General features: G+C 53.3%; 41 protein-coding genes and 1 tRNA gene (2 of these 42 only partly in view). 14 read left to right on the top strand and 28 right to left on the bottom strand.

Translation table 11 applies throughout. The annotated features are described in order from the left end of the window. The 3 genes in view from G0Q06_RS04625 to G0Q06_RS04615 are tightly spaced (at most 17 nt apart) and all read right to left on the bottom strand, a layout consistent with a single transcriptional unit that may run on beyond the window. On the bottom strand, nt 1-1,903 hold the 5' portion of the coding sequence (locus tag G0Q06_RS04625) for a sodium:solute symporter (protein ID WP_163962914.1). Its footprint begins 539 nt before the window's first position; only the first 1,903 of its 2,442 coding nucleotides appear in the window; the start codon lies at nt 1,901-1,903; its stop codon lies off the left edge, out of view. 17 nt (nt 1,904-1,920) lie between these two features. Beyond that, entirely contained in the window at nt 1,921-4,065 is a 2,145-nt protein-coding gene (locus tag G0Q06_RS04620; RefSeq protein ID WP_163962912.1) for a right-handed parallel beta-helix repeat-containing protein, read from the bottom strand. Further along, the gene (locus tag G0Q06_RS04615; protein ID WP_163962910.1) at nt 4,049-5,377 is read right to left on the bottom strand and encodes an alpha-L-fucosidase; all 1,329 of its coding nucleotides are present in this window, start codon (nt 5,375-5,377) and stop codon (nt 4,049-4,051) included. Before G0Q06_RS04615 ends, G0Q06_RS04620 begins: the two co-directional genes overlap by 17 nt. 274 nt (nt 5,378-5,651) lie before the next feature. Between G0Q06_RS04615 and G0Q06_RS04610 the strand changes: the two genes are divergently transcribed. Beyond that, nucleotides 5,652-7,349 (top strand): hypothetical protein, encoded by a 1,698-nt coding sequence (locus G0Q06_RS04610; protein WP_163962908.1) that lies wholly within the window; start codon nt 5,652-5,654, stop codon nt 7,347-7,349. 81 nt (nt 7,350-7,430) lie between these two features. Further along, nucleotides 7,431-8,567, top strand: coding sequence for a substrate-binding domain-containing protein (locus tag G0Q06_RS04605; RefSeq protein WP_163962905.1), 1,137 nt, complete (start codon nt 7,431-7,433; stop codon nt 8,565-8,567). Nucleotides 8,568-8,779: 212 nt separating this feature from the next. On the opposite strand, the gene G0Q06_RS04600 is transcribed toward G0Q06_RS04605, so the two are convergent. From G0Q06_RS04600 to G0Q06_RS04530, 15 genes are all read right to left on the bottom strand, one after another. Beyond that, nucleotides 8,780-13,111, bottom strand: a complete 4,332-nt coding sequence (locus tag G0Q06_RS04600) for a CBM96 family carbohydrate-binding protein (RefSeq protein ID WP_163962904.1) — start codon at nt 13,109-13,111, stop codon at nt 8,780-8,782. A gap of 177 nt (nt 13,112-13,288) precedes the next feature. Next, complete coding sequence (locus G0Q06_RS04595) at nt 13,289-16,516, bottom strand: hypothetical protein (protein ID WP_163962902.1); 3,228 nt, start codon at nt 16,514-16,516, stop codon at nt 13,289-13,291. Nucleotides 16,517-16,669: 153 nt separating this feature from the next. Then, on the bottom strand, nt 16,670-17,671 hold the full coding sequence (locus G0Q06_RS04590) for a hypothetical protein (RefSeq protein ID WP_163962900.1): 1,002 nt from the start codon (nt 17,669-17,671) through the stop codon (nt 16,670-16,672). A 34-nt stretch (nt 17,672-17,705) separates the two neighbouring features. After that, the gene (locus G0Q06_RS04585) at nt 17,706-18,512 is read right to left on the bottom strand and encodes a PEP-CTERM sorting domain-containing protein (protein WP_163962898.1); all 807 of its coding nucleotides are present in this window, start codon (nt 18,510-18,512) and stop codon (nt 17,706-17,708) included. Between the two features lie 486 nt (nt 18,513-18,998). Then, nucleotides 18,999-19,074, bottom strand: a tRNA-Gly gene (locus G0Q06_RS04580). Between the two features lie 71 nt (nt 19,075-19,145). After that, nucleotides 19,146-19,553, bottom strand: a complete 408-nt coding sequence (locus G0Q06_RS04575; protein WP_163962897.1) for a PIN domain-containing protein — start codon at nt 19,551-19,553, stop codon at nt 19,146-19,148. Nucleotides 19,554-19,557: 4 nt separating this feature from the next. After that, nucleotides 19,558-19,809: an AbrB/MazE/SpoVT family DNA-binding domain-containing protein gene (locus tag G0Q06_RS04570; RefSeq protein ID WP_163962895.1), complete on the bottom strand. Its 252-nt coding sequence runs from the start codon at nt 19,807-19,809 to the stop codon at nt 19,558-19,560. Nucleotides 19,810-19,847: 38 nt separating this feature from the next. Beyond that, entirely contained in the window at nt 19,848-21,146 is a 1,299-nt protein-coding gene (locus G0Q06_RS04565) for a bifunctional folylpolyglutamate synthase/dihydrofolate synthase (protein ID WP_163962893.1), read from the bottom strand. A gap of 30 nt (nt 21,147-21,176) precedes the next feature. Next, nucleotides 21,177-22,052 carry an acetyl-CoA carboxylase, carboxyltransferase subunit beta gene (gene accD, locus G0Q06_RS04560; RefSeq protein ID WP_163962891.1) on the bottom strand — a complete coding sequence of 292 codons (876 nt, stop codon included), beginning with the start codon at nt 22,050-22,052 and terminating at the stop codon, nt 21,177-21,179. Nucleotides 22,053-22,085: 33 nt separating this feature from the next. Continuing rightward, nucleotides 22,086-22,820: a ComF family protein gene (locus G0Q06_RS04555; protein WP_163962889.1), complete on the bottom strand. Its 735-nt coding sequence runs from the start codon at nt 22,818-22,820 to the stop codon at nt 22,086-22,088. A 78-nt stretch (nt 22,821-22,898) separates the two neighbouring features. After that, the gene (locus G0Q06_RS04550) at nt 22,899-23,672 is read right to left on the bottom strand and encodes a 3-ketoacyl-ACP reductase (RefSeq protein ID WP_238710261.1); all 774 of its coding nucleotides are present in this window, start codon (nt 23,670-23,672) and stop codon (nt 22,899-22,901) included. Between the two features lie 111 nt (nt 23,673-23,783). After that, nucleotides 23,784-24,929 (bottom strand): Gfo/Idh/MocA family protein, encoded by a 1,146-nt coding sequence (locus G0Q06_RS04545; protein WP_163962886.1) that lies wholly within the window; start codon nt 24,927-24,929, stop codon nt 23,784-23,786. 37 nt (nt 24,930-24,966) lie between these two features. Further along, nucleotides 24,967-25,800: a sugar phosphate isomerase/epimerase family protein gene (locus G0Q06_RS04540; RefSeq protein WP_163962884.1), complete on the bottom strand. Its 834-nt coding sequence runs from the start codon at nt 25,798-25,800 to the stop codon at nt 24,967-24,969. Next, the gene (locus tag G0Q06_RS04535; RefSeq protein WP_163962882.1) at nt 25,797-27,185 is read right to left on the bottom strand and encodes a glycosyl hydrolase; all 1,389 of its coding nucleotides are present in this window, start codon (nt 27,183-27,185) and stop codon (nt 25,797-25,799) included. The genes G0Q06_RS04540 and G0Q06_RS04535 overlap by 4 nt, the downstream gene beginning before the upstream one ends. A 34-nt stretch (nt 27,186-27,219) precedes the next feature. Next, entirely contained in the window at nt 27,220-27,774 is a 555-nt protein-coding gene (locus G0Q06_RS04530; protein ID WP_163962881.1) for a helix-turn-helix domain-containing protein, read from the bottom strand. Nucleotides 27,775-27,846: 72 nt separating this feature from the next. Here G0Q06_RS04530 and eda point away from each other — a divergent pair, with 72 nt between their 5' ends. Continuing rightward, on the top strand, nt 27,847-28,479 hold the full coding sequence (gene eda / locus G0Q06_RS04525; RefSeq protein ID WP_163962870.1) for a bifunctional 4-hydroxy-2-oxoglutarate aldolase/2-dehydro-3-deoxy-phosphogluconate aldolase: 633 nt from the start codon (nt 27,847-27,849) through the stop codon (nt 28,477-28,479). Nucleotides 28,480-28,618: 139 nt separating this feature from the next. Here eda and G0Q06_RS04520 read toward each other — a convergent pair whose 3' ends face one another. After that, entirely contained in the window at nt 28,619-29,221 is a 603-nt protein-coding gene (locus G0Q06_RS04520; protein WP_163962863.1) for a nitroreductase family protein, read from the bottom strand. 139 nt (nt 29,222-29,360) lie between these two features. Between G0Q06_RS04520 and G0Q06_RS04515 the strand changes: the two genes are divergently transcribed. Further along, complete coding sequence (locus G0Q06_RS04515; RefSeq protein ID WP_163962861.1) at nt 29,361-30,848, top strand: multiheme c-type cytochrome; 1,488 nt, start codon at nt 29,361-29,363, stop codon at nt 30,846-30,848. Here G0Q06_RS04515 and G0Q06_RS04510 read toward each other — a convergent pair. Continuing rightward, nucleotides 30,822-31,625: a hypothetical protein gene (locus G0Q06_RS04510; RefSeq protein ID WP_163962859.1), complete on the bottom strand. Its 804-nt coding sequence runs from the start codon at nt 31,623-31,625 to the stop codon at nt 30,822-30,824. The genes G0Q06_RS04515 and G0Q06_RS04510 overlap by 27 nt on opposite strands. Nucleotides 31,626-31,678: 53 nt before the next feature. Between G0Q06_RS04510 and G0Q06_RS04505 the strand changes: the two genes are divergently transcribed. Both G0Q06_RS04505 and G0Q06_RS04500 read left to right on the top strand, forming a co-directional pair. Continuing rightward, on the top strand, nt 31,679-33,988 hold the full coding sequence (locus G0Q06_RS04505) for a helicase C-terminal domain-containing protein (protein WP_163962857.1): 2,310 nt from the start codon (nt 31,679-31,681) through the stop codon (nt 33,986-33,988). A 140-nt stretch (nt 33,989-34,128) separates the two neighbouring features. Then, on the top strand, nt 34,129-36,672 hold the full coding sequence (locus G0Q06_RS04500) for a carboxy terminal-processing peptidase (RefSeq protein ID WP_163962856.1): 2,544 nt from the start codon (nt 34,129-34,131) through the stop codon (nt 36,670-36,672). Here G0Q06_RS04500 and G0Q06_RS04495 read toward each other — a convergent pair. The 4 genes from G0Q06_RS04495 to tgt all read right to left on the bottom strand — a co-directional run bounded on the left by G0Q06_RS04495 (nt 36,669) and on the right by tgt (nt 43,211). Continuing rightward, nucleotides 36,669-37,262, bottom strand: coding sequence for a DNA-3-methyladenine glycosylase I (locus G0Q06_RS04495; protein ID WP_163962854.1), 594 nt, complete (start codon nt 37,260-37,262; stop codon nt 36,669-36,671). The two genes, G0Q06_RS04500 and G0Q06_RS04495, sit on opposite strands and share 4 nt — an antisense overlap. 9 nt (nt 37,263-37,271) lie before the next feature. Further along, nucleotides 37,272-38,990: an apolipoprotein N-acyltransferase gene (gene lnt, locus G0Q06_RS04490; protein WP_163962852.1), complete on the bottom strand. Its 1,719-nt coding sequence runs from the start codon at nt 38,988-38,990 to the stop codon at nt 37,272-37,274. Beyond that, complete coding sequence (gene secA / locus G0Q06_RS04485) at nt 38,930-41,944, bottom strand: preprotein translocase subunit SecA (protein WP_163962850.1); 3,015 nt, start codon at nt 41,942-41,944, stop codon at nt 38,930-38,932. The genes lnt and secA overlap by 61 nt, the downstream gene beginning before the upstream one ends. A 121-nt stretch (nt 41,945-42,065) precedes the next feature. Beyond that, nucleotides 42,066-43,211, bottom strand: a complete 1,146-nt coding sequence (tgt, locus tag G0Q06_RS04480; RefSeq protein ID WP_163962848.1) for a tRNA guanosine(34) transglycosylase Tgt — start codon at nt 43,209-43,211, stop codon at nt 42,066-42,068. 83 nt (nt 43,212-43,294) lie between these two features. On the opposite strand from tgt, the gene metH reads away from it, so the two are divergent. Continuing rightward, on the top strand, nt 43,295-47,038 hold the full coding sequence (metH, locus tag G0Q06_RS04475) for a methionine synthase (protein WP_163962847.1): 3,744 nt from the start codon (nt 43,295-43,297) through the stop codon (nt 47,036-47,038). 50 nt (nt 47,039-47,088) lie between these two features. After that, nucleotides 47,089-47,682, top strand: a complete 594-nt coding sequence (locus G0Q06_RS04470; protein ID WP_163962846.1) for a hypothetical protein — start codon at nt 47,089-47,091, stop codon at nt 47,680-47,682. Nucleotides 47,683-47,685: 3 nt separating this feature from the next. Here G0Q06_RS04470 and mnmL read toward each other — a convergent pair whose 3' ends face one another. Together mnmL and G0Q06_RS04460 are read right to left on the bottom strand one after the other, a co-directional pair. Further along, entirely contained in the window at nt 47,686-48,612 is a 927-nt protein-coding gene (mnmL, locus tag G0Q06_RS04465; protein ID WP_163962845.1) for a tRNA modification radical SAM protein MnmL/YtqA, read from the bottom strand. 20 nt (nt 48,613-48,632) lie between these two features. Further along, complete coding sequence (locus tag G0Q06_RS04460) at nt 48,633-49,727, bottom strand: mannose-1-phosphate guanylyltransferase (RefSeq protein ID WP_163962844.1); 1,095 nt, start codon at nt 49,725-49,727, stop codon at nt 48,633-48,635. A gap of 160 nt (nt 49,728-49,887) precedes the next feature. Between G0Q06_RS04460 and G0Q06_RS04455 the strand changes: the two genes are divergently transcribed. Next, nucleotides 49,888-50,202 carry a rhodanese-like domain-containing protein gene (locus G0Q06_RS04455; RefSeq protein ID WP_338045107.1) on the top strand — a complete coding sequence of 105 codons (315 nt, stop codon included), beginning with the start codon at nt 49,888-49,890 and terminating at the stop codon, nt 50,200-50,202. Here G0Q06_RS04455 and G0Q06_RS04450 read toward each other — a convergent pair. Then, entirely contained in the window at nt 50,196-51,578 is a 1,383-nt protein-coding gene (locus G0Q06_RS04450; protein ID WP_163962842.1) for a hypothetical protein, read from the bottom strand. The genes G0Q06_RS04455 and G0Q06_RS04450 overlap by 7 nt on opposite strands. Further along, entirely contained in the window at nt 51,575-52,453 is an 879-nt protein-coding gene (locus G0Q06_RS04445) for a mechanosensitive ion channel family protein (RefSeq protein WP_163962841.1), read from the bottom strand. Before G0Q06_RS04445 ends, G0Q06_RS04450 begins: the two co-directional genes overlap by 4 nt. A 108-nt stretch (nt 52,454-52,561) precedes the next feature. Between G0Q06_RS04445 and G0Q06_RS04440 the strand changes: the two genes are divergently transcribed. The 5 genes in view from G0Q06_RS04440 to G0Q06_RS04420 are tightly spaced (at most 54 nt apart) and all read left to right on the top strand, a layout consistent with a single transcriptional unit that may run on beyond the window. After that, nucleotides 52,562-54,127, top strand: a complete 1,566-nt coding sequence (locus G0Q06_RS04440) for a gamma-glutamyltransferase (RefSeq protein ID WP_163962840.1) — start codon at nt 52,562-52,564, stop codon at nt 54,125-54,127. Nucleotides 54,128-54,181: 54 nt separating this feature from the next. Then, nucleotides 54,182-55,168 (top strand): adenosine kinase, encoded by a 987-nt coding sequence (locus G0Q06_RS04435; RefSeq protein ID WP_163962839.1) that lies wholly within the window; start codon nt 54,182-54,184, stop codon nt 55,166-55,168. A gap of 46 nt (nt 55,169-55,214) precedes the next feature. Further along, a complete protein-coding gene (locus tag G0Q06_RS04430) occupies nt 55,215-56,498 on the top strand; it encodes a glutamate-5-semialdehyde dehydrogenase (protein ID WP_163962838.1) in 1,284 nt (427 codons plus the stop codon). Beyond that, entirely contained in the window at nt 56,495-57,421 is a 927-nt protein-coding gene (gene nadC, locus G0Q06_RS04425) for a carboxylating nicotinate-nucleotide diphosphorylase (RefSeq protein WP_163962837.1), read from the top strand. Before G0Q06_RS04430 ends, nadC begins: the two co-directional genes overlap by 4 nt. Nucleotides 57,422-57,425: 4 nt before the next feature. Next, a protein-coding gene (locus G0Q06_RS04420) for a biotin--[acetyl-CoA-carboxylase] ligase (protein WP_163962836.1) crosses the window boundary here: on the top strand, nt 57,426-57,671 show its 5' end (the start). It continues 732 nt past the right edge of the window; the window shows 246 of its 978 coding nt (coding positions 1-246); its start codon is at nt 57,426-57,428; its stop codon lies beyond the right edge, outside the window.

Below are 57,671 nucleotides of genomic sequence, written 5' to 3'. Positions count from 1 at the left end.
ACGGGACTATCTGGTCGTTTGTCATGAATGGATCCAGTTTCTCCGGGTTGGCATGGAAAAAGCCAAACATGCTCAGCCCCATGAATTGGACAAATACCGCGATGAGTATCGCGAAAAAGGCGAACATGGCCGCAAATTTACGGACTTTGGTCAAGGGCGTGGAAAAGACCCTTTGAATCATAGGTTGATCCGCTGTTGCAGCAAAGGACTCCGCAAGTTGCCGAATGACAAGGAAAATCCCTAGTGCCAGGGTGATATTCCACCCGCCAATGTAGAAATCAAACTTGTTGTATTGCTGGCCAACCTGGACAAATTCACTGATTCCGCCTGGCATTCCGCTGATACCGAACCAGATCATCAATCCAATCCCGCCGATCATCAGCAGGCCTTGGAGGACATCCGTCCAGACCACTGCCTCAAACCCCCCGAATGTCGTGTAGAGCGTCGTGATTAACCCCATCAACAACACGCTGACAAATACATCCAGACCGGTCGTGGCGGATATAGCCAGGGCAGGAAGAAGAATTACCACACTGATCCGTCCAAAGGTCTGGAAGGCGATACACTGCAAGCTGGCCAACAGTCGAAGGCTTGGATGAAACCGCCTTTCAAGATACTCATAGGTCGAGATGATGTCGAGTTTCCGCAACAAGGGAAAAAGCAGATAGGCCTGCACAAAGTAAAACGGAACGAAAACCACGATTGGGAACAGCCATATCAAGTTGGTGCGAAAAACAAGGCTCGGAATAGCCATGAAGCTGATCGCACTGGCCCCGGTGGCAAACATACTGATGGCGGCGGCCCACCAAGCTACTTTTCCACCGCCAATGGCGAAGGTTCGCGATGATTTCTGTCTCCGGGCAAAGTGATATCCGATTGCGGCCAAAAGAAGAAAGTAAATCGCCATTACCACATAATCAATGAACTTGAGCTTGCTGACAGTCGGCGCAAAACCAACTAAAGGCACCTTACTCTGCCCATTACCCGTAAACAGGCAGGAATTATCAATCCTTACGGCTGTGACCGCACTGATAGACTCCGGGTACTGATCAGCCTCCACCCAGGTATCCGTAACCGTGTGATAGATAAGCAGTGACGTCCTTTTTGAAAGAGTATCGCCGAATCCAACACCGAAAAACCCGATATGGCTCTGCCCGGTGGTAAAGGTTGTTGCCGCCTTGAAATCATCGGGCAGGGAGGCCAGCTTAATCCATCCCTTCTGAACGGTTCCGTCGACGGGAAGTTTGCGCCAGCCGTAGCAAGTTCGCCCCAAGGAGTTGTCTCCTGTTCGAGACGCCCCGAATATGTGTAACATCCCGTAATTTGACTTCACAACGGCATCGTTCACAACTGGCCATTGAAAGTCTTCTTCGGTCACCCATCCTAACCCGGGTGAATCGATATCCAGGGTGTATAAGACATTTAAACCCGTCTCCGGATCCATCCCAAAAACACAGAGCAAGGATTCGATAAAATCCATTCCGATTACTGCTACAGGTTTCGGAAAGGCTGTGAGTTCTTCCCAGCCGATCGTTCCTTCGGTGTATGTTATCCTAAATACAGTTCGGGAAACCTCACCAGCAAGACCAGCCAAATAGAGACCATCCTCTCGATAGGTACTCTTGCAAAGTCCGATGGGATGATCTGTTTCAGATTCACTGACTAACTTGTACTGCCCGGGTGTCTCGCTGACCAAAGCATAAATACTCGCTGAAGGATTACCGTCATTCTCAAATCCCCCTGCCAATAACAGGGTTTCATTGGTGTAAGCTCCCACTTGACCTGTTTTGACAACGGCATCAGGTATTTGAGCGCTTGACCAATTGAATGCATCCTTTAATTCTGCATGGCAGAGTCCCTGCCCAAGGCTGAGGACAAATAGAAATATAAGTTTGTACTTCATAAGTAGTTAAAAGTTGCTCAAAATAAGGGCAGATAATCAGGCATTCGCTTATGCTCCAAGAGGTAGGCTCGGAAAAATTCGATCATTTCAGCAGGTTGAGCCTGGAATTCATCAGCACTTATGATCTGGTTTTTTTCGACTTTGTTTCGGCCCTCGATTACTTCCAGAAGACCATTTTCCTTTATTTCGTAGATCGCATTTTCCTGACAACGCACGAGAAAGTTACCGGTAATTTCGTTACCCTTTGGCCATTCCGGTTTGTCTTCATATAGATCGATAAGTTCAGGAAACGATCCGTACCAAGCTTCGGGGTCCCTCTCAGTGATCATCAACTCAGCCATTTTCATGGGGTTGGTAAGCCTGTAGTCCCGGCGTATGCCGCGATCGTCCAAGCGGGCTCCACGTTCGCAATCAATGAAGAAATTGTTGCGGACGACATTGTAATGCCCTCCACCGATTTGTGCGCCGACATTACTCCCGATGATCACGTTGCGTTCTATGGTGTCACCACTGTCTCCGTCATCGACGTGATATCCGTGCGCATGTGGAGAACCGTAGAATAAATTATCTGTAATAGCATTCCCACGACTTGTCATGTCATGCCGCGTGTAAATATAGCCGACATCATGTGTCTCCTTTGCAATATCGTAGATAATATTACGTCGGATTTCATTCAAATTCCCTCCAGCCAGAATTCCAATATGTGGCAGGTTATATATTTCATTGTCGGTTAGGGAAACACCGACAGCCTGACGAGTGCCTATCGAGCCCCCATGCATGCGCGACAGACCAAGCTTAATGGCTCCAGTCCAGGTTTTTTGCAGGAGCCCAATATCATGAATACGATTCCCAACAGCAAAATTGTAACACTTGACGAGACTAACCGGGTCCCCACCACTGAGCTCAATACCTCCCTTACCCAATTGGGTAAAATGACTTTCTCTAACGCCATTCCTGAAGCCACCTGAAACAACTACCCCCCATCCACCAAGATTCTTGAAGGTGCAATTTTCAACCACATTATCGAGACCTCCGATCATCTCGATACCGTTCTCCCGAGCGCCTGTGAAAGTAAGGTTTCTAATCGTCACCTGAGAGCAGCCTTTGAGCTCAATAAGGGGCGCCGTGTCATGACCGATCCTGAGTTCGCCCTCTCCTTCGGGCAGCCATATGTGAAGCCGCGATGTGCTGTAATCGATACTCCACTCGCCGGGCAAATCGATCTCTTCAACTAGATTAAATGCAAAATAAGGTTCCTCCAGACTACCTTCTGGCCGCGAATACTTCGAACCAATACCGGCAAAGGCTGAGTTTTCCTTGTTGCCCTCAGCAATGGGAGCAGCATGGGTTACCGTCCTCTCTTCGGGATTGATCGATTCAACCCGAACGCTCCACGATTGCCATGGAATCCTCCAATATCCGTTCAGCCAGAGACCGGCATCAACAGCTTCTGTCCAGTCCAGGTGACGATCATCTTTGAATTTGAAGATGCCTCCGAGGTTTTCACTATCCCACCAAACTCCCGGGGAAATCAATTCTCCCATCGTCAGGGTGCCTTCATTCGGATAGCGCGAAAGAGGAAGCCTTTCATCATTCCAGAAAATTTCCGGCTGGCCCCCATCGAGATCCTTGTAAAGAACAGGCAACGGTTCCAGGTCGATACCCAATACCAGCAGGTCAATCACCTTGACGTGATCCCTTGCTTCCGGACGAAGACGCTTCAGAATGCTTTCATCCAACACAGGTTTAATCTCGTCCATGGGGACTTTTCTTCCCATGTTAAGGATACTCTCACCATCGTCTGAACCCTGAATGGTCAATTGGCTGTAAGCGGGATAGGCATCCTGATGATCGAGGATAAAACTTTCCTCAAGGTAATAGACACCGGGTTCCAACTGGATTACCGCTCCTTCCGGTGGGGTGAACGTTTTGAGTAAATCCTTCCTGGCTTGGTCCCTGGCCTGCTCAAGCGTCGCAAACGGGTTTTCACGGGAGCCATCTCCATCGCTTGAAGCACACGCAGAGACAAAATAGGTATTTCCTGAAATGTCGTAAATAGTGGCATTGGGTTGAGCCAATGTCATTGATCCTCCAGTCAAACACAGGAAAGCGATTATAAGGCTATTCTTCATAAATGAATCATGACTAATTAAATAATACATTCGTAAGTTTCACGACCATTGGGTTGGGCCATCTATGATTGTTGTATAGCCGCTGGGCCCGTACGACTGAGACTTTCAATCCTTCGGGCGTCTGCTCAAAGCGTGATCGAGGATCAGTTTCCGGGGCATACTCCACCACCTGATCATTTTGGCCTAATACGGAGACTGACGAGGACTCGTCGGCCACAAGGGACTTCAGGATGAACTCCCTCCGCTCCCCACGATCCCATAGGTCTTCACCTTGCGGGATGAAGGCGTAGACTGTATCGGGATTCTCTGCACTTCGTGTAAACCAAATGTCTCCCTCCCTGATTACGGGACATGGACGAATTTCATGAATCGCTTCCCCGTTGACAAACATCCACAAGGCCAGTTCCCGAAAACGCCGTTCCTGCTCAAAAGGTATTTTACCAGAAGGATCGGGCCCCGTGTTGATTAAAAGGTTGCCACCCTTTGCCCTGATTTCAATCAGCATCTGGATCAGCTCACCTCCGGATTTATAATCCTCATTGGTTGGCTTAAACTGCCATTGGGTGCCAAGTGTAAAACAGGATTCCCAAGGTCCTGGGATCGGCTCATCCGGAATGCGCTGCTCGGGGGTTTCCATTTCTCCCCGCGATACGATGCAATGGGGTTGAAGCTCGTGGACATACTCACGCACCGGATCATTTTTCTGCCCATCCAGGAAGATGACATCGATAGGCCCATAACCCGTCAGCAACTCCTTGATCTGGGATTTAGCATACTCCAGAAGCTCATTGTTATGCGTTATATGGGGATAATCTGCTCCTCGGCGGCGGATTACTTGATCCTGTTTAAGGAGAAACCAGAAATCTTCAGGGGAAAAGTAGAGGCCCACCTTTAATCCATACTTTCGGCAGGCATCTATGTAGGGTCCAACGATATCACGCCCATACGGAGTGTTCTTGATCGAGAATTCAGTCGTAGCGGTGGGCCAAAGACAAAATCCGCTGTGGTGCTTGGCTGTCAGGACCATGTATTTAAAACCAGCCAGCTTTGCCAGTTTTGCCCAGTTTTCAGGGTCATATTCCTGCGGATCAAAGTAACCGGGTAATTCGTGGACATACCGCTGTAGATAATCATCGGAGGCCCCGACCATGCTGTGTGAGATAACGCTTCCCAATTCAGCATCCAGGCTCCAGTGAATAAACAGACCCATCCCCCAATCCATAAACGACTCGTTGCGGGCTTGAGTATTGCGGAGATCGTAGCTTCTCTCCACCTCCGCCAGAAGCATGGATGAATTCAGTAATAGCGCACAAGCTATGGGAAGAAGGGGTCGGGCATTCATAAATTGAGGGGGATTTCCGGGGATTCCTAACTACAGTCCAACTGTAGATTAACTATATTTCGGTTGGCATCATGCCGGGCAATCGCGCATTCACGCAAATACAACCATCTTTGCGCAAACTTTTCAGGTATCGTTGAAGCCTGTTGAATTGTACTCTGCGCAATTTCGACAATTTTTGCGGTTTTTAGCAATTGCTCAGAAGATTGGACGGAAACCATAATCCAAGGAGTAATTTATGGAAGCTTTAGATACTCCTCCCGAGAGCTATGACAAAATGAAAGAGCCCCTCATAATTGATATGGTTCATCACAATCCGGGAGAAAAACCGTTTGAAACCGCCTACACGGACCCTTTTCATCTCAAGTCGTTGGGCTTCAATGGTCAGTGCCTCAAGCACATCAATACCATCATCCGGTTTGACGGTTTAAAAGGAGCCATTGCTCCCTCAGAGGAGGAAATTGAGTGGCTGGATAAAATGACAGCCCAAATTTCCAAAGAAATTGAAAAGGCTAAAGAGGCGGGATTACGTGTTTATTACCATATTGACCTCTTTATCCTTCCGAAGCGCATCATTGATTCTTTTCACGAAGAGCTCATCGATCCGAAAACAGGCAAGATCTCGGTCAGTAGTCCTAAGGTTCTCGATCTCCATCAGCATCTATTTGAGGAAATGTTCGAAAGGTTCCCGGGGGTCGACGGCCTCATCGTTCGGGTCGGGGAAAACTATCTCTTCGATACGCCATTCCATGCAGGAAACAGCGCTGTTACATACGAGGGTGAAACTTACTCGGAGCAGGAAATCGATGGTTTCGTGACGCTTATCCGCTTTCTCCGTGAGCATGTCTGCGAGAAGCACAATCGCATGCTGATTTACCGGACATGGGACATCCAAAACAACCGCTTCCACAGCAATCCCGAATTCTATCTCAAGGTCACCGATCGTATTTCCCCACACGAAAATCTAATTTTCTCCATCAAGCACACGCATATCGACTTTCACCGGTATGCGAGGTGGAATCCCTGCCTCGGGATCGGAAAACACCCGCAAATAGTGGAAGTACAATGCCAGCGTGAATACGAGGGAAAAGGAGCCTATCCGAATTTCTCCAGTGCCGGGGTTATCGATGGCTTTCCCGAGGTGGACCAGAAACCGTGCCTCCGAAGCTTTGTTCAGGACGAACACTTTGCCGGAGTCTACAACTGGTCCCGGGGAGGTGGTTGGTACGGACCTTACGTCGATAAAAGCAATGAGTTCTGGGTCGACCTGAATGTCCGCTACATAACCAGCTTCCTAAAGAATAGTCACAAAAATGAATCCTCCCTGTTCGAGGAGGTAACCCGTGATGGACTCAATTTGCAAATTGGTGACCAGCATATATTGTACAGACTCTCAACTCTTTCACTGGATGCGGTCCTGAAAGGAAAATTCTGCGCCGTATGGGACACTCGCCCTGGTTCGGAGTTTGACAAGTTCCCGACAAACCAATGGATGCGGGATGATGTACTCGGCGGCTGGGACCTGTTGGAACCTATTTTCGCCTACCTCTACGAACACAATCTGGGTGAAACAGCGATCCAGGAAAAGATGCGATCGGTCACCACATGGAAGCAAATCGTCGATATTTCATGCGATCTGGACCTGACGCATGATAATAATATGAAAAAAGTGATTCAATCCAGTTGCCAGTACGGATTGAGACTGTTTTCTTACATTGCCCACGCCTGGCAGGCCTTATACTTGGACTACAGCCTGCGTCAGGGAAGCCAAATCCCCCTCAAGCAGTTGGAGAATTGCCTGCGGGAAACCAACCTCAAGTGGAACGATTATTGCCAACTCAGTGCCGATTATCCCTGCTGTGCCACACTGTACCGGTCGCACGGATGGCATTGGCCTGGCAGCACACCTCCACCAGGGCTCGGGGAAGCCATCTCGGATATTTACAATAAAATATGCAGGACCATGGTAAAATAGCTTTGCCGCAGATGCAGCGGAGTTCCCATCTCTTCGGACTTGAGCTGAAGACTCACTTGTTACATTTTACATTCCATCACTATGGAAAGAATTTACCGGATCGCCCTGGCCTTTCCTCATGAGCATGGGACCGTAAGGGGCCTGTATAAAGGAATTCTTGAATATGCTCAGGATTTTCCCCTATTCACTTTTCGACACACCGGTCCGAATGACCTGCATGGCGTGGAGCAATTGACCTCATGGACTGGAGATGGGGCTATCGTCTCGCTGAACAGCCCGCACAGCATCGAAATAGCGGATACCCTGCAATGCCCTGTCGTCAATATCTCGGGTGCCTTCGAACAAACAGGCCATACAAGGGTGTTAAAAGACCATTTTGGCGTAGGTAGATCGGCGGCCGAACACCTTGCCGCCACCGGTGTTACCGCATTTGGCTACATTGGGATCAATAACCGATGGTATTCAGATCAGAAATTTGCTGGTTTTCAAAGCTTCCTGAAAAACACAGGTTACCCAATTCATTATATTTTTGTTGATAAAATCGAGGATCTGGAGGGCGAGGAAAAGGCTTTCGAATCGATCAGGGATTGGTTGGACGGCCTCTCAGCGCCAGTTGGTATCCTGCTCGATACAGATGCCCTTTACGGCATCTTGAACGAATTGTGCATTGAGCGAGGCTGGTCGATCCCGGAAGACTTGCCTGTCATCGGCATCAACAACTTTTCAGCTATCTGCCTGACGCGCTCCCCCTCTCTAAGCAGCATTGAATATGGTGACAGAAAGTACGGCTACACCGCGATGAAAACACTTCACGATCTCATCGTTAACCGGAGTTCGAAAAAACCTGAGGATGTCATCATTCAAGGACACAAAATCTTCGCACGGCAATCGACAGCTTTCACGTTTGTCGATAATCCCAAGTTGAACGAGGCCATCAAGTTCATCCGAGCGAATCTGTCCAAGTTCTTTTCCATGGAGGATGTCATCGCCGTGACCAACTGTTCGAGAAGATGGTTGGAAACGGCCTTTAAAAACCACTTAAAGACCACCCCTGCAAATTACATACAATCACTGCGTATCCAAAAGGCCAGGCAGCTTATAGCCGATTACCCGAAATTGGACTTGCACGAAGTCGCAAGAAGTTGCGGCTTTTCGTCGAAGCGACACATGGACGATGTCTTTCGAAAGGTTGAGAACATTGATCCATCAGAACTCTAATACTTTTTCGAAAATGACAAAATCCCGATTATTATCGCGGCGCTCTTCGAGTGCCGATAGAGCCAGTTCCTTTGCCAACAGCCGTTGATCGTACGGAATTCTTGATCAAGTTGTTCTCGAATAGCTCGTCCATAGCTGGTTCCCCTGAAAGGACTGTCGTTAAGGAAAGGAACCTCACCGGTATGAATCCGCACGATGAAACTTGAATTCCATCAGCGCGGAAAATACGCCCATGCACCATTTGCCATGGAGACGGGCTCTGCCATCCAGATCCATTTCCCGAGTGTAACGGAGTAAACCCACCCGCTGTTATCGATATAGAGCCATCCCAGCCAGGATTGCGTATCCACATAGCCATTACTATCCACTGTATATGGGCCCCATAGCCTTGCATTTGAGGGATCATACACCTCGATGGTGCCGTTTCCGGTGAATCCGCTTCCGAGCTGATCAGAAGTATAAATCCCGTTCTCCCATGTGGATCCATTAATAATCAGCGACTCAAACACGTGGTTGCGGCCATTCAAATCGAAGATACCGCCTCCATAGTTGAAGCGCTTGCCAGCCCGGACATCGAACGCGAAGCGCAGGGTACCTTCACGAAGATCAAGGTCACCAGCCCAGGACCCATTGGTTAAGGTCGTATCCCTCCCAGGGCCGATTTGGGTGATGGGTCCTGATCCTGCAATCATGGCCTCGACGATGAGGGGTCCCGGATTTCCCTCGAACCTCATTCCCCCGGGGAGGATATCGATAAACCCCTTGAAGGTAACCGTGGAATCATCGTAGGAGGACACAATTCTCCCTCCATCGACGATCAGATTGGGAAAAGTGACCTCTCCGAAACTGCTGGATTTGATCCAGATGCCGCCTCCGTTCATCAGGGTCAGGGATCTTCCCGGGAAGGCGGCGTTGCCCATGTTGTGGGGCGTTCGCAGCATAAAGGCGACGGATCCGTCAACGATATAGTCCCCATCCGCATGGGCCGGCTTCCCGTCGCTCCAGTAGGATCCGGCATCCCAGGAAACACTGAAGGGCATGCTTTTCAGCAGGCGCACGGTCGTATCCCGTATCGTCAGGGTACCACTCCCCGAAACAGATTCCCCAAGCTGTTCAGCGGTGTAGGTACCTGGCGCATAAACCACCCCGTTGATCGTCAATGATGCGAAGATATGGTCCTTTGCATTGAGGTCGAAAACAGCATTGTCAATGGAGAGATCCTGTCCCGATACAACCCCATACCCAAAACGCAACACGCCTCCCTCAATGCTCAAGTCTCCACCCCAAGTGCCAGCATTAAAACTGGTGTCCCGGTCCGGTCCCTGTTGTGTAATTGGGCCGTCCCCGCTGACCTCCGACTCTATTGCCAGTGTACCGGGCGTTCCCTCAACGATCAATCCGCCCGGGCCAATTGCTATGTTACCTCTCAAATGAACAGTGGAATCCGGATACGAGGCAACCAGTTTTCCCCCGTCAATAACCAGGTTATCGATGGTCACCTCACCTCCGCTGGCGGAAGTTATCCAGAGGGCCGCATCGGCCAGTAAGGCAAGGGAATCGCCGGGGAATTTAACGGAACCGGCCGCGTTGGGTGTGCGCAGGAGGACTGGGCCCGAATAGAAACCGTCGACAAGGTAATCCTTTCCCGGTCCTGCTGCTGTGCCATCACTCCAGACATCAGCCGTCTCCCAGGACTCACCCGGCGCGCAATCGCGTGCCAGCAGAACGGCGTCAGGGTTGCTGGCCTTGATAACCAGTTGAGGACGGACGTAAGGGGCTTCCTCTTCCCGGGAGCGATAGCTTGCGGCACCGGCCCCGGTTGAAACCACGGCAACAGAGAACAGTTGGTCTCCGGTCAACTCATCGCGCAACTTTTCCGTTACATCCAATTCAAGCCACTCCCCGTTCTCAGGAATGAGGTCGGAATCCAGCTCTTCGCCGAGAACAGGCTTATTGTCCCAGGTAATCCCAGTTTCCTCCCAGGAATCATCACTGACGAAGTGGGCATTATGTGCATCTTCGCTTCTATTCGATGAAAGTTTGAGGCGCAAGGTAGCCTTCGAAAAGCTCTGCACGATGGACGACAAATCAAAGCGCAGGTAGGATTGTCGGGTCAGGCTGGATCCGTCGGTTCCTGCAACTTGAAGCGAAGTTAGTGTTCCGAAATTAGTAGCCGAAGCTGAACCTCCCCGGACAGATGCGTCCGCCTCGGGATGGATGGTCCCTTCAGGAATGACATCCGGATCAGATCTGTTTTCAAGGGCACGTATCTCAGATTCAGTCCAGTGCGGGACTTTGCCCCGAATGTTCGCGGCCAATTGTTGGGGCAAGCCGGTCCAGCTCTCCGCACCGTAGACGCCTGCATTTTCCACTTCGCCCGAGAAGGGTTGAAATCCGATTTGCTGCAAGGCCGCATTCTGGGTGGAAATCGTGAAGTCCCTTTGCAATGGATCGGCGACCCCCGGGTCGGCGATCAAAGTGCCCTGACCGAGGCCGCTTTGCGCCTGCCAGTCTTCAAGGGACAGACCCCAGAAAGTAAGGGTCTCCTGGTTAATGTCATAAAACAGGTTGTCCCGTATGATGTCCTCACCTTGACTTGGTGGCCATGCCTGTCCCAATCCTACCCCATCGTTTGATATAAAAACATTGCTGTAAAGATAGAGGTGATTGAAAGCTGACTCATCATTGGGATCCGCTTTCCCTCTCTTTGCTCCACCCTCTGTGAAGGAAACAATGTTGTTGCGGAAAATATTTCCCAATCCCCAGTTCTGGATTAGCCCGGCACCTTCAGTGTCATAGATGAGGTTTTTTTCGGCGATGGCACCCTGTGATTGGGCATCTAAAAATATTCCCTTCATCTCATTTCTATGCGGAAACTTCGTAAGATCATGAACTACATTATGGTGATAGTGATTATCAGTTGGACCATGCTGGTAAAAAGCCCCGCCATCACTGTGAAGGCCGCGTCCGATATGATGGACATGGTTGTAGGCGAGTTCATTGCCGTGGCAGTAATTCTCACCTGAGAAATTCGTCCAGCGGGCGTCAATCGCAACTCCACTGTAGTGAGTATCAAAGATTTCGTTGTGAAGGACTTGTGTGTACGAAGCGAAGCGGATATTGATGGCATAGACACCTGTCCAATAGGTTCCAATTTTGTTTATGATACAGTTTTCAATCCTGTTACGCAGCACATCGGTTCTCGGGTGCGTATCCACATCTTCATAGACGAACCCCACCGAGTTTCGTGCTCTTTGGATATCCTGAAGGGAGAAAATACCCGCTTGAAGAGCGCCACCACCGAGATCCCGGAACAGGCATTGGAAAATGACATTATCCTGACTGCCGACTTCCAGTTCAATTGCATACTCACCGAGGTTCTCAAATGTACAGTCATTGAAGATACAATGGGTCAATCCTTCTGCGTAGATTGCAGCATCCAGAAAAGCATGTGCCTGCCGGTATGCGCCGTTCCACTTTTCCCGGTTGGTATCGGTATGCCGGAATTCCAGTCCTTTGAACTCAATGTAGGAAATCGTCTCATCCTCAACCGCATTGCCTTCAAATGACATTAGCTGGGAGGAAACCACTGGGGCAACCACGGAGACCTCACCCAGATTCTCGCCGGAATAAGGGTAATAGTAGAGAACACCTGTATGAGGGTTCAAATACCATTCACCGGGGACATCCAAACCTTCATAGACATTGGAAAGGTAGTAGCGGAAATAGTCATCACCATAAAGCTGGTGCTGGCCACCCACGCTGGCCAACTCAACACCTCGACGATCGAAATCAATGACATCAATCTGGTGATGGACTGGGGTCCAGGTCATAGGAATGACAATATCGATATTACTCAAATCGCTCCATGTCGGGTCAATGTCGCCCTCCCAGAAGCGGAGCGAAAGCTCTTGGCTCCAGCGGGGAACCCGCCCGTTCGCTCTCAGCATCTTCTCGTCATAATTGGGTGTGCGTGCCCGTGTTCGGCTTTCACCGTTTACATACAAACTATTGAACTTCCAGTTGCCCGAGGCAGCTTCGGGAATAGTTATCGAATAGAAGGGTTTACCTTCCACGGGTTCCCATATCCCGGTGATCGCTTTACCCCCGCTAATGACAACAGTCTCGTCAGCAAAGGCGGCATAAATGACAGGACTGTTTGCTCGGCCGCTGTGCTGTGGCCTGAATACGATCGTGCTGTCTTGTTGATATACTCCTTCACGCAGGTAAACGACAACAGCCCCATCTGAGGATAGGTTGCTGGCGAGATACGCAGAAGCTTTATCACGGGCTGCCTGTAAAGTCTGCAGTGGATTATCCAGGGTTCCCGAGTCAGAATCCCGTCCATCCGGAGAAACGTAGAATTCTTGTTGAATTGGGCCTTCCGACAGATAAGAGAAATTGAAGTGTTCTCCTGTAGCGAAACCACTTAATGAAAAGAAATTAAACGCTGCTAGAATTCCGACAGATCTGGCAATGGCGGCCAAACGACTCCAGATGGGTCTTGATATTATTGCGGAAAAGTTGCTTTGAGGATCATGCATGATAGCGGAGTCTTTTGGGGGTTTGATCGCATACCGTTCTGACTGACTGTCATCCCGGTCCATCGCGGGTTTGCTTACACTATTGAACGGTATCAGTTATAGATGACCTGCATAAGGCAAACAATCACGGTTTTCCGCATTCTGAAACCAAATTGCGTATATCAAATTCCGCCAGCATCAATCGATAGTGCTTTGGGACTGAGGATACCCTCGAGAACGAAAGAAGCGCTTCCCGCCGGGTTCAAAGATAAACGTCCAAGGGCTGGCCGGCTGTGGATTCATATCCGTCCATGAATTGAGGTCACTGCTTTCCTGAAGGGTTCCACGGTATTCAATTTCCATTCCGTCAACATGCCGGGTGAATTCAATGAGCGGGGTTTCAATCAGTTGGGTAAAGGATTCCCAGCCGACCTGATGATCTTCCGGATCAGAGCTGACCACAAGCACCGCGTGCTGCCCGGGCACCAGATTAACGGAAACCGGAACACTCGGATCGAAGGGGACCCTTCCGAGAACACCGTTAGAAAGAACAATGGAATCCGTGCCTGCAGGTAGATTTCCTCTTTGGAGCATAACACTCCGACCCGTATCGGCTGCATTCAGCCAAACCTGAAGAGACAGTTCACTGCTGACAAGGTCCAAGCCGATCAGATCCTGATCACCAAGCACGTTAACGGCCGTCAAGTCGGTTGTGGTCCATGCAGGCCGAACCTCGACAATAAACCGGAACTCGGTTGCGGAGGGGAAGGTGGTTTGGGTGCCGGCGGGCAAGGGCTCGGAGGCTCGGTTGCTGAAGGTGAGTTCCGTTGCTGGGTAGGTCGGTACACGATATTCCACTTCAAGTCCCGTGAGGCTGGTGTAGGTGCTGTCATGGACGAAAACATCCAATTGCCCATACCGGTAATGCGTTCCGGGGATGATTTCCTCGAGTACTTTGGTCGTCTCCGCCCCGGCAGTGCCTCCCGAAATTAAACGCAAGACACCGTTTATAGCATAGGCGGCCGCTTCCCCAGCCGTTGGCACGGTCGAGACCAATCCCACAATCCGGTCGGGCAATCCGATCCATACCTGACGGCCGGTCCATCCGGAGACGTTGGCCGTGCGAGCCGAACCGGCTCTTTTGCGGGTAATTTCATGAATCGAGGTCGAGACGCTGTAATTGCTGCTGATCGTCGTGGCCGGATCCTCGTAAATCGTCAGGTCCGCCCATGCACTTATGTCATATCCATTTTCGACTGTGTTATCAGGGGTCTGCCAGATACGCGGGGTGACATCGACAAGGATGGAGTTGACGCGGCCATCATCATCGACAGTCATGGCCCCCATGAGGGTTTCATGGCCTTCGTAGCGGGTCGAGTTGGGGTTCGGGCGGAAAGCGCCCGCATAGGTGAAGTTGCCATACCAGCCCCTTGGCCCTCCGGTATTGCGATCCGCAATCGTGTAATTGTCGGGCAAGGGATTGGCGATAACCGTGGCGTCATACCATGGAGCCTGATAGCGGTGCCCCAGTTGACTGCCGGGTGTAAAGTAGTCGGGAAACATATCCCGGTCCAAGAGCCAGCGAACATATGGATTCCGACTCATGGTGGCGACCAGCTCGCTTCCAGCCTCGGTTCCTTTTTGATAGTTCCAGCGATAGGTTTTGTAGAAAGGAGAAGTCCAGAATTCTTCGGTCCGCCCCATGGCGGGTCCCCTCCATTGGGTATTGACCATCGCATCCATGATCGGCTGGTAGCCTGTTAGTTCGTAGAGGATAAGCCACTCCTCGAGCAATATGTCATGGTAGTTGGAGGATGCCTGGCCCACGCCGTGGTAAGGGACGGCTCCATCCGGAAACAACCGCGCCGTCGTGGCATCAATATGATTAAAGGAACGGTCCACAAGCTGTTGGTTACCTGTCCATAGCCCGGCTACCATCACACCCACAAGCCGTCCGGTCTCGATGTTGATGTTCCATGGGCTGTAACCAAGTACCATGAAGTACCAACTCTCCATATCCAATGCGACAGCGTTCATAATGCTATCCCACCGGCTGAGTTGCGCGGGCATTAGCAAGCCGGGATAGAGCATGCGGAGCTCGTAGAGGGCGGGAAATGCGACATAGACAGAAAATTGATCGTACCAGTTCGGTGCGGGGTCGGCATTCACGCTTGGGGTGAGCTCCAGGGAATCCATGTAAGCGTGGGCTCGACGCAAAACACGCTTTAACAATTCAGGATCAAACTTCATGGGGCTCTCATCGTGGCCAAACAACCACAAGTATTCCGACATGAGTTTGAATGCCGACCTGGCCCCGTAGTTTCCCTGCACGTCATTGATAACCTGATTATAGTGCAGGGCCCTCGGCCAGAGCACATCATCGGTGGCAATGCCATCAGTGGCTTCCTGCTCAAGCTTTTGCAGGTAAGGATTATCCACATACGGTGTGATGAGCGGTCGAAGAATGGGAAGGTTGACAGGCGCGCCGGGATTGGTCGCTGTGAATTCTGGTGCGTTCCGGGAAAGGGCTTGTTGCACCTCCACAAGGAGCGCATCGCTTTCTTCCAACAGGGAAACAGCCTCTGCGTTGGCTGCGCGCTCAACCTCCACCTGAAGGACCGCCTTTTTAACCCTTTCCTCCGGGGTGGATTCGGGCAGGGCATCAACCGATGCCCGGACTTGATCAAGGACTGTCGGTCCGGAAAAAACAAGGGATGCATTACTGACGGTGTAGGCGTCGCCGGCGACCATGCCCGCGCTGTTCGTGACATGGAAGAGACTGACCACTTGATTACCGTTCACTCCGGTGAAGGTGTAAGTCTTCGAGTTCGTGTCGGACGGGTTGAGGGTGCTGACATAGGTGACCGTCATCTGGTAGTCATGCAAACTGTCGTTGATCGCCACGAGCTCAAGGGAAACAGCCACGTCGATTTCGTGTCCCTCATCAAACCGGATGTCTTGAAGATCAAAGGGGCACCAATCCTCATGCGTCACATGCACGGTACCGCTTGTAAACGGATTCCCGTTTGTATTGGAACCAAACTCCAATCGCGGCCCGGTCCCGGTGCTTGTGGCATAACGCAGGGCCGCCGTGGCCCCGAAGTCGAATCCCACGCGGAAAATCGGCGTGAACTGATTGTTCGTTGCCGCGATGCCGCCCAGATGGAAGCTGTAGATCATGCTGTCGCCCACTTGAGTGAAGGGGCTCAGGCTGCCGCTATTGATCGAGGTCACCATTCCTATATCGTTGGCCCCGTTACTGGTATCGTATGCAATGGAGGCTCCCGAGGTGGAGGCTCCGGATAGGGTATAGGCACCCGCTCCCGTTCCCCCAAAGGTATTCAGATCGAGGGCAGTTGGTGCGGACATGGCAGCCAGCGGAAGCAACACGGATGAAAGGAGCACGATTGTTCGGAATTGTTTCATTTGGGATTATGACAGAAGGTTTTAGGCGGCAATACTTTAAGGGATGGTTGAAAAGGAAAGGCCCCTTGCGGGGCCGTCCCTTGAATACCTATTTTTAACCCCAGGTGGAAAGCGTGGCGGAACCAGTCGGGGCAACCCGTTCTCGAGAAAGCGTCAATTGGAGGATTCGACCTTGTAGAACGCCTTGTTGCCGGTTCCTGGCAGGCCGCCGGTATCCGTCAATACAAGCGTGCCGTCGTTGCCCGCCTGAGGCGAGCCGACTGCTCCGAATGAACCGGAGGTGAGGTCGCTTGTGGACTTGAGCAACTGGTAATTTACGCTCGAGGCGGACGCATCCACACTGACCTGGACATCGCTCCCCACAATGGCGATTTGGATCTCCGGCGTCGGCAGCGTTGTGCCAGCAGCAGTGAAATCCAGAGAGGCGTTGCTGATCGTGTAGGCGTCGCCGGCGATCATGCCGGAACTATTGGTCAGGTGGAAGAGACTCAACACCTGATTGCCGTTCACGTTCGTAAATGTGTAGGTCTTCGTGTTGGTGATCGATGGAAAGGTCGCGTCCTGGTAAGTCACCGACATCTGATAATCATAATTGGAACCGTTGAAGGCGACCAACTCAAGGGTAACCGTTGCGTCGATATTGTTTCCATCATCAAAGCGGAGGCTGATGTAATCCTCCGGACTCCGGCTTACCCAATCTTCATAAGTGATATGGACGGTTCCGCTTGAAAACGGATTCCCGTTTGTGTTGGAGCCAAACTCCAATCGGGGACCCGTACCGGTGCTGGTGGCGTAACGCAGGGTCGCCGTGTCCCCGAAGTCGAAACCCACCCGGAAGACCGGCGTGAACTGATTGTTCTGGGCCGTGATGCCGCTCAAATTGAAGCTGTAGGTCATCTTATCGCCCAACTGGGTGAAAGGGGGCCGGTTACCGCTGTTGATCACAGCAGCCATGCCGGTGTCGTTCCGACCGGAAACCGAATTATCCAGGTAAAGAAGCGACGCTCCAGAGGTTGTGGCACCTGATAAAGTGGCTTCCCTTGCCCCCATCACCACGAAGGTATTGATGTCGAGGATGGTTGCCGAAACGGCCAGGGGCGCGATAAAAGCCGCAAGGGCGGCATAACTTTTGAATGTTTTTGCTCGTTTTTTCATTGGTTTTTTTTGACTAGATCAGCCTGGTTAGGGTTTACCCGCGATGGAAGCGGCGGCGCATGAGGATTGCCCCTAGTGCCAGCATGCCGCTCAACAGGGCGTAGGTCGATGGCTCGGGAACCGCGGTGAATTCCAGGGAGGCGTTGCTGATTGTGTAGGCGTCGCCGTCCACCATGCCCGAACTGTTCGTCGCGTGGAAGACGCTCACCACCTGATTGCCGTTCACACCGGTAAAGGTGTGGCTAAGGGACGTCGTTATGTTTGAATCGGCTGGGTTGACGTAGGTGACAGTCATCTCATAGCTTCCGGTTCCTACGAGCTCCAACGAGACCGTCGCATCAATTTCATTGCCGTCATCGAAACGCAAACTCTGCAAAGCAAAGCTTGTCCAGTTGTCAGTGGTAAAGTCAGTTGTGGTTCCTGAAGCAAACGGATTTCCGTCGGTATTAGAGCCAAATCTCAATTGATCCTGAGTACCTGTGCTGGTCTCGTAGCGCAAGGCCGCCGTGCTGCCGAAGTCAAAGCCCACCCGGTAGAGTGGCGTGGTGTTATTGTTCGTTGCGGTGATACCGCTCAGCCTGAAACTGTAGGTCATCGTGTCGCCAACCTGGGTGAAGGATGTCAGGCTACCACTGTTGAGCGGCGCTACCAAGGCGGTGTCATTACGGCCGGAGACTGAATTGTCCAGGTATAGAAGCGACGCTCCGGAGGTTGTGGCCCCAGATAAAGTGGCTTCCCGGGCACCTGTCTGCACATAAGTATTCAAGTTGAGGGTAACTTGCGAGAAGGCCATCGGCGCGATAAAAACCAAAACAAGGAGAGGATTGGCGAGGGATTTCATTATGTTATTCATGATTGAAGCTTAGACAATGGGTTTGGAGTCGCGTAACTCAGGATGTAAATTGGAAAACGGATGAGCCCTGAAACACAAAGGCCAATATCCGCAAATTTCAGCGAAAGTGCGCAAAAAAACATGATTCCTATCTAGAACCGGGGTGAGTAGATTCATGCCCCGCCACTGCCGACGAGAGAACCGGCCATCCAAAGCCACCTTGCAAGACCCTCCGAATAAACCCATCGGCAGCGGCACTCAGGAATCCCCGATTCCCTTCCGCTTTATTAGAAATCGTGACCTGTATCTCATCCCTTGCGACGCGATCCCCATCACTTCCCACAAGTTGCAGGGCATAGGTCCTGGCGGCCGGGACAGGATTGGGCGCAAATGAGAGTATCCCAAACCATGATGGGTTTTTGAACTTGTTAAAGTACGCCTGGGGTCTGGACACGAAAAAACCCCTGGTCTTCGACAACTTAGGGGTTTTAAAATTGGAGCGAGCGAAGAGGTTCGAACTCTCGACATCCACCTTGGCAAGGTGGTGCTCTACCAACTGAGCTACGCTCGCCTGTAAAAGAAGGAAAAGCTGTGATCATTCCGCCACATGTCAACCCCGTTTTCGGGTAAAATTGGGTACTCTCAAGGCTTGTACCGGTCTTCTAGTATCAGAGCCATCTGCAATGGTGTCACAACTGTCGTGATTCCTGTCGTCTTACCGATCAGGTGGCCGAGGTCCCGCTTGTCTCCTGCCACCAAATAGTCGCAGGCGTTTTTGATGGCAGTGGCGAGAATGGCCCGGTCCTTTGATGCGATTCGGATGCGCATGGGCCCGTCAACGCTATGGACAATCTCAAGTTGGTCGCAGACCCTGTTGAACTCATTGATCCATGTCGGCCGCTTCAAGCGCAGATTGCGGAGGGCTTCCTGTAAGGCGTAATCAGACGTGATTAGCTGCGCATCCCTGGCCAACTCATCCACCAGCAAAGAGACCTGGCTCCCGGTGTTGGCGGAGGAAAAGAGGACATTTGCGTCTAGAAAAATTTTCATTCAATCAGGGAGACTCCTCTCTTGCTGCCTTTATTCGGTCAAGCACCCTTCCCAGTTCCTCATCGTCCTCCATAAATTCAGCAATGCGTTCCTCCGTAAAGATCTCAATTGGGAGGTTTACTGTTGGTCGCAAAAGGAGGCCTTCGCCTGTTTCCTCAACAATAAGATCGTCCTCTTCCTGAAGCCCATACTTTTTGCGCAACTCCGCGGGTAAGGTGATGATGCCCCGCTTGCCGATTTTCACTTTCTTACTCATGCATACAGAATATCAGTAATTCTGTATTTCAGTCAATTTCAATCCTGCAGCGATTGCTCCCCGACCGGTACCTCGTGATAGAGGGCTTCCATTATTTCCCCGATGAGGTAAATGGACCCTGTGGCGACAAGTGTCTCTGCGGGGTTACCGGCAGCGCAGGTTCCCGGGGCGGGGAAAAGCTCGTGAACAGCGCTTTCAAAGACCTTTCCTTCAAATGTTGAAGGGAGGGAGGCCCGCAGCTCTTCCAAGCTGCAGGCGCGCGGTTGTTTGGGGACAAGGAGATGGATTTCCCGGGCATACCGGGCAACCACCGGCATGAGGGCCCGGGCACGTGGAAGCCCAAGGGTACCGGCGAGGATGACAGGTTTTTTGCCAGTTTTACGGACCAACTGCTGCAGGTTCTTCTCCAAATGGAGGGCACCCTCGGGATTATGGGTTGCATCCAAAATAATCGCCCGGTCCTTGAGATTGTGCCGCTCCCAGCGTCCGGCCCAGTTCACCCTGAGGAGGCCTTCCCGGATCTGAGCCTCGGAAAGTTTGAAGGAATCACCAAGGATACGTGCAGCAAGTGTAGCCGTTGCGGCATTGTGACGCTGATAATCCCCGGGCAAGCCGGTCAGGGGAAACTGGCCTTCATCCGCCCCAAAGGCCTCGGAGACTTTGTGCAGCGGCGCGCCTCGATCACGGGCGACTTGTTCGATAACTTGTTCTGCCTCAACTGGAAGCAAGCCCATCACAACCGGTTTTCCGGGCTTGATAATCCCGGCTTTCTCGGAGGCAATGGCCTCAATCGTGTCTCCGAGGATATCCGTATGATCCAAGCTGATCGAGGTGATGACAGACAGCTCAGGCTGGACGACATTGGTGGCATCGAGGCGTCCACCCAAGCCCGTTTCAATAATCCCAACATCGACCGCGGCCTCGGCAAAGCGAAGAAAGGCCATTCCGGTCATGAATTCGAAAAAGGTCGGATGGTGATCCGGATGGGCTTGCTCAACGGCCTCGGCAATGGGCTTCAGGCGTCGGGTATAGGCGACGATGTCCTCCCGGGTCAGCATATGGCGGTCGACCTGCACTCGCTCGCCCTGATGCACCAGATGTGGAGAGGTGAAAAGTCCGGTTTTGTAACCCGCCGTCCGGAAAATGGATTCGAGCATGGCGCAGGTAGAGCCTTTTCCGTTGGTCCCGGCGACATGAATCACCGGATAGGCCAGCTCCGGATGGCCCAAATGGGCAACAAATTCCCGCATCCGGTCAATTCCGTACAGGGCGCCCCGATGCTTCAAGCCATACAGGTAGGAACGAACCGCCTCGTAAGAATCCAGCGTCTGGTTCATGAAGAAGTGCCTGGATGTGAGCGAACCGGCTTAGGAAGCCTCTTCTTCTGAAGGAATCTCTTTTCTAAGAAAGAGCACGCTCAGGAAATAGATGAGCCGTTCCCGCATTTCCCCGCGGGGGACGATCTGGTCGATCAGGCCGCGATCCAAAAGAAATTCCGTGCGCTGAAATCCGGCTGGCAGTTCCTCATTGGTTCCCTCCTTGATGACACGCGGTCCGGCAAAGCAGATCAAGGCTTCCGGCTCGGCCAGGATGAGATCTCCGAGGGTCGCGAAACTGGCAGTCACCCCGCCCGTTGTGGGATTGGTCAAGACCGAGATAAAGGGCAAACCAGCTTGTTTGAGCCGCGCCAACGCAGCACTGGTCTTGGCCATTTGCATGAGACTGTAAATGCCTTCCTGCATCCGGGCACCACCCGAGGCGGCAACAATTATCACAGGGCAGGATTCCTCGATTGCGCGTTCCACCGCACGGGCAATTTTCTCGCCCACGACAGATCCCATCGAGGCCCCTCCAAAACGAAAATCCATGACCGAAAGGCTCACCGGAATACCGCCCATTTCTCCGAGACCACAGACAATGGCATCATTCAGCCCGGTCTTTTTCTTGTAGGTCTTCAACCGGTCAGCGTAGGCCTTGGTATCCTTGAATTTGAGGAGATCCTTGGACTCCAGCTCGTCATCGAACTCTTTCCAGGTTCCCTCGTCGATCAACGACTCAATGCGGGTAGCAGCGTCCAATGGAAAATGAAATCCACTCTTCGGCACCACCATCAAGTTTTTTTCAAGCTCCTTGGTGTATACCAGCTCGCCGGATTTCGGACAACGGGTATACAGGTCCTTGGGAATATCCTTCTTCTTGACCGGTGAAATGGTCGAGTATGTCGGTTTTGAAAAGAAAGGCATAATACGGAAAATTCAGTAAATGGGGAGCTAAACTCAACCATGGGCGAGCGTAAAGGCATAAATATCCTCCAAACCGACCATATTGAGCGCTTGTACGGCTGCATTAAGGGTGGCTCCTGTGGTCAGAACGTCATCCACAACAATAATCCTACCCATGATTTCCGGTGGGTTCACGCAGGAGAAGGCCCCGCTCATGTTGTGCTTCCGCTGCTCCCGACTGAGGAAGGTCTGGCTGGGGGTGGCGCGGACCCTCCGCAGACATGCATTAATACAGGCGGAAGGAACGGCCTCGCAGATTGCACGGGCGATGACCTCGGCCTGATTGTAGCCCCGCGACTGCAGTTTCCGGAAGTGCAGCGGCACAGGGACCAGGATGGCATCCTCAAAATAGGCCTTCCAGCGCAGATCGGCCCGGACGAGAGCGGTAATTTCCGGTTGGAGCCAACTCCCCTTTTCATACTTCAGGCAGTGCACCACGCGCGCCCCAGTATCACGGTACAGGAATATCGATCGCGCCTGCCGGAAAACCGGTGGCGCGGATTCGCAGCCGGCACATTTGCGGGACTGGGCGATCTTACCGTAGAAAGGCACGCCACACTGATCGCAAAGGGGCTCCTTTGTGAATTTGTATGCCTCAAAGCACGCGCGGCAGGTGAAACGGACTTCCCCGCACTCTTCAAGGTAACGCCCACACTGGACACAGGTCCTTGGAAAAACAATATCCAGAAGCCGCTTCCAAAGGGATTTGCCACGACTGCCCCACTCCATCGTGCGTCAGTCTCCCATCAGGAACCGAGGGCACTCAATTCACTTAAGTGCCTTAATTGAGGTGGCCGGCCTGCTTCTTTAAAGGCGCGGAATGGTCAACCCACCGTCCACCATGATAACCTGGCCGGTTGAATAAGGAAAATCTCCGCGGGCCAATGAACCAACAGCCTTTCCGATATCATCCGGAAAGCCCCAGCGGCGGGTCACGCACAAGCCATCCTCGATCAGCTTGTCGTATTTGTCCGTCACACCGGAAGTCATGTCAGTCTTCGTCACTCCCGGACGCACCTCATAAACGGGCAGATCAAATTCACCCAGGCGAGTTGCGAAGAGCTGCGTTGCCATGCTCAATCCCGCCTTGGCAATACAGTATTCGCCACGGTTAATGGAAACCACGGTCGCCGAGATGGAGGAAACATTGATGATTCCACCTTTGAATCCGGCATTGGCCTGCTTCTGTTCAACCAGCCAATTGGCAGCCAGTTGGCTGAGGAAAAAGGCTCCGCGCAGATTGGTCCCGACCACAAAATCAAAACTGTCCTCGGTAGTATCCAGAAGATCGAGTCGTTGTTTCGGAGCAACCCCGGCATTGTTGACCAGCCAATTCAAGGCGCCGAACTGATCCCGCACAGAGTCAATCATCTGCTTCCGGGCCGCGCCATCACCGATGTCACCCGGTACATAAATGACTTCCGCGCCAAGTGTCCGAAGCTCATCAAGAGCCTCCTGCACCTGCGCCTCCGGACGCATCCCGTTGATTGCAAGATCGAAGCCTTGCCCGGCCAGTTGGCGGGCAATCCCGAATCCAATTCCCCGGCTCCCGCCGGTCACCAATGCTACTTGTTTACTCATCGTTTTATCATGGTTCATTTTAAAACTACGAATCGCGCGAATAGCATGCTAAGAGAATCCAAACCAAAATTGAATTCGTTCAATTCGTGCAATTTGTAGTTAAATTTCAAATTACAGTTTCGGGACCTTGAGCCACTGGCGCTTGGCCCAGCTTTCAAGACCAAGCTCGGCGAGTTGGACACCCTTGGCCCCTTCGCGAAGACTCCAGCGGAACGGCGCATCGACGACAACGTGCTTGAGAAACATTTCCCACTGGACCTTGAAGGCATTGTCGTAGCTCTCCTGCTCCGGCACCTCCTGCCAGCCACCACGAAAATCAATCGGCTGATCGATGTCCGGATTCCAAATCGGCTTCGGTGTGCTTCCATAGTGTTGAATCTTGCAACCGCGCAAGCCGGCGACCGCGCTACCGTGCGTTCCGTCAACATGAAGTGTAAGCAGGTCATCCCGGTCAACCCGTGTCACCCAGCTGCTGTTGAAATGAGCGATAATGTCCCCTTCGAGTTCAAAGGTCGCATAGGCCGCGTCATCGGCTGTACACTTGTAGGGTTTGCCATCCTCATCGATACGCTCGGGGATGTGCGTTGCGCCGAGGCAGCTCACGGCCTTCACCTCACCAAACAGGTTGTCCAGGACGTAGCGCCAATGACAAAGCATATCGACAATCATTCCCCCGTCATCCTCCTTGCGGTAATTCCAGCTCGGACGCTGGGCGGGAATGTTGTGGCCTTCGAAGACCCAGTAACCGAATTCGCCACGGACCGAAAGGATCTTGCCGAAAAAGCCCTGCTCCTTGAGCCGCTGTAGCTTCATCATCCCGGGCAGCCAGAGCTTGTCCTGCACCACACCGTTCTTGACACCGGCCTTCTCACAGAAGTCGGCAATTTCCAAAGCGACTTTAGCATTAACGGCTGTCGGCTTTTCACAATAGACGTGCTTGCCTGCTTCCGCTGCCTTCTTGACTGCATCCGCCCGACGGCCGGTGGTCTGTGCATCGAAGTAAATCGTATAGGACGGATCCTTAAGGACGCTGTCGAGATCTGTCGTGTATTTTTCGACACCGCTTTGCTTGCAGAGTTTTTTCAACTTGTTCTCATTGCGACCAACAAGGATCGGATCAGGCATGATGGTCTCATTTGGACCCAGATGCACGCCGCCTTGCTTGATGATCTCGACGATCGACCGCATCAGGTGCTGGTTTGTTCCCATACGGCCGGTCACGCCGTTCATGATAATTCCTACAGTGTGTGTCTTCATAATTACGTTTGATTTGCTGTTGTTCTAAATTCAGGGATTAGACGTGTTTCAGGTAGGCGGCCTTGATATCGTTGAGCCACTCTGACTGGTCGGACTCCCAGCGGCGCTTACTGAAAATTTCAACCTCGTTGAATCCATCAAAACCGGCAGCCTCGACCCATCCACGAATAGTGGGAATATCGATACAGCCTTCACCCATCAGCCCGCGGTCAAGCAGCAGGTCCTCAGTGGGTGTGCGCCAGTCGCAGACATGGAAGGCGGAAAGATTGCCCTTTTTTCCACAACGCTTGATTTCCTTCTCAAGGTCCGGATCCCACCAGAGGTGATACACATCAACGGCAATCCCAACGTAATCGGAATTGAAATACTCGGCCAGCTCATTGGCGCTTCGTAAGGTGTTGATCGCCGAACGGTCATCCGCATACATCGGATGAAGCGGCTCGATGGCCAGAGTCACGCCGCTGGCTTCAGCATGCGGAAGCACCGTCTCAATTCCCTCACGGATCTGCTTACGGCTTTCCTCAAGGCTCTGGCCAGGGCGCGCACCACAGACCAGTACCACCATTGGGGCGCCAAGGGTTTCCGCTTCGCGAATTGCCAGCCGGTTATCGGCGAAAGCTTTCATGCGGTCTTCAGGATTTCCGTAGCAGAAAAAACCGCCCCGTACCAAGGCCGCGGTTTTCAACCCAGCATCCTTGATATGTTGCCGGACAAGGTCGATATCCCGCCCTTTCATGGCGTCGCGCCAGACAGTTATTCCGCCGAATCCAGCTTTGGCATATTGATCAATCGCTGTCTCAATGGCCCATGGCTTGGTCGTGATCGTGTGAACCGCACACTTGGATAAGTCCTCGATAGTTTTTGCGCTCATTTCTTCAATCCTTTCACACAGTTAAAGAAAGTGTAGTAGGGCTTTTCCTCAATTAACCTCTGAACGTACAGCGCCAGCTCTCGAATGTGATAATCGCCCCACATACTGGATTCACCACAGGGGATCTTCTGACCCTCGGGGATGTAATCCCATCCGTTTGGACGATGATAAATACTGTGAAGAAGAAGGCCATGGTGGTCTTCTTCCAGACTCAGGTACGGCTCCTCAAGCATCGTTTCGAACGAGGTCAATCCGGCTTGGAAATAGCGGGCCCCCTCTTCTGTTTCCGTGCCCAGATAACGCCCGAGACGGAGAAGCCCCTGTGCCCCGATCGCCGAGGCTGTGCTGTCCACCGGCTCAAAGTCATTGTATGGTTCGGACTTCCGAGAAGTGTAGTCACCCAGTTGATACAGTTCAGGTGCCCCGCCGTCCCAATAAGGAATCCCGTCCAGAGCCGTATTCTTGATAAACCAGTCACAAGTGGCCTTGGCTGCCTTGAGAAAGATTGCCTCGATCTCTGCTCGGCCGCCATATGGTTTCAGCTCCTCGTCGCTGACCGTCTCGATAAATTCCAGCTCTTCCGGGAACCCGACCATGGCCCATGACAGACCGCGAGTCCACGTGGTGAACCCACTGAACCCCTGTTGCGCGTTGGGACAGCGGAAGTTGCCGTCGTTGCGGTTGAAAATCGCCTCGTGGGTTGTGCGACCCCATTCGTCGTAAGCGTCGCGACCCTCGCCGTAATAAATCGAATACTTCGCCGTTGACCGGGCATGCTCAATCATTCGACCGAGCAGGCTGACCGACTTGTCGTTGTCCTCCATCAGGGAATGACCCAGACGATCACTCACGACCAGAGCGCGGCAAGTACGGATAGTATCCACAAACAGGGAGTGAGGGCCGTTGAAGGAATACATATACCCGGGACCATCTGCGGTTGTCGCCCAGCGCTTGGCCTGCACTGCTCCGGAGACTTTCAAGGCGAGCTCATAGAAATCGCGCTCCCACTTGTTCTCGGGAATACTTCCCTCGTTCATGAGGCGAAGCAGATTCCCGTAGGTGCTGACATTATTGAATCCGTGATCATGCACGCCAAAGTGGCTTACATGCGGGGCCATCTTTTCCACCGTGTCCTTGCGCCCAAGCTCGAGAAAGGATTCATCACCTGTGGCATCAAACTGGAGGATTGCGCTTCCGTACTGGAAGCCCTGCGTCCATTCAGTCCATCCACGGGTTGTGTACTTGCCCGCCCAGGTATATACCGGCGATCCCTTTGATGTATTATACTCTTCAGCAATACGGTTAATCTTTTTTCCGGAGACTTGCCAGAAGCGCTCAAGCTTTCCCTTCAAATCCGATGCCGTTAATTCATTCTTAATTTTCATTGTGATAAAAATCCTCCTACAATTGTCCCTCGCCCTAATATCTTTTGCGCTTTTTCACGTGAACCAGAATTAAGCGACTGTCCTCAACGGCCTCGTAGGAATGTTCCTGAATGGCGTCGAACTGCAGGCTTTCTCCCGCACCCAGCTCAACTGTCTCGTGGGGAAGTTCCACCCGCAGGCGACCCTCGATGACCCAGCAGGTTTCATGGTCGTCATGGTGAATCTCCGGTTTGCGGATCCGGGCTCCAGCCTTTGCCTCGCCAAGGAAACATGAGTGGTTTGCATAGCGTACGACCCTGAATTGAAAGCCATCACTCTGGTAACTATCTTCCACCTTCCGGTGGGCCATCCTCGACTCAGTCAGGGCAAGAAGGTCGGTCGCGCTCATCCCAAAAACTCGCCCCAGTTTGTAGAGCGTCTCCAGCTCCGCGCTGGTCTGGTTGCGTTCGATCCGGGAAATAACGGCTATGCTCAGACCAGACCGACTGGCCACTTCATCCAGGGTCAATCCTTCCCGCTTGCGAATTTCACGCAGGATTGAAAAATCGAACATGCCGGAGAGCGCACTTACTGAGGAGTTTTCTGCCATAATTTAATTGACGATTCCATATTATTTGCGTAAACAACAAAAAATCAACTATTTTTTAACTATTAGGCAAAAATGAGTTTAGAATCTATTACCAAATCCCGATTAGTCCCTGTTGCGGTCATCCCGAGCCTGTCGAGTGCACTTCCACTGGCGGAGGCTCTGATGGAGGCAGGATTGCCCCATATTGAAGTCACCCTCCGGACGGATTGCGCCCTCGAGGCGATGCGGGCCATTTGCAAGGAGTTTCCCGAAATGACCATCGGCGCCGGAACCATCCTTGATGCAACGGTTCTGCCGGAGCTGGTTGAGATGGGAGTGACCTTCGGTGTATCCCCCGGTCTGAACCCGGAGGTGATCGAGAAGGCACAGTCCCTGGACTTCCAGATGATCCCGGGCGTCATTACTCCCGGCGAAGTCGAACGGGGCCTTTCGATGGGCCTGAAACTCCTCAAATTTTTCCCTGCGGAAGCCGCGGGCGGTGTGAAGATGCTCAAGGCACTGGCAGGTCCCTACGGACACACCAGCGTCCAGTTTGTCCCAACGGGCGGGATCAATGCCGCCAATGCCCAGCCGTATCTGGATCTGAAGATCACCAGAGCAATAGGCGGGAGCTGGTTTGTGGACCAGAAGCTCGTCGCTGACGGGGATTTTGAGCAGATCAAGACTCTGACACGTGCAGCTATTAAGCTAGCCACGCCTAATTAGAGTCGGCGCTTCAGCGCCGGTCCATACTACCGGGCCTGAAGGCCCGACTCAGGGTCCCGACAAGCAATCCACGCCTAATTAGAGTCGGCGCTTTAGCGCCGGTCCATACAACCGGGCCTGAAGGCCCGACTCATTGTTCCTAGAAGCTGTCCGTACGGACTACAGTATCGTAGGCCAGCTGGCCCGGCTTGGGCCATGCGGGTTGGATACCCTTTCCAACAGCGATCATAAAGCTGATCAAGTGATCTTCCGGAAGATTTATGATTTCTCCCACCTTATCAAAATCAAACCCGTCCATCGGACAGCTATCATAGCCCATAGCCTTTGCCGCCAACATCATTGTCTGGCCGGCAATCCCGCAGGAGCGCATGCATTCGTCCCGCTGAACCTGTTCGCGGTTTTCATAGTACTGCCCGATTGCCGGAACGAGGAAGTCCTGAACCGGCTTTGGCGCGTTCACCCAATATTTTTCCGGTTGGTCTTTCCAAGCACTCTTATTGGCACAGAGAATCACAAGGAGGGAGGCGTCTGTTACTTGAGCCTGATCCCAGGCGGCCTCCCGGATCTGCTTCCGGATTTCCGGATTCTTCACCACGATCAATCGCCAATGCTGGATATTGAAGGCCGTGGGAGACTGCATGGTCAACTCCATGAGTTCGTGGATCTCCTCGTCTGACATGACGTGATCCGGGTCATAATGCTTGATGGCGCGTCGTTCGCGAATGGCTGTGAATGTGTTCATAATTCGATTCTAACCGAGAGTTGCCATTCCGCAAGTCGAGCTAATGAACAATCCAACATTGATTAATAGATGCCGGCCAATCGTTGACCAAGCCTGCGCCGTTTTCTAGAACCGAAAGCGGACCAAAGCTTTTGAAACCATGAAAACAAATCGTATTGCCCCCAAAATATTGCTGTTAAGCGGATTGACCCTTCTCACCACCGCGGCGCTCCTTTCCGCGGAAATGAGCCCGGAGACAGAAGAATGCCTCATGTGTCATGAGATGGCCACCCCGGGAATTGTGGGGGATTGGCAGCGGAGCCGGCATGCCCGGTTCTCCCCGATGGAAGCCATGGGAAAAGACCCGCTGGAACGACGTATATCAGCAGGAACCGTCCCCGAGAACATGGCCTCCTCAACAATTGGTTGCTACGAATGTCATGGATTAAACACCGGGGATCATGCCGATGCCTTCGAGCACTTTGGTTACACGATCAATCTGGTGGTCTCCCCAAAAGACTGCGCGACCTGCCATCCCGATGAACAGCATGAGTATAATGAATCGAAGAAGGCACACGCCATTGCCAACCTCCGCGACAACCCCGTTTACCATGCCTTGGAAACCGAAGTCATCGGGATGAAAGTCATTGATGAATCGGGAGTACAAAGCCTTCCGCCATCGGCCCATACCGCCGGTGAAAGCTGCTATGCCTGCCACGGCACAGTCCTGACTGTGGATGGCCTGAAAACAATTGATACCGATTTTGGTGAAATTGAAATTCCGAACATTGCCAACTGGCCTAACCAAGGTGTCGGACGAATTAATCCCGATGGCTCACGCGGGGCCTGCACAGCTTGCCATCCACGACACGGTTTCTCAATTGAGGTGGCGCGCAAGCCCTACACCTGCGCACAATGCCATGTCGAACCCGATGTTCCTGCATGGGATGTCTGGAAGGAAAGCAAGCATGGCAACATCCTCCTGTCCGAGACCAGTCACTACAATTGGGATGCGGTTCCCTGGAAAGCTGGTGAGGATTTCAATGCCCCAAGCTGTTCGGTTTGCCATAACGCACTTGTCACAGATCCCAGCGGGGATGAAGTCATCGCCAACCGGACGCATGACTTTGGTTCGCGGCTCTGGCTGAGGATATTCGGGCTCGTAACCAGTCATCCACAACCCGCACACGGCTTGACAACTACCCTCCTCAATGACGATGGACAGCCAATGCCGGTCACCTTCACAGGTGTTCATGCAAAAACCGGACTCATCTCCCCGGATGAAATGGACAAGCGACAGGCGATGATGAGCGCCGTTTGCAGAGCCTGCCACTCAACAGACTGGGTCAACGGCCACTTCGAGCAATTTGATCTGGCTGTCGCGGAAATCGACGAAATGGTCATAAAGACCAACGGGCTCATGCAACAGGCATGGGATCTCGGATTAGCGGATCCGGCCAATCCATTTGACGAGTCCCTTGAGCACCAGTGGGTCAAGCAGTGGCTGATCAACGCAAACGCGGCGCGCTACGCCTCCGCCATGAACGGGCAGGACTTCGCCGCCTTCAAATACGGCTGGTGGGGCCTCTCGCAGACCGTGGTCAAATTCCACGAACAGGTCTCAAAGGTTGTGCAGGAGAAAGAGTAGCAGAAAATACCAGGCAACAAGGCCCGCGACCTTTGACATGATGACCACCTTGATGGCCACCGGCAACTGCTTGGCATAGGTCATTTTGTTGACCAGGATCAGCATCACGACAAAGGAGGCAAGGGCATCCGCATGGAGCGCGGTGGGGAACCCAAGTAAATCAAGAAAAAGCCATTGCACACCGTGCATCACGGCCTGATCAGCGACTGCGATGAATAGAACCGCTGATTTGGTGGCCTCAACCCCGACAATCTTCAACGCGATCAGGAGAAAGATAAATCCCAGGAAGACCGGGACCGCCCAGAGAAGAATATTGCGGAGAATCGAGGTGCTGGCCGGGACTTCTTCGTCCTCGTCGTCCATGAATCCATCCAGCTCTTTAGGTAACTCGGGCAGCCCTTCCGAGAATTGCTCGATTTCCTTGTCGAGCTCACCGGCCTTCGTTTCCGCAGGAGGCTTCTTTTCCACGGTCTGGAGAGAAGCGGCTTCAGCTTCTGGCTCACTATCTGGCACGGCTTCCGGGGCAGGCATATCAGGTGCGCGCTCCATGAAAGTCCCTTTGGCCCTCGAGAGGTGGCCATCCAAAAACTCAAGCGTGATGTCCCCGGAATAGACCCAGACTTCACGACCGGGAGAGGTTCGCTTCCCGTTTGGGGTACCCAATTCAGCAACAACGTCCTCCATGCTCTGACCCTCGTACAATGCAGACAGGCCGAGCGGACTTAAACAAAGCGCAAAGAGGAAAATATATACTAGCCGGAAATTAAACATATTCATCAAATGATGCATTTGGCTTGTCGGGGCAATGGCGAAAACAATGGTAGGAACCAATGCATTGGGATTGGCAGAACAGGACCCTTAAACTTTCGGTTGGTGAGCTGGCCCGCTTTTCGCTGATCTCTGCCGGCGACGAGCTGGCGGGTAAATGGCGCGCCGAACTGGGCAGCCATTGGCATGGCGTTTTGCGGGAACGTGCTGAACAGACGGAAGCTGGCTGGCTCTTCGAGCAATCCGTCTCGGGCAACATTCTCCAGGAGGGTTGGCGATTTGAGTTAAAGGGACGTATCGACCAGATCCGCCCAGGACCGGGAAAACCCGTCATCCGGGAGATCAAGACAGTCGCGACAACACTGCCTTCAGAGGACAGCATCCTCAGGGAGACCTATCCCCAGCACTTTCATCAGGCGATGCTCTATGCCTTTCTTTTGGGAAGGAAAAGTGAGTTCCCTGAAACTGAGCTTGTTTTCCTTGATATCCAATCGGCCTTTACCCAGAGCGTTGCCCTTGGTGATGATGACTTCAAAAACCTGCACCGGCATCTCCAGGCAGTCGCGGCGATTCTTGAGGAGCGCCGCAGTCACTTCAGCAGGCTCAGGCGGCTTGAGGTCCCCTCACCCTTTCCAGCATGGCGACCCGGCCAACCGGATGCCCGGGAACAACTGGCAGTCGCCCTGGACCAGCCGCTCCCGATTCTATTTGAAGCCCCGACAGGATTCGGAAAAACGGGACTGGTCCTTGAACAGGCGCTGCTCAGTCTGGCCCGCGGGGATGCCGAGCGGATCATCGTCATGACGGGCAAAAACACCGGCCATTCGCCCCTGCTGAACCAGTTGCTCGCCTTCAAGGAGGAAATGCCGGACCTGACCATCCATGCCTTGCGCAGTCGCAAGGATCACGAGCTGGATGCCGAGTTTGAGCGATCCCTCTCACGGCGGGAAATAATGGAGCGCTGGTCCGACTCGGGTTTGTCCGCGCCCGGCCTCCTCGCAGACGGGGTTCTTGACCTTGAGAACGTGCGCTTGCTGGGCCAGCGGCACGGAATACCACCATGGGCCATTTCCCGGTTCCTTCTTCCCTATGCGGATGTCTGGATTGCCGACTTCAATTATCTCTTTGATCCGCGTGTCGCTCAGGTCCTTGAAGGAATCCCCACTTTTTCGCCCAACAAGACGCTTCTCATCATTGACGAGGCACATAATCTGCCGGACCGGGCGGCCGGAAGCCGTTCCTATCGTTTCAATGCGAATGAGCTCGGGCATGTCCTGACGGAGGTCCAGATGGCACAGTTTCCCGGTAAGTTGCCGCGCATCCTCGATATCCTGCAATCACTGGTCAAGAAGCAGTCAACCTGCGATTGCCTCGACCCGCCCGTGGAGGCCGATCTCATCGGCCTGATCCGTGAAGCTTCCACCGCCCTGCACGAATGCCACTTCTTCGAGAACGAAATTTCCCCGGAAAGCCTTGATTGGCTCTTTCAATTGTCACAGTTGCAGACCGACTGGGATCAGCCAGATCTGCCATACCACACCTATTCCCCGGCAAAGGGATGCATTGAGCTTGCCTGTCTGGATGCCTCCACACAAATCCGGCAAACGCTGGGCCGCTTCCGCCAGACCATTTTAATGTCGGCCACCCTTCGCCCGTGGGATTCATTCAAGAAGGCCATCGGGATCGCCCGAGACAAGGAAGCAAGGCAAATTCTCGGGACCAGTCCCTGGCTGGAAGGTTGCTTTGAAATTATGGTCGATGCACGGGTCGATACCCGCTTTCGCCAGCGCGATAGGTTTCTTGACACGACGACCCGGACCATTGGAGAAAGTGCCCTCTCAGGCAAGGGGTGTACGGTCGCCTTTTTCCCGAGCTATCAATATGCGAGGAAAGTGCTCGAGCGGATGAGCTACCTGTTTTCAAGTCTTCGTTGTGAGCTCCAGCCACGCGACTTGAACCTTGAGAAACAAAACGAGTTCTTGGAATCGGCTCTTCTCTTTAATGATGTCCTATTCCTTGTTTTGGGGAGTCGCTTCAGTGAGGGAATAGACGCCTTGGGGGGACGGGTCAGCCAAGCCATCGTAGTCGGACCAGCCCTGCCTGAGGTCAATGGCCTCCAGAAAGCCAGGGAAGCCCTCGCCACGGGAAATTCCACATCACGCTTTCATGCCGTTTACCTCATCCCGGGACTGAGAAAAATAAGCCAGGCTCTGGGTCGGCTCGTCCGGTCGCCGGATCAGCGTGCTCGCGTGCTCCTCCATGGAAAGCGCTTCATGGAACCGGATTATCAGGACCTGCTACCGGAATATCTGCAGCCATGCGAGGCGATCGTGACAGATGAGGATCTTGATAAGAAGTGGCTTCGCGGTTAAAATACTGTTAGAAAGTTGAACAAACCCAGTTTTGCCGCGTCAAACCCCTTGAATACGGAATAAACCTCCCAATTAATCCTCTTTCCGTTGATCGTGAATCTCTTGCATTCCCCCGACTTCTCATTTTTACATTACAATATATGATACGAGCCATAATTCCTTGCCTGATCCTGAGTGTACTGGCCTCTTCCCTGTATTCCGGCCCAATTACCATCGACAAGCGCGAACGGGATCAGCTCAAAAAGGAAACTGTCTACGCGATCGACCTGATCCAGCGCTACCATTACAAGCAGACCAGCTTCTCGGACATTGATACCGAGGAACTATTGAAAGGCTACATGGACGACCTCGACCGGTCCCGGATGTTTTTCCTTCAGGAGGATGTTGATTTTACGGTCGAGCGGTTTGGCAGCAGCCTGAAATCGTCCTATCTCTACATCGGCGATCTCTACCCGGCTTTTGAAATCTTTAATACATACTACGAGCGAATTTCCGAGCGCATTGCCTGGATTCAGGAGCGTCTGCAAGAACCCTTTGATTTTGAATCGGATGAACTTTACCTGACCGATCGTTCAGAGGTGGAATGGCCAGCCAGCGTCGAGGAAGCCGATCGCTTATGGGAAGACCGGTTGACCCATGAGCTGATCATGGAGCTTCTTGAGGATGAGCCCATGGAACTGGCCATCGAGAAGATTTCCAAGCGGTACGACCGAATGAAAAAGTTCCTTGATGAAATTGAAGTGCACAACGTACAGGAAACTTTCATAACGTCCCTGGCACAATTATACGATCCACACAGCAATTTCTTCTCATGGGATTCTGCCCAGGAATTTGATATCCAGATCAGTAATGCACTGGTCGGCATCGGTGCACAATTGCGGGATGTGGATGGATATTGCGTGATTGAAAGCCTAATCCCCGGCGGTCCAGCTGAAATGAGCGGCAACCTGCACCCGGGCGACAAAATTATTGCCGTTGCGCAAGGAGAAGAGGAACCAGTTGACGTGGTGGACATGAAGCTCCGCAAAATTGTTCAGCAAATCCGGGGCGAAACCGGGACAGAAGTCCGCCTGACGGTTATCCCTGCACATTCAGCTAAGCGGAAAATTGTTCCCCTGATTCGCGAGAAGGTCGAGTTGACGGCAAACCTGGCGACGGGAGACCTGTATGAGCTCCCGGATGAGTCCGGTGATACACGCAAGGTTGGAGTGATTGAGCTGCCTTCTTTCTATGGCGAAGGTGCCTTCGGAAAGGATAGCATCAGCACCTCCAAGGATGTGGAACAATTGATTGGAAAATTTAAAGATGAAGGAGTGGATGGTCTTGTTCTCGATCTTCGAAGAAATGGCGGCGGCCGTCTTGATGAGGCAGTGAAACTCACAGGCCTGTTTATTTCCGAAGGTCCGGTAGTCATGAAGAGAACCTTCAATGGCGAAATTGAGGAAGATTGGGACCGCAATAACAAGGTCGCATGGGACGGACCGCTTGTTGTCCTTGTCTCTCGTGCCAGCGCCTCCGCCAGTGAAATTGTTGCTGGAGCGCTCCAGAGTCTTGGCCGCGCAATTGTTGTCGGTGACGAGTCTACACATGGCAAAGGTACGGTTCAGGCACCGATTGATTTGCGTAGCGCGATGCAACGTCTGCCGATGGGACATCCTCTTGAGGTGGGAACTGTAAAGATCACAGTGCAGCAGTTTTATCTGCCCAACGGTGATTCCACACAAAACCGGGGTGTCCTTTCAGACATTCCCCTGCCCTCCGCCAACATGTTTCTTTTTGACGGTGAGGCAGACCTCGATAACGCACTTTCATGGGACCAGATCGAGCCGATTACTTACCAGCTTCCAGAACGGAAGAATGCCGACTTTGCCATTGCCCGGCCGGATATTCTGGAATCGGTGAAATCCATCTCTGAAGCACGACAGGCAGAATCCGAGGAATTTGCCTACCTGAAGGAAAATATCGCCTGGTACAAGGAACGGCATGACCGGAAAAGTGTCTCCCTTAATCTGGAAAAACGCCGGGCAGAAAAGGAAGAGCTCGAGAGCAAGCGCGACTACTTTGATGATACGCGCGATTCGCTGAGCCGCGAATTAAAGTATGTGGCCAAGAGCGTCGACCTCGACCTCACCGAGAAAAAGGAAAAAGCTCATCAGGCCAAGCTGGCCAGTACGCCTTTACCCAACGGTCAGGACCGCGAAAACCAATTCTACCAGAAGGTCTTCTATTACAAGAGCCCAGAGGATGAGAAAATTCACGAGATCTGGGTTGAATACTTTGATTACGATGCGGCAATCAAGGAAAGCGAAGCCATTGCGGCAGTTTTAAGCGAGGCCTATGACCAATCCTTCACGACGGACCAAATGTCGGAAATTCTCACCCGCTTCAAAAATACCGATCGGGCTTCTGGATTTGATGTGCTCGATCCTTTCCGGGATGTTCTTGGTGCTGATCTGGACGAGACAGCCATGCTGGAAGCCATGCCAGCCTTCTTCACGAAGATGGTCGAAGTGGATCCAGACGTTCTTCTTGAACGACCGAAGCTTGATGTTCCTCTCCGTGAAAGCCTCCGCATTGTCCGGGATTGGGCGGAAATCCAAAACCCGATCGATCCGGCAAAGGTGATCCTCAGTGTTGCCAGCAAGCAGGATGAAACGCCTGCTCCAACTGAAAACACGCCCTAGTCATTTACCCAGGGATTCTTCCCGGCAAGCTTCGCGCAAGCACGATGGCGTGGACAATCGACAATATGGTCGTTCACCATACCGGTGGCCTGCATGTGAGCGTAGCAGATTGTAGTCCCGAAGAACTTGAACCCGTAACGCTTCATTTCCTTGCTGATCGTATCCGAGATCGGGGTCGAGGCAGGTAGATCGGACATTCGGCTAAACCTGTTTTGTAGTGGTCTTCCATCTACAAATTTCCAGATATACTGGGAAAAACTCCCATGTTCCTCGCAAATCTCAAGGAAACAACGGGCATTGCTGATAGCACTCGAAATTTTAAGACGGTTCCTGATGATTCCCTCATCCGAGCGAAGGCGTTCCTGGTCCCTTTCCGTGAAACTGGCCACCTTTTCCGGATCAAACCCTGCAAATGCACTCCGGTAATTCTCCCGGCGCTTCAGGATTGTCAGCCATGACAGGCCGGCTTGCGCACCCTCGAGAATGATGAACTCAAACAGCTTTTGATCATCGTAAACCGGTACGCCCCATTCCTTGTCGTGATATTCCTCATACAAGGAGTTTCCATGACACCAGTCACACCGTTTCATCCTCTATCCTCATTTATCGTTCAACCGTAATCCCGACATCAGTCCGCGCCGATTGTATACCGTCACCGGAGCATGACGCGGGCCTGCAATGCGGATAAACAACAGACCCAGTCCAAAAACAAAACTGGCCAGCCCGACAAACCAGTCACCCAACTGCACATAGGGGGACAAGCGCCCGGACCACCAGCGATTCATTGTGAGCCCGACCACTTCCACTCCTTGGAAGTAAATCGACTGCTTGTCATCCAGCATGACATGACGGATATGGCCAAACTCATCAATCCAGCCACTCCAGCCAGCATTGCCACAACGGACAACTGGACGCCGGGTCTCAACGGCCCGCAGGACCGAGTGTGCCGCATGCTGCCATCCTGCAGATCCTTCGCCAAACCACCCATTGTTTGTCGCGACAAAGTGCCAGTCCGCCCCGGCGAGGGTGTTCTTACGTGCATACTGCGGGAAGATGTCTTCGTAACAAACCAGAAGTCCTGCTTCACCGAAAGTGGTTTTGGAAGAGCCAAATTCAATAGGCAGATCGGAATTACCCGGATAAAAATCCAGTGGAACGGGGATGATCTTCCTGAGGAATGGTAAGTATCCCGCAAAAGGCACATACTCCCCGAACGGGACCAAGTGGCGCTTTGAATAGTAACTCTCAATGTCCACGCCGGTCACCGGATCCACCTTGAAGATGCTGTTGTAGGCGCGAGGCGCGAAAGATGCCGGGTCATCCTCAACAGCAATATTTCCGATGAGCATGGGAAGTCCAGTCTTGCGGGCCAGTTGCTCCACCCAATTCTGCATTCGCGGGTCGCCTTTGACGGGTGCCGGGGTTGGGGCTTCCGGCCAGAGCACAAGCTCCGCCCCAAGATAGGACGCATAGGTTGTGAGATCTTCAAGATCCCTCAGGTTGTCCTGAATAAGGGCTTGATCCCACTTCTCGAAAGCGCCCACATTGGGCTGAGTGAAAGCGACTTTGGGACCCGCAATACGCTCACGGTGCCCTGCCCCGGATGAGTATAATCCAAATCCGATAGCCCCAAAAAGAAGAAAGAGAGCCAAATAGAATTCGAAGGAAAAGCGTCGCCACCATTTTTCCCGCCGACTGTACCACAAGCTGTGCAGGTAAAAGGCCAGTCCGGCATTGAAAGCGACCAGGACAAAGGACAATCCGTATCCACCAGTCACCGAGGTGATTTGTAGAAGCAGTGGTCGTTGCCACTGGCTCACCGAAAGAGGAAGCCAGGGAAAACCGGTAAAAAGGACACAGCGCACCCACTCAAGAAAAACCCAGAATCCAGCAAGGGCGAGGACAGCGCCGAGGCGGGCAAGAAGGGATTTCTCAACCGAGCTGCGCACGAGGCGAAGGGATCCGGCAAACCAGACCCACCAGAATATTGCCATTATACCGGAGAGTCCAATGACTGCCAGCCAACCCAGCACGGGTGCCAGCGCCATCTCCAGGTGGGAAGTCACATTCTTAAGCCAGATCAGGAGGATTGCCCAGCCGATCCAGCCCGAGAACAGGATCATCCATCCCTCCCGTTTTGCGGGGCGGGTGAATAGTCCGAGCAAAAGTAGTGGGACCGCAAATACATATGCGGTTTCCGGCACGTTGCCTGATGGAAATGCGAGGACATAAAGCCCCGCACTCAAAAGACAGGCAATCAGGCTTTGCCAACCAGCTGCCAACCGTCTTCCTTGACCAACCGTTCGGCTTTCTTCCACTTCATCTCCTGCTTTTCGGGACCTCGCTGGATCACGACCATCTCATTGCGGCCGGGCTCGTTGGCAATCCGGACCGGTGCCTTCTTGACCTTGGGAAGCTGCACAGAGCCACCTCCGCCGGGAGTGCCCCCCTGGCCAGCCAGCTGCGGCTGCTCGCCATCTGGACCAGTCGGTCCTTGTTCGCGGGCGCGGTCTCGCAGCCGCGCCACCATGGATTCAAATGCACGGACATTGGTCACGCTCCGGAATATGCTGGAGCAAATGTCCCCGCGTACCCGGCCCAGCATTTCATCAAAATAAACAAAGGCTTCGTTCTTGTATTCGACCAGCGGATCTTTTTGCCCGTATCCACGCAGACCAACGCTCTGACGCAGGTCCTCCATCTCAGTGAGATGGTTTTGATAATGGCGATCAATGTTGCTGATCAGGACAATCCGCTCAAGGCGGCGCAGCGCCTCGGGTTCTTCGGCCTCTTCCTTCAGTTGATAAGCTTCCTCAATTCTCTCGAGGGTCTTTTTAAGAATATCCGGCCCTTCGATTCCCTTGAGGTCGTCAATTTTCAGGCGAATCGGGAAAGTCTGCATCAGCCAGGTGTAGTAATCCTTGATCTCCTTCTCGTTCTCTCCGGATTTGGCAACCATTACACCAAATTCTTCAGCGCGGGATTCAAGTTCCTCCTCGATGAGCTCGAAAATAAGGGTCTTGGGCGTATCGGAAGTAATCGCCTCATTGCGCAACGCGTAGATCACTTCACGCTGCTTTGAACCGACATCATCGTACTGCAGCAAACGCTTACGGATTGAGTAGTGATGCTGCTCAACCGTTTTCTGCGCGCGCTCAATCATCGGATTGAGCCAGCGGTGCTCAAGGGGCTCGCCTTCCTCGAAGGAGCTCTCAAGAAGTTTGCCGGCGCTCCCCTGACTGTAGAGACGCATCAATTCATCTTCCAGGGAAAGAAATGACCGGCTCTTGCCGGGGTCGCCCTGACGGGCACAACGGCCGCGCAACTGGCGGTCAATCCGCCTTGAAGTATGTCGTTCTGTTCCGATGACATAAAGACCACCCAAATCAGCGATCCCCTCGCCCAACTTGATATCTGTTCCGCGACCCGCCATGTTGGTGGCAATTGTAACAGCTCCACGATGACCCGCGCGGGTAATGATCTCCGCCTCTTGGGCATGATATTTTGCATTGAGAACACTGTGGGGAATCTTGGCCCGCTTCAGCATGCGGCTAAGCACCTCGGACGAATCAACGGAAACGGTCCCCACAAGACATGGTTGACCCCGTTCATGGGCCTGCGTGATCTCATCAATTACCGCATTGTATTTCTCGCGCCGCGTCTTGTAGATGATGTCGTTCTCATCAATCCGGATATTTGGCTGGTTTGTGGGAATAACCATCACATTGAGGTTATAGATATCCTTGAATTCGTTGGCTTCTGTCTCAGCTGTACCAGTCATCCCGGCGAGCTTTTCATACAAACGAAAATAATTCTGGAGGGTGATCGTCGCGTAGGTCTTTGACTCTTTTTCAATCTTCACCCCTTCCTTTGCTTCAACAGCCTGGTGCAACCCATCGGACCAGCGGCGACCGGGCATCACACGGCCCGTGTTTTCATCGACAATCATCACCTTGCCGTCTTGCACGACATACTCGACATCGCGCTCGTACAGGCTGAAAGCTCTCAAGAGCTGCCCGATGATGTGGATCTCCTCACTGATTTGCTCAAACTGTGTCTGCTCTTGCGCCTTCAGCTTGGCCTTTTCCTTTGGCTCAAGATCTTCCCGGTTGTCGATCTCCATGTACATCGTGGGAAGGTCCGGAAGCACGAAAGCATCCGGATTGTCAGGGCGCAGGAGCATCCGACCGCGTTCCGTTAAATCGCTGCTGCGCTGCTTTTCATCGACCGAGAAGAAAAGCTCCTCCTTGAGCGCATAGGCCTGCTTTTTGTTATAATCAGCCGACATCTCAAGGTCATAGGCATCAAACTCCTTGCGGATTTTGCCTACCTCAAGAAGTCGCAGAAGAATCTTGTTCTTGGGCATGCCCTGCTTGACCTGCAGCATCTTGTACAAGCCCTCCGCATGGTCCACATCCGGGTTTTCCATGATCGCTTTCGCGTCACTGACCAGCTTGTTGCAAAGACGCTTTTGTTCCTTGGCCAACTTTTCAACCTGTGGCCTCAGGGCAAGAAATGGAGCAGATGAGTCGTCCTCGACCGGCCCGGAAATGATCAAGGGCGTCCTTGCCTCATCAATCAGGATGGAGTCAACTTCGTCAATAATGCAGAAAAAGTGATCGTTCTGCACCTGTGCCTCACGACTCATGGCCATGCCGTTGTCGCGGAGATAATCAAAGCCAAATTCACTGGCTGTCCCGTAGGTGATGTCACAATTGTAGGCAGCCCGTTTCTCATCATTGTCCTGCTGGTGTCCGCCCTTGATGACACCCACGGTCAGGCCGAGAAACTTGTAGATGTGTCCCATCCATTCGGCATCACGTTGAGCAAGATACTCATTCACGGTGACCAGCTGCGCGCCGCGACCGGCAAGGCTGTTCAGGTAGAGCGGAAGGGTCGCAACAAGGGTCTTTCCCTCCCCGGTTGCCATTTCAGCAATTGAATTCTGGTGCAGGCACATCCCGCCGATCAGCTGGACATCAAAATGCACCATATTCCAGGTGTCCTTGGTGCCGACATACTCGATCTCCTGGCCACAAAGCCGGCGGGCGGCGTTCTTGACCGTGGCAAATGCCTCTGGAAGCAAATCATCCAGTGTCTCACCTTCCTTGTAACGCTTGCGAAACTCGTCGGTCTTGGCCTGAAGCTGCGCATCGCTGAGCGATTGGTACTCAAGCTCAAGCTTGTTGATGCGCTCAACAATGGGCTGGGCCTTCTTTATGAATCGGCGGTAGTGGCTACCGGAAAATCGTTTTAATACCTTGGAAATCATGGGAAAAGGGAGAAGTTGGCGACTCGCGGGCCCAATGGCAACCGAAAGCCACACTGAAATGGGAGGATTTCAGGAAAAAGAAATTAAGACAGAGGGACGGTCAATGGGAGGGTCGATTAAATTATTCCGGAATTTCCTTTTTCCCCGCAAGATAGCGTTCAATCCACGATTGGTGCCAGCGGGCATAGTCTCCTGCTTCAATGTGTTCGCGGGCCTGACGCATCAGGTCGAGATAGAAGCGAACATTGTGCATAGTCAGCAAGACGCTCCCCAGGATCTCTCCGGCAATGATTAAATGGCGAATATAGGCCCTTGTAAACTGTCCCGTTTCCAAGTCACAGAAGCGCTCCATCAGGGGTTTGTTGTCATCCCGGAAACGGTTGTTCCTAAGGTTTAATTTTCCATCTTCCGTGAAGGCGATTCCATGCCGGGCCTCCCGTGTAGGCATGACGCAATCGAACATGTCCGCCCCTGCAGCAATCATTTTGAGCAACTGCGGTGGGGTTCCCACGCCCATTACATAGCGGGGCTTATCGGCCGGAAGGACTTCCGTGCACATCGTGACCTGCGGCATCATCTCTTCCTCCGGTTCGCCCACGCTCACCCCGCCAATGGCATAGCCCGGAAAATCCATTTCAATCAACGCAGCTGCGCACTGCTGCCGCAAATCCTTATGCCGTGAGCCCTGGACAATCCCGAATACATGGTGGCCTTTTTCAAGGAATCCAGTCTCTCCGGCATAGGCCCGGGCCTCCCGGGCCCAGCGAATTGTCCGCTCGACCGCAGCCTCACAAGCCTTGCGGGTGGCCTCGGCCGGTGGACACTCATCCAGGACCATGGCAATGTCTGAACCAAGGTTCGCTTGAATATCAATCACCCGTTTCGGGGTCAGGATTACTTCACGCCCGTCCAAATGCGATTGAAAGCGGATTCCCTCGTCGCGGATCTTGCGCAGTTTTGCCAGGCTGAAGACCTGGAACCCCCCACTGTCCGTCAGGATCGGGCCGCTCCAGCGCATGAATTTGTGCAGCCCTCCAAGCTCGGATATCAGTTCCGAGGTCGGCCGCAAATTAAGATGGTAGGTGTTTCCAAGGATGATTTGTGCCCCCAACGTAGTCAACTGGTCCGGCAAAAGCCCTTTTACCGTGCCCTGCGTTCCCACCGGCATGAAAATCGGCGTCTCCACGCTCCCGTGGAGCGTTTTCAGACACCCGCGACGCGCAGAGCTCCCCGCATCCACTGCCAATATCTCATATCCTGAGTCCATGCCGCACCTTCACATCGCTTTTTCCCCTTGGCAAGCATCCCTGTTCTTGACAACCCATCATATAATCAGGATATGATGATGTTATGACAATCAAAGAGACGGAAAAGCGCCTGAAAGCCCTCATGGATGAGCGAATTGTGATTCTTGACGGAGCCATGGGGACGCAGATCCAGGGGTACAAGCTGGACGAGGCCGCCTTTCGTGGAGAGCGCTATGCCGGGCATGGGAAAGATTTGAAGGGAAACAACGATATTCTGGTCCTGACCCGACCGGAAATTATTGAGGAGATCCACACCGGCTTTCTGGAAGCCGGAGCGGATATAATCGAGACAAACACCTTCAATGCGAATGCGATATCCCAAGCCGATTACGGATTGGAGGCCGACTCCAAGCTGATCAATGAGGAGGCGGCAAAGCTTGCGCGGCGGGCCGCAGAAAAATACAGCGCCGCAAACGCAGGAAAGCCGGTCTTTGTCGCGGGCGGGATAGGCCCCACTAACCGGACGGCCTCCCTGTCACCTGATGTGAATAATCCTGGATATCGGGGGGTCACCTTCGACCAGCTCAGGAAAGCATATCGTGAACAGGCCGAGGGTCTGGCCGACGGGGGCGTGGATGTCTTTCTGATCGAAACAATTTTCGATACATTGAATGCCAAGGCGGCAGTCTTTGCTCTTGAAGAGCTCTTTGACGATCGCGGCCAGCGTTGGCCAGTCATGATCTCCGTGACGATAACTGATGCTTCCGGCCGTACCCTATCCGGGCAAACCATCGAGGGGTTCTGGAACAGCATTGCGCACGCGAAACCGATATCCGTGGGAATCAATTGCGCCCTTGGGGCGAAGGAAATGGCTCCCTATGTTGATGAGTTGTCCCGGATTGCCGATACTCACATCAGTTGCTATCCCAACGCCGGTCTGCCAAATGCCTTTGGTGAATATGATGACACGCCTGAGCACATGGCATCTGTCCTTGCTGGTTTTGCCAGGGAAGGCTGGCTGAATATTGTGGGGGGTTGCTGTGGATCGACCCCTGCGCACATCGCTGAGATTGCCCGTCGGATGAATGAATTTCCTGCCCGGAAAGTCCACCCCGTGCAGGTGGCATCGCGCTACAGCGGATTGGAAGCGATCAAGATCGAGGGCCGGCCAGCTTCCTTCTTTGTTGTCGGGGAACGGACCAATGTGACCGGGTCACCCCGTTTCCGTAAGCTGATCAAGGAAGACCAATTTGATGATGCCTTGGAGGTTGCCCGCCAGCAAGTGGAGAACGGTGCCAACATGCTGGATGTGAATTTTGACGAAGGTCTCCTGGATTCCGAGGAATGCATGCGCAACTATTTAAACCTGCTGGCCGCGGAACCGGACATTTGCCGTGTTCCGATCATGGTCGACTCGTCCAAATGGTCGGTCATCGAAGTGGGCCTGCAATGCCTCCAGGGAAAAGGCGTTGTGAATTCAATCAGCCTGAAGGAAGGCGAAAAGGAATTCCTCAGGCAGGCCGGACTTGTGCAGCGTTACGGAGCGGCAGTCGTGGTAATGGCATTTGACGAAAACGGCCAGGCCGCAACGACTGAAGACAAGGTCCGGATCTGCAAGCGCGCTTACGACCTGCTCACCCTGAAACTGGATTTCAATCCGGCAGATATCATTTTCGACCCGAACATCCTTACCGTGGCAACCGGGATCCAGGAGCACAACAATTATGCGGTAAACTTCATCGAGGCCACGCGACAGATCAAGCAGCTCTGCCCCCACGCCCGGGTAAGCGGAGGTGTATCGAATATTTCATTCTCATTTCGGGGTAACAATATTGTCCGTGAAGCCATGCATAGTGTCTTCCTTTACCACGCCATCCAGGCCGGCCTCGACATGGGGATTGTCAATGCTGGGATGCTGGCAGTGTACGAGGATATCGATACGGAACTGCGGGACAAGATTGAGGATGTCCTCTTCAACCGGCACGAGGGAGCAACGGATGCGCTCATTACCCTTGCTGAATCCTACAAGGGCAAAAAAGAGGCTGTGGCCGAGTCAGACCGGCTGGCATGGAGGAAGCAACCCCTGAACGAGCGCCTCGCTTACGCAATCCGCCACGGTGTGGTTGACTTTATCGAGGAAGACACGGAAGAAGCGCGTAAGTCATTCAATCGTCCACTCGAAGTCATCGAGGGACCTCTCATGGATGGCATGCGGATTGTCGGCGACCTATTTGGTGAAGGAAAAATGTTCCTCCCGCAGGTCGTCAAAAGCGCGCGGGTGATGAAGCGGGCTGTAGCCTGGCTGACTCCCTTCATGGAGAAGGAGAAGGCTGAGAGAAACGCAAAGTTGAAAGCAGAATCAGAGATCAGCGGTGAAGCCTACAATCCTGAAAAGGATTCCGCCGGGGAAATTGTTCTAGCGACTGTTAAAGGCGATGTGCATGACATTGGGAAGAACATTGTCGGCGTCGTCCTGGCCTGCAACAACTACAACGTCCATGACATGGGCGTGATGATCCCCTGCGAGCAGATAATCGCCAAGATCAAGGAAGTCGACGCCGATATAGTCGGCTTGAGTGGCTTGATTACGCCTTCACTCGATGAGATGGTCCACAACGCACAAACCTTTACCCGTGAGGGAATCGACATTCCCCTGCTGATTGGCGGAGCGACAACATCGAAGGCCCACACAGGTGTGAAGATTGATCCTGAATACAAGGGGGCAGTCGTCCATGTGCCGGATGCCTCACGCGTGGTCAGCGTGTGCTCCAAATTCCTCAATCCTGAGACACGCAAGGCGGCTGTTGAGGATGCCAAGGCCGAAAACATCAAGCATCGGGAGCGTTACGAAAAAAGCCGTAAGCAAAGTGCTCGCTTGCTCCCACTCGCTGAGGCAGTAGCGAAAGCACCCGAGTTTGCCTGGTCGGAAGTCGATATCCCGAAGCCGGAAAAGACCGGCCTGCAAGTCATTGATGCGGTTTCCGTCGAGGAACTGGTCCCATACATTGACTGGTCCCCGTTTTTCTGGGCTTGGGAATTGAAAGGCGTTTATCCAAAGATTCTCAGCAGCGACAAATACGGCGAGGAAGCGACCAAGCTCTTCAACGATGGCCAGCGAGTCCTCAAGGATTTGATTGAAAACAAACGGCTTTCTCCAAAGGGAGTCTTCGGCCTCTGGCCAGCAAACTCACGCGGGCAGATGGTGGAGCTTTATCCGGACGAGAACCGCTCGGAAGTCCTGACGCGTTTTCATTTCCTGCGCCAGCAAAAGGAAAAAATAAAAGGTGAAGGCGCCCACTATCTCAGTTGTAGTGATTTCATCGCTCCCTATGAAAGCGGCCGCATCGATTACATGGGCGCCTTCGCGGTGACCTCCGGGGAGGAAGTGGATGAGCTGGCCAAGCAATATGAGGCAAAGCACGACGATTACACGGCCATCCTCATCAAGGCCATTGGCGACCGGCTTGCGGAGGCATTTGCCGAGTGGCTTCACTGCCAGGTTCGCAAGCAGTGGGGTTTCGGAGAAAACGAAAACCTGACCAATGAGGACCTCATTGCTGAAAAGTACCGGGGAATCCGTCCTGCCGCTGGTTACCCGGCCACTCCGGACCATACTGAAAAGCGTATTCTCTTCAATTTGCTGAAGGTTGAGGAAAAGGCGGGAATCACCCTCACCGAAAATTTTGCCATGAGCCCCGCAGGATCGGTTTCTGGTCTCTACTTTGCCCATCCTGAAGCAAAGTATTTCAATGTGGGCCGCATTGGCCGGGATCAACTTGAGGCGTATTCGCTATTGAAGGGTGCTCCAAGCGAGGAGATGGAGCGCTGGTTGGCGCCCAACTTGTGAGTCAGAGCTTGATTGCCTTTTCCAGAAAAATTGCCTAACACTCAATTCACATGGCAAATCTGGCAATTCTACTCGTCCCCTACTACAATACATTCGCACCTTCCGAAGTAAGGCCTTATTGCCTGAACTACACCAATAGCTCTGGCGAGCTGGCCTCCACTCGCTTCATTCATAATGCCAACGGGCAGATCACCAAAGCCCTCTATCAATTGATTACCGGCCAGCGTTCATCCGTCAATTTGCATGAGTTCGACTCATCCGGGCGGATGGTCCGAAAGTTCCGCAAATACAGCGACGGGGAGACTTCGGAGGAGTTATTTAACTATGACAAATCCGGCAAGCTGACCGATGAGTTGTTCACAGACTCAAGCGGAGTCAGCGGCAGAGCCGTCTATGAGTATGACGGGCAGGGCAATGCCGCCCTCATGCTCTGCGAGGGATACAAGGGATGGTTTACGGGCACGATTCAATTTGCTTTCGACAGGGCGGGTAAGCGGGTTTCCGGTTCCATCCAGAAAAACGGGGAAACGGTTGGATCAATTGAGTACAAGTATGAAGGAGGAACCAATCTGGTCCTCGAAAGATGGAAAACCAGTGACGGATGGTCCCAAACCTTGAACTACGTTTACGAATCCGCCGACTGATTCCTATTCGTAGCGACAGCCCTGGAAAATGTTTTTTGCGGACAGAAACGCATCAAACTCCCTGACCAGCTGATCAAGGCGTACGCCCCATGATGGATTGAGGACATATTTCAGGGGCACATCCCCGAAGACCCTGTCGACATACAGATCAGGCCGTAGCCCGGCCAGCCAGTCTGCAGCCTTGTTAAAGTAATCCTCACGCGACGGAAAGAGAAAGGCCTCGGGCTCTTTCTCATACCACTCAGCAAGCGGCGTGTTCCGGAAGACATGCAACTGATGGACCTTCACACTGTGGAGAGGCAACTTGTTCAACAGCTCAACAGAATCAAAAAACTGTTTCCAAGGCTCTCCCGGGAATCCAACAAGAAAGTGTCCTCCAACAGGTAGTCCACAAGCAACTACACGCTCAACCGCTTTTGCTGCCTGTGTGAAGGAGTGACCCCGGTTCATCCGGTTGAGGATTTCATCGGAAAAGGATTCAATTCCCAACTCGATATAGACCGGTTTTTGTTTGGAGGCCTCGGAGAGCCAGTCCAGAAGGGCCTGTGGAAGACAGTCCGGGCGGGTCCCGATAACCATGCCGATCAACAATGGATTTTCCAGGACACTCTCATAAATCCTGACCAGTTCATCCATCGGCCCGTGCGTATTGGTATAGGCCTGCAGATATCCCAGGAATCCCACCGCCCGCGGATACCGTCGTGACTGGAACTCAACGCCCTGTTTAATCTGCTCCTCAATCGTATCCCCCGAATGACAATAACCCGGCGTAAAGGCCTCATTGGAACAGTAGTAGCAACCCCCAACACCAATTGTCCCGTCGCGGTTCGGGCAAGTCAGGCCTGCATGCAAACTTACCTTCTGGACACGTCCGCCAAAACGGGCCTCCCAGTAGTTCTTTAACTTGCGATAACCAAGAGGTGATGCCACCGAGTTCAATTGTTCAGTATCTACAGCAAGTGCTTGTATTGATCGTCTTCTCCAAGGCTCTTGACGAGTTGCTTGATATCCTGGGCCTTGCTCTTCGGGCAGACGAGGGTGGCATCCTCCGTGCGGACGATAATTAAGTCCTCAACCCCGATCAAGGCCACCGTATGGCTTGGATCGGACATGACAATGTTCCCCTTGCAATCGAGGGTCACTACCGAACCCTTGGTCACATTATCATTGTCGTCCTTTTCGTGATGACGCTCAACGGCAGGCCATTCGCCCACATCATCCCAATCGAATGCCGAGCCCACGACCCGGACTGATTGGGCCTTTTCCATGATCGCATAATCGACGGAAATCTTTTCAAGGTTCGGATAATGCTCGGCAAGCAAGGTGCCCAAATCCTGCCCGGCATCCAGAGCAGCACGGATTTTTCCAAGAGCCTTCCAAAGGCCAGGGGTATGGGTCTCAAATTCTCGCGAAATCACTGGCACCTGCCAGAAAAACATACCGGCATTCCATGCATAGTCGCCTGATTTAATGTATTTGCTGGCTGTCTCCTCATCGGGCTTTTCCTTGAAGGCGACCACCTTGTGAATGGGTCGCTCATCGATTGTCCCAGCAATTTCCCCGCGTTGGATATATCCGTATCCAGTCGCTGGATACTCCGGCTTGATTCCGACCGTGACTAATGCTTCTTCAGCCTCGGCGGCGGCAAAAGCTGTCCTCAGGATTGATTGAAAGCCGGCACTGTCGTGGATCACATGGTCAGCCGGAAGCATGGCAAAGCTTGCCCCGGGGTCGCGCGCGGCAACGAGCACTGTCGACAAGCCAACTGCAGCTGCGGTGTCCCGACCGACCGGTTCAGCCACCACATTTTCCGCGGGCACCATCGGGCAAATTTCCAAAACAGCCTCCCGTTGCTCGAGATTTGTCACGATGAGGACATTCTCAGGAGGAACAACACTGCCCAATCGATTAATTGTCTGGGTAAGCATGGGCAACTCGCCGACGATCGGGAGCAAGTGTTTGGGGCGGCGCAAACGGCTCTGCGGCCAGAAACGTTCACCTCTCCCTCCGGCCATAATGACAACGTATCGATTTCCTTTACTCATACGGTCAAGCTGGAGGACAATCCGGCAAAAGACAACGGTAAGTCAGAAGCAAATTTTCAAATCGTGAGTTGATCAAATTCGGAAATGCCTCTTATTGACCTTTCAAATGGTGCCTGAAGGTTTTACAGAAAACACAGATTCCCCTAATTCATCCTACCCCGTGGAAGTGGATGTTCAGGCGGCTTCCGCCTGCCTTTCCGGGGAATCACCTCCCCTGCTCCTGGATGTCCGTGAGCAAAATGAGCGGGACTATTGCAACCTTGGTGAGGGACTTCATATCCCCACGGGCGAAATCCCATTCCAGTGGGAATCCCTCCCACGTGATCAACATATTCTCGTCTATTGTCACCACGGGATGCGCAGCCATCGGGTCACGTTATTTCTTCGTGAGCGCGGCTTTCAAAAAGTCCAGAGCATGAAGGGCGGAATTGATTCCTGGTCCCGGGAAATCGATCCGGAGGTCCCGCGCTATTGAAGCGGGGGCAATCCTTCCTCGTCTTCGAAAGGAACTGCACTCTCATCCACGCGCGTATCGTCGACCTCCTCGTAGGCTGGCTCATAGGAAACCTCCGGTTCGAGTAAAGCCGCACGGGCGGACTCGCTTTCCAGAAGGACCGGCAGAGAATCCGCCGCGCTGTCTGGATCCATCCGTATCCATTGCCGCCCAACCATGATTTCCAACATGCTCCGGGCATCCGGATCAACGATGGATTGTGCCCAGACAAGGGCCGTTGCCGGATCCAGGTTGGCCGTCATGAGAACGATGCTCTCAATCGCACCATCGAGGGCCGGATCAGGACCATGCGTATTCAGCCATTCGGCAAGCGGGACCGGGCCGTCGTTGGCCACCCATTCATCTGCAAGGACATCCATCAAGGCGCGCCGTAGATTGCCCGAAAATTCATCCCAGACCCAATCAGCAGCAGCCTCAGGATAACTGTATGTCCATTCGCGGACCACGTTTTCAAGCCCCTCCAATTCACTTGGGAAAGACTTGTAAAGCCACTCTGCCGCCGCGGCAGGCTCTGTCACCGACCAGCTTTGGGCAAGAAAACCGGCAGCGGCCCCAGCCGATCCTTCCGGCAACTCGCCCAGCCAACGCAGGGCCTCGCGCGGGGATTCCGTCCGCAAAATCTGCTCGAGAACAACGAGGGACATCTGGGTCTGAAAATCACCGGATGGGGATTTCTCCAGCAAAGCAAGGGCCGCCCCACGGTCCGTACGGCCAAGATTCGAAAGAATAAGCTCAAGCCAGCGCTCAGCCCGCCTTGTCTTCCCCTCTCGCTCAATGACCCAGTTCCATGCATCGGATGGACGTGCCTGGCTCCACCCGCGGAGGACTGCACCGGTCGCCAGTTGTCGTTCACGCGGAGCGCTCAGGGAGGTAGCGAAGGCAATGGCGCTCCGGCCGTCGGAATTACCCCATGATTCAAGGAACTCACGCAGAATCTGGTTCCGCGCGGGGCTTTGTCTAATTTCCTGCAGGAAGCGAATCACCGCCATGACGCGCCGGGCCGGAAGTCCTCCCAGCAAACGCGCTGTCGCCATCTGTCGAAAATCCGGATCGCTTTCCCGCATGATGGCCCTGAGGGATTGTTCAAGCTGCGGGGGAACCGGCTCGTCTCCGGCAACGGAAAGGAGCTCCGCCACATCAACCTCTTCCCCTGTAAATCGCTCAATGATCAGGACCATGTCACGCTGGTCCAGCGTGAGGTCTCCTTGTGAGTCAGCTCCACCGCCCGGAGCCAGATGAAAGGCAAAGGCAGATAAAATTCCCAGTATAAAGACCGCTCCGAGCGAGGCCATCCAGGCCAGTCCAAGAGCAACCGCGCTCAACTGCTTGCGTTTCATAAGTCGATCTTTCCGTCACCGGGGCTCAATATATCAGACCCGGACTTGATTTCCTTGATGTAAATATCGCGCTGGGGATAGGGAATTTCAATATTCGCATCCTTGAGCGCCTTCCAGACAATGTAATTGATCTCACTCTTGAAGGCGGAGGGGCGCAGGGTCCACTCAACTGTCCATACCCACACCTCAAAGTTCAGGGAGGAATCCCCGAATTCCACAAACTTTGCACTGGGTGCAGGATCACTCAGGACGTGGGGATGATCCGTGACAGCCTTTTCAAGGACTTCCTTCACATGGAACACGTCGCTATTGTAATGCACCCCCACCGGCACGCGGAAGCGTACACGGTTATCGCTGTGGCTCCAATTGATGACAGAAGCGGAGATAAAGCGGGAATTGGGCACAATGACCTCAATGTTGTCGTTGGTCCGGATGGTTGCGCTGCGCGCCCGGATCGAAGTGACGACACCGCTCACATCGTCGATTGTCACCCGGTCGCCAACCCGTACCGGACGCTCAAGAAGAATGATCAGGCCGCTGACAAAGTTATCCGCGATATTGCGCAATCCAAAACCAACCCCAAAGGAGATGGCGCCAAGGATAACCGAAAGCGTAGCCCAGTTAAGCCCGTTAAAGGTAACCGGAAGGATCAGAAAGAAACAGAGAGTCAGGAAAGTGTAGCCGATCAGGGTCGCGTAGGCATTGCCGAGGCCCGGGTGGATCTTGAATCTTGGGAAAAAGCGGCGCGTGAGGATCCCGTAGAGGACTCGCTGTAGAATCAGGGCAACAATCAGGAGAACTGTTCCAAAAATTACGGAGACGGGAGTAAAACTCACCGAACCCACCTCGATTGCACCAGTCCAGAACCCTTCCATAACCATAGAACGCATCATTAAGGAGGGAAAGGGCTCGCATCAACTGCAAAAGAACAGGGGGTGAATTTGTATTCACAGAACCACCGTTTTCCGCAAACTGGACTCAAGATGAAGGGTTCCATCATTGCCGCAGGACATCCACTGACCGCTGAGGCCGCTGCACACGCCTTGAAGTCAGGCGGCAACGCTTTTGACGCCGCAGTGTCCGGTTGGCTCGCCTCCTGCCTGGCTGAACCCGTCCTCACTTCACCGGGCGGAGGAGGATTTGCCATGGTGTCACCTGAGTCAGGTTCTCCGCGGTTGTACGATTTCTTCACGCAAACACCGGGCATCCGCAATCCCGAGGCAAAGGCCATTCCCCTTGAGGCGGACTTCGGGTCAACACGACAGGTTTTTCATTTGGGAGCAGGCACCATTGCCACGCCCGGTTGCGTCGCGGGCATGCTGAAAATCCACCAGGACCTCGGCAAATTGCCCTTCGGCGAATGTGCCGCTCCGGCAATTGACCTGAGCCGGAAGGGGCTGACGATCACCTCCCATGCGGCCGAGCTCTTGCAGGTGGTTACAGCCCTGTATTTATCTACGCCGGAAGCAAAGGCCCTTTTTGAGTCACGGTCGCACCCGGGGACTTGTCTAAAGGAACAGGAGCTCTTTCAGAATAAGGAAATGGGGCCATTCCTCGAAATGCTCGTCAAGGAGGGCTCACGCTGGTTTTACGAAGGCGATATCGGCCGGATGGCGGCCGAGTTGAGCCAGACCAGCGGCGGGCACCTGACACGTGAGGACTTTCTCGACTACCAGGTGCACATCCGGGAGCCCCTCGAAATTACGCGTAACGGCGCATCAATCTGGTTGAACCCGCCTCCCTCCATGGGAGGAACCCTCATTGCCGTCGGCCTTTCCTTGCACGAGCCCGCAACCATCACGCCCTACCCGTTCAGCCAATTCAAGGACTGGAATCAATGGATTGAACCACTCAAGGTGATGAGCCTGATGCGCAGTGGCCAAGGCTGCGGGCAACTTTCAAAGGCGGAAAAAGCCAGACTCAACAAGGCCATCGCGAGCAACCCGGCCCTGACAAGTGCGGTGGAAAACCTGCTCCCGCATGCCCTACCGCAAACCCGCGCCGACGGGACAACCCAGCTTTCGGTCATGGACAAGTGGGGTAATGAAATTTCCATGACAACCAGCAACGGGGCCGGATCGGCGGTGATCCTCCCCGGAACCGGCTTCATGCTCAACAATATGCTGGGCGAGGAGGATCTCCAACCTGAAGGGCTCGGAACCTGGCGGACGAATTCCCGCCTTTCCTCGATGATGGCCCCCCTTTTGGCCCGCCTTCCGGACGGGAGGCGTCTGGCAACGGGCTCTGGAGGCTCCAACAGGATTCGCTCCACTTTGCTCCAGATTCTTCGTCACCTCCTTGATCGTGGAAGTTCGCTTGAAGAGGCTGTCCGGGCACCGCGCCTGCACTGGGAGAACAACGAGCTCCACGCTGAGACAGACGCCATGCACGCCTTGGGACCCATCATGGAGGAATTCGGATGGCCCTTGGTTGCCCACAGCATTCCAAACCTGTATTTTGGAGGGGCTCACTCCGTCGTCTGCACAAAATCCGGCGAACTGGACGGCATGGGAGACCCGCGACGAGGAGGCGTTTGCCTGAAAGTCTAGAGTTTCGGCAATTGCATACTGGTAATCCGGGAAAAATCTCTTACAGTCAGCGACATGTTAAATACGTCCTTCGAATTGGTAGGGGTCGGATCCCCGATAATTGATGTTCTGGCCCGAATCCCAGAGTCGTTCCTTGAGAGAATCGGTGGCGAAAAAGGAGGAATGGTCCTCACAGACGGCGAAACGATCGGAAAATGGATGGCCCAGCTACCCGCACCCTTCGAGGAAGCCCCGGGGGGCTCGTCTGGAAATACCATTTTTGCGGCAGCCAGAATGGGAATCCGGACAACTTTCGTGGGCAAGACCGGCAACGATGCAGGAGGCACGTTCTACCGCGAACGCCTGAAGGCATTAGGCGGCGATGATACCCGCTTCAAGATCGGGACAATCCCCAATGGCCGTTGTCTTTCCCTTATTACCCCGGATTCGCAACGCACCTTGCGCACAGATCTGGGCGCGGCAGCGACCCTGACCCCGGAGGAAATCACTCCCGCCGATTTTATCGGTTGCTCACATGCCCACGTTGAGGGCTATCTACTCTTTAATCCAGACTTGATGAAGGCTGTGCTCAAGTCTGCCAAGGAGGCCAATTGCACAATTTCCCTTGATTTGGCCTCCTTCGAGGTTGTGAAGGCGGCTGGCTCATCCCTTCCGGAGCTCCTTAAGGAATATGTTGATCTGGTCTTTGCAAATGAAGATGAGGCGGCGGCCTTTCATGGCGGTCCCGACACACTGGAGAACTATGCAGTCGAGCTGGCGGGCTTGTGTGAGCTCGCCGTTGTGAAGGCTGGTGCTGACGGCGCATGGATTGCCAAGGGAACCGAGACCATCCACGCGCCGGCCGTACCGGGCGTCAAGGCCATCGATACAACAGGCGCCGGTGATTTCTGGGCAGCGGGATTCCTTGCCGGCTGGCTTCACGGGAAACCCCTCGAGGTGTGCGCGGCATGGGGTGCACGGCTGGGCGCAGAAATTGTTCAAGTCATCGGGGCCGAGTTACCGGATGAGAAATGGGAACAGGTAATGAAGGATATATCCTGATCTGTCGCTTGCCATACGCCCGGGATTCCGGCAAAAACCGCTTATCATGAGTGAAATGGATGTAGACAAGCAGATCCGGCAGATCGCCGAACAGGCCTTGGCCGCCTCGCGCCAGTTGGCAGCGTATTCTACCGGGCAGAAAAACGCGGCCTTGGTACGCATTGCCGAATTGCTGGAAGCTCCACAGACACAACCACTTTTAATGGGGGCCAATGCCAAGGATCTGGAAACCGGCCAATCCCTTGGGCTCTCCGATGCCATGCTGGATCGCTTACGGCTCACTCCCGAGCGTATTCAAGGGATGGCTGAGGGCGCACGCCAAGTCGCTGCCCTACCCGACCCGGTCGGGAAAATCCTCGAAACGCGCAAGCACCAGAAGGGTTTCAGCATTGAAAAGGTCCGCGTACCAATTGGCGTCATCGGGATCATTTATGAATCCCGTCCCAATGTGACAATTGATTGCGCCGTCCTCTGCCTGAAAAGCGGGAATGCGACCATTCTTCGTGGAGGCCGGGAAGCCTTTCACAGCAATATGGCATTGGCCCAAGTCATTGAGAAGGCCTTTTCGGAAACAGGCCTGCCGCTGCATGCCGTCCAGTTGATCCCGACAGTCGACCGCAATGCCCTCAATGTCCTTCTCAAGGCGGATGATTGCATCCATTGCCTGATCCCACGCGGGGGCGAAGGCCTCATTCGCTTTGTCGCGGAAAATGCGCGGATGCCGGTGATCAAGCATTACAAGGGCGTTTGTAATGTTTATCTGGATACAGAAATCGACCAGAAGACAGCCGTCAGTGTCACTGTAAACGCCAAATGCCAGCGGCCAAGCGTCTGCAACGCCGCGGAAAACCTGATTGTGCACCAGGATCTCCTGCAGTCGGTCTTTCCGGAAGTTGCAAAGGTCTTGAAAAACAACGGCGTGGAGCTGCGGGTTGATGAGCGTGCGGCAGAAGCCCTGAAATCATTTGGTGGAAATCGCTACACCATGGCCACAGAAGAAGATTACCACACGGAATACGTGGACAAGATCCTCTCGGTCAAGACGGTCGACTCGCTTGATGAGGCAATCCAGTTTGTGAACACCTACGGTTCCGGACACAGTGATGCCATCATTACAACCAATGAAGCGGCAGCAGCAAAATTCCAGAACGAAGTCGATTCCGCAACGGTCTATTGGAATGTTTCCACGCGCTTCACAGACGGATTTGAATTTGGCCTGGGAGCGGAAATTGGCATCTCGACCGATCGCCTCCACGCGCGAGGCCCGATGGGACTGAATGAGTTGACGACTTATAAGTACCTCATCAAGGGACACGGGGAAATCAAATGAGCGCACCGCTCATCGCCAACCGAATTGCCAAACAGTTAAAGTGGGAAGAGATCGATCCCGCTGCTGTGACAACTCTCATTTCGATCGCCCGTAATGAAGACCTCGAGGGCTGGGGGCTTGCCGAGCCGCCGGAGCAGACGGGCGATATCACGAGCAGGCTACTGCCAAAAGGTAGTGAGCAGGCAACAGCCCGCCTTATTGCGAGAAATGACCTTGTCTCCTGTGGCTTGCCGATTGTCCAGCCGATCCTCGATGCCTATGGCGCAGGCGCCTCCTTCAAGCCGGCCCTGACCGATGGAAAGGAGTGTTCCCGTGGCACACAGTTAGGCACTATCGAAGGTCCTGCCCGGGTTATTCTTGAAGCCGAGCGTGTGCTACTCAATTTCCTCCAACGCCTTTCCGGGGTGGCAACGCTGACACAACTTTATGTGAAGGCCCTCGGGTCCTCACCCACCCGCTTGCTTGATACCCGGAAAACGACTCCGGGGTACCGGGTGCTCGAGAAGTACGCCGTTGCCTGTGGCGGCGGATTCAACCACCGGATGGGCCTCTTTGACCGGGTCATGCTCAAGGACAACCATCTCGCTGCCGCTGGCGCCACGGGCGGGAAGAAGCTTGCGGAGCTTGTTAACTCATATCGCGGCAGCTACCCTGAAATGATAATCGAACTGGAAGTCGATTCAATCGACCAAATCCTGCCCGCACTGGACGCGGGGATTGAGAACATTCTCCTCGACAACTTTTCTCTCTCCGAGCTGGCCGAGGCCGTTTCCTTGATTGCAAACAAGGCCGCCACAGAAGCCAGCGGAGGCATCACGCTTGAGGATTTGCCGGCACTCGGACAGGTTGGTGTCGATTTTATCTCTACCGGGGCAACCGTTCACAAGGCCCAATGGATGGACATCGGGCTGGATTGGAACTGATCTTATGGATCTCGATACACGGGTTCTCATTCCTTTCCTGCGCGCAAACGGGCAATTTGTCTCAGGTGCCTCCATTGCCGAGGAGCTGCAGCTTTCGCGGGTCAGCGTTCACAAGCACCTCGAACACCTGAAGACCTCAGGGTTCACGTTTTCCGCAATCCGCAACAAAGGGTATCAACTCACCCGTGAACCGGTTGCTTTCCACCCGGTCCTTTTCGAGGCATTGCTGGCAATTCAACCGTGCAGTTTT

The sequence above is a fragment of the Oceanipulchritudo coccoides genome (assembly GCF_010500615.1).
Taxonomy (GTDB): domain Bacteria; phylum Verrucomicrobiota; class Verrucomicrobiia; order Opitutales; family Oceanipulchritudinaceae; genus Oceanipulchritudo; species Oceanipulchritudo coccoides.
The sequence above is the reverse complement of the archived record's forward strand: the minus strand, read 5'-3'. Positions and strand labels throughout refer to the sequence as shown.

What these genes read in the sequence shown, in the direction of transcription:
- G0Q06_RS04440 (WP_163962840.1), top strand. Translation starts at nt 52,562, where the DNA reads ATGAAGGGTTCCATCATTGCCGCAGGACATCCACTGACCGCTGAGGCC.
- G0Q06_RS04545 (WP_163962886.1), bottom strand. Translation starts at nt 24,929, where the DNA reads ATGAAGACACACACTGTAGGAATTATCATGAACGGCGTGACCGGCCGT.
- G0Q06_RS04470 (WP_163962846.1), top strand. Translation starts at nt 47,089, where the DNA reads ATGGCAAATCTGGCAATTCTACTCGTCCCCTACTACAATACATTCGCA.
- G0Q06_RS04555 (WP_163962889.1), bottom strand. Translation starts at nt 22,820, where the DNA reads ATGGAGTGGGGCAGTCGTGGCAAATCCCTTTGGAAGCGGCTTCTGGAT.
- eda (WP_163962870.1), top strand. Translation starts at nt 27,847, where the DNA reads ATGAGTTTAGAATCTATTACCAAATCCCGATTAGTCCCTGTTGCGGTC.
- G0Q06_RS04550 (WP_238710261.1), bottom strand. Translation starts at nt 23,672, where the DNA reads ATGAGTAAACAAGTAGCATTGGTGACCGGCGGGAGCCGGGGAATTGGA.
- G0Q06_RS04510 (WP_163962859.1), bottom strand. Translation starts at nt 31,625, where the DNA reads ATGAATATGTTTAATTTCCGGCTAGTATATATTTTCCTCTTTGCGCTT.
- G0Q06_RS04495 (WP_163962854.1), bottom strand. Translation starts at nt 37,262, where the DNA reads ATGAAACGGTGTGACTGGTGTCATGGAAACTCCTTGTATGAGGAATAT.
- G0Q06_RS04520 (WP_163962863.1), bottom strand. Translation starts at nt 29,221, where the DNA reads ATGAACACATTCACAGCCATTCGCGAACGACGCGCCATCAAGCATTAT.
- G0Q06_RS04615 (WP_163962910.1), bottom strand. Translation starts at nt 5,377, where the DNA reads ATGAATGCCCGACCCCTTCTTCCCATAGCTTGTGCGCTATTACTGAAT.
- nadC (WP_163962837.1), top strand. Translation starts at nt 56,495, where the DNA reads ATGAGCGCACCGCTCATCGCCAACCGAATTGCCAAACAGTTAAAGTGG.
- tgt (WP_163962848.1), bottom strand. Translation starts at nt 43,211, where the DNA reads ATGGACTCAGGATATGAGATATTGGCAGTGGATGCGGGGAGCTCTGCG.
- secA (WP_163962850.1), bottom strand. Translation starts at nt 41,944, where the DNA reads ATGATTTCCAAGGTATTAAAACGATTTTCCGGTAGCCACTACCGCCGA.
- G0Q06_RS04430 (WP_163962838.1), top strand. Translation starts at nt 55,215, where the DNA reads ATGAGTGAAATGGATGTAGACAAGCAGATCCGGCAGATCGCCGAACAG.
- G0Q06_RS04460 (WP_163962844.1), bottom strand. Translation starts at nt 49,727, where the DNA reads ATGAGTAAAGGAAATCGATACGTTGTCATTATGGCCGGAGGGAGAGGT.
- G0Q06_RS04570 (WP_163962895.1), bottom strand. Translation starts at nt 19,809, where the DNA reads ATGAGTAAGAAAGTGAAAATCGGCAAGCGGGGCATCATCACCTTACCC.
- G0Q06_RS04585 (WP_163962898.1), bottom strand. Translation starts at nt 18,512, where the DNA reads ATGAAATCCCTCGCCAATCCTCTCCTTGTTTTGGTTTTTATCGCGCCG.
- G0Q06_RS04610 (WP_163962908.1), top strand. Translation starts at nt 5,652, where the DNA reads ATGAAAGAGCCCCTCATAATTGATATGGTTCATCACAATCCGGGAGAA.
- metH (WP_163962847.1), top strand. Translation starts at nt 43,295, where the DNA reads ATGACAATCAAAGAGACGGAAAAGCGCCTGAAAGCCCTCATGGATGAG.
- G0Q06_RS04435 (WP_163962839.1), top strand. Translation starts at nt 54,182, where the DNA reads ATGTTAAATACGTCCTTCGAATTGGTAGGGGTCGGATCCCCGATAATT.
- G0Q06_RS04595 (WP_163962902.1), bottom strand. Translation starts at nt 16,516, where the DNA reads ATGAAACAATTCCGAACAATCGTGCTCCTTTCATCCGTGTTGCTTCCG.
- G0Q06_RS04500 (WP_163962856.1), top strand. Translation starts at nt 34,129, where the DNA reads ATGATACGAGCCATAATTCCTTGCCTGATCCTGAGTGTACTGGCCTCT.
- G0Q06_RS04605 (WP_163962905.1), top strand. Translation starts at nt 7,431, where the DNA reads ATGGAAAGAATTTACCGGATCGCCCTGGCCTTTCCTCATGAGCATGGG.
- G0Q06_RS04530 (WP_163962881.1), bottom strand. Translation starts at nt 27,774, where the DNA reads ATGGCAGAAAACTCCTCAGTAAGTGCGCTCTCCGGCATGTTCGATTTT.
- accD (WP_163962891.1), bottom strand. Translation starts at nt 22,052, where the DNA reads ATGCCTTTCTTTTCAAAACCGACATACTCGACCATTTCACCGGTCAAG.
- G0Q06_RS04600 (WP_163962904.1), bottom strand. Translation starts at nt 13,111, where the DNA reads ATGCATGATCCTCAAAGCAACTTTTCCGCAATAATATCAAGACCCATC.
- G0Q06_RS04505 (WP_163962857.1), top strand. Translation starts at nt 31,679, where the DNA reads ATGCATTGGGATTGGCAGAACAGGACCCTTAAACTTTCGGTTGGTGAG.
- G0Q06_RS04540 (WP_163962884.1), bottom strand. Translation starts at nt 25,800, where the DNA reads ATGAGCGCAAAAACTATCGAGGACTTATCCAAGTGTGCGGTTCACACG.
- G0Q06_RS04590 (WP_163962900.1), bottom strand. Translation starts at nt 17,671, where the DNA reads ATGAAAAAACGAGCAAAAACATTCAAAAGTTATGCCGCCCTTGCGGCT.
- G0Q06_RS04565 (WP_163962893.1), bottom strand. Translation starts at nt 21,146, where the DNA reads ATGAACCAGACGCTGGATTCTTACGAGGCGGTTCGTTCCTACCTGTAT.
- G0Q06_RS04535 (WP_163962882.1), bottom strand. Translation starts at nt 27,185, where the DNA reads ATGAAAATTAAGAATGAATTAACGGCATCGGATTTGAAGGGAAAGCTT.
- G0Q06_RS04515 (WP_163962861.1), top strand. Translation starts at nt 29,361, where the DNA reads ATGAAAACAAATCGTATTGCCCCCAAAATATTGCTGTTAAGCGGATTG.
- G0Q06_RS04620 (WP_163962912.1), bottom strand. Translation starts at nt 4,065, where the DNA reads ATGTATTATTTAATTAGTCATGATTCATTTATGAAGAATAGCCTTATA.
- G0Q06_RS04445 (WP_163962841.1), bottom strand. Translation starts at nt 52,453, where the DNA reads ATGGAAGGGTTCTGGACTGGTGCAATCGAGGTGGGTTCGGTGAGTTTT.
- G0Q06_RS04450 (WP_163962842.1), bottom strand. Translation starts at nt 51,578, where the DNA reads ATGAAACGCAAGCAGTTGAGCGCGGTTGCTCTTGGACTGGCCTGGATG.
- G0Q06_RS04575 (WP_163962897.1), bottom strand. Translation starts at nt 19,553, where the DNA reads ATGAAAATTTTTCTAGACGCAAATGTCCTCTTTTCCTCCGCCAACACC.